Annotated in this window: 50 protein-coding genes and 1 pseudogene (1 of these 51 running past the window's edge); 23 read left to right on the forward strand and 28 right to left on the reverse strand. The window is 63.3% G+C overall.

Translation table 11 applies throughout. From position 1 onward, the window contains the following. Positions 1-158: 158 nt before the first annotated feature. Both ABH945_RS31665 and ABH945_RS31670 read right to left on the reverse strand, forming a co-directional pair. A pseudogene (locus ABH945_RS31665) lies at positions 159-395 on the reverse strand (lipocalin family protein); the annotation flags it as partial. A 157-nt stretch (positions 396-552) separates the two neighbouring features. Continuing rightward, on the reverse strand, positions 553-1,566 hold the full coding sequence (locus ABH945_RS31670) for a LysR family transcriptional regulator (protein ID WP_429253283.1): 1,014 nt from the start codon (positions 1,564-1,566) through the stop codon (positions 553-555). 199 nt (positions 1,567-1,765) lie between these two features. Between ABH945_RS31670 and ABH945_RS31675 the strand changes: the two genes are divergently transcribed. From ABH945_RS31675 to ABH945_RS31685, 3 genes are all read left to right on the forward strand, one after another. Next, on the forward strand, positions 1,766-3,952 hold the full coding sequence (locus tag ABH945_RS31675; protein WP_074768004.1) for an FUSC family protein: 2,187 nt from the start codon (positions 1,766-1,768) through the stop codon (positions 3,950-3,952). A 124-nt stretch (positions 3,953-4,076) separates the two neighbouring features. Then, positions 4,077-4,310 (forward strand): hypothetical protein, encoded by a 234-nt coding sequence (locus ABH945_RS31680; protein WP_074768006.1) that lies wholly within the window; start codon positions 4,077-4,079, stop codon positions 4,308-4,310. 197 nt (positions 4,311-4,507) lie between these two features. After that, complete coding sequence (locus ABH945_RS31685; RefSeq protein WP_429253284.1) at positions 4,508-6,049, forward strand: acetyl-CoA hydrolase/transferase family protein; 1,542 nt, start codon at positions 4,508-4,510, stop codon at positions 6,047-6,049. 74 nt (positions 6,050-6,123) lie between these two features. Here ABH945_RS31685 and ABH945_RS31690 read toward each other — a convergent pair whose 3' ends face one another. After that, positions 6,124-6,375: a GlsB/YeaQ/YmgE family stress response membrane protein gene (locus ABH945_RS31690; protein ID WP_074768010.1), complete on the reverse strand. Its 252-nt coding sequence runs from the start codon at positions 6,373-6,375 to the stop codon at positions 6,124-6,126. Between the two features lie 174 nt (positions 6,376-6,549). Next, entirely contained in the window at positions 6,550-7,257 is a 708-nt protein-coding gene (locus ABH945_RS31695; protein ID WP_074768012.1) for an MgtC/SapB family protein, read from the reverse strand. A 543-nt stretch (positions 7,258-7,800) separates the two neighbouring features. Here ABH945_RS31695 and ABH945_RS31700 point away from each other — a divergent pair. Further along, positions 7,801-8,325 carry a hypothetical protein gene (locus ABH945_RS31700; RefSeq protein ID WP_429253285.1) on the forward strand — a complete coding sequence of 175 codons (525 nt, stop codon included), beginning with the start codon at positions 7,801-7,803 and terminating at the stop codon, positions 8,323-8,325. Between the two features lie 48 nt (positions 8,326-8,373). Here the strand turns inward: ABH945_RS31700 and ABH945_RS31705 are convergent, their stop codons facing one another. Then, positions 8,374-9,537 (reverse strand): metallophosphoesterase, encoded by a 1,164-nt coding sequence (locus tag ABH945_RS31705; protein WP_074768016.1) that lies wholly within the window; start codon positions 9,535-9,537, stop codon positions 8,374-8,376. A gap of 382 nt (positions 9,538-9,919) precedes the next feature. Here ABH945_RS31705 and ABH945_RS31710 point away from each other — a divergent pair, with 382 nt between their 5' ends. Then, entirely contained in the window at positions 9,920-10,273 is a 354-nt protein-coding gene (locus ABH945_RS31710; RefSeq protein WP_429253286.1) for a hypothetical protein, read from the forward strand. 15 nt (positions 10,274-10,288) lie between these two features. Here ABH945_RS31710 and ABH945_RS31715 read toward each other — a convergent pair whose 3' ends face one another. After that, entirely contained in the window at positions 10,289-10,873 is a 585-nt protein-coding gene (locus tag ABH945_RS31715) for a malonic semialdehyde reductase (protein ID WP_429253287.1), read from the reverse strand. 137 nt (positions 10,874-11,010) lie between these two features. Here ABH945_RS31715 and ABH945_RS31720 point away from each other — a divergent pair, with 137 nt between their 5' ends. The 5 genes from ABH945_RS31720 (at position 11,011) to yjfF (ending at position 16,910) form a co-directional block, all read left to right on the forward strand. Then, positions 11,011-11,613, forward strand: coding sequence for an alpha-ketoglutarate-dependent dioxygenase AlkB family protein (locus ABH945_RS31720; protein WP_429253288.1), 603 nt, complete (start codon positions 11,011-11,013; stop codon positions 11,611-11,613). A gap of 275 nt (positions 11,614-11,888) precedes the next feature. Further along, the gene (locus ABH945_RS31725) at positions 11,889-12,875 is read left to right on the forward strand and encodes an ABC transporter substrate-binding protein (protein ID WP_429253289.1); all 987 of its coding nucleotides are present in this window, start codon (positions 11,889-11,891) and stop codon (positions 12,873-12,875) included. Positions 12,876-13,153: 278 nt separating this feature from the next. Continuing rightward, positions 13,154-14,776 carry a sugar ABC transporter ATP-binding protein gene (locus ABH945_RS31730; protein WP_429253290.1) on the forward strand — a complete coding sequence of 541 codons (1,623 nt, stop codon included), beginning with the start codon at positions 13,154-13,156 and terminating at the stop codon, positions 14,774-14,776. Then, a complete protein-coding gene (locus tag ABH945_RS31735; protein ID WP_074768026.1) occupies positions 14,773-15,804 on the forward strand; it encodes an ABC transporter permease in 1,032 nt (343 codons plus the stop codon). The genes ABH945_RS31730 and ABH945_RS31735 overlap by 4 nt, the downstream gene beginning before the upstream one ends. After that, entirely contained in the window at positions 15,801-16,910 is a 1,110-nt protein-coding gene (gene yjfF / locus ABH945_RS31740) for a galactofuranose ABC transporter, permease protein YjfF (protein ID WP_429253291.1), read from the forward strand. Before ABH945_RS31735 ends, yjfF begins: the two co-directional genes overlap by 4 nt. A gap of 221 nt (positions 16,911-17,131) precedes the next feature. Here yjfF and mdcH read toward each other — a convergent pair whose 3' ends face one another. Genes mdcH through ABH945_RS31780 form a run of 8 tightly spaced genes read right to left on the reverse strand, consistent with a single transcriptional unit; the run spans position 17,132 to position 24,252 of the window. After that, entirely contained in the window at positions 17,132-18,067 is a 936-nt protein-coding gene (mdcH, locus tag ABH945_RS31745; RefSeq protein ID WP_429253292.1) for a malonate decarboxylase subunit epsilon, read from the reverse strand. Further along, positions 18,067-18,777 (reverse strand): malonate decarboxylase holo-ACP synthase, encoded by a 711-nt coding sequence (locus ABH945_RS31750; protein ID WP_429253293.1) that lies wholly within the window; start codon positions 18,775-18,777, stop codon positions 18,067-18,069. Before ABH945_RS31750 ends, mdcH begins: the two co-directional genes overlap by 1 nt. After that, positions 18,777-19,592, reverse strand: a complete 816-nt coding sequence (gene mdcE, locus ABH945_RS31755) for a biotin-independent malonate decarboxylase subunit gamma (RefSeq protein WP_429253294.1) — start codon at positions 19,590-19,592, stop codon at positions 18,777-18,779. Before mdcE ends, ABH945_RS31750 begins: the two co-directional genes overlap by 1 nt. Continuing rightward, on the reverse strand, positions 19,589-20,503 hold the full coding sequence (locus ABH945_RS31760) for a biotin-independent malonate decarboxylase subunit beta (protein ID WP_429253295.1): 915 nt from the start codon (positions 20,501-20,503) through the stop codon (positions 19,589-19,591). The genes mdcE and ABH945_RS31760 overlap by 4 nt, the downstream gene beginning before the upstream one ends. Next, positions 20,500-20,823: a malonate decarboxylase subunit delta gene (locus ABH945_RS31765; protein ID WP_429253296.1), complete on the reverse strand. Its 324-nt coding sequence runs from the start codon at positions 20,821-20,823 to the stop codon at positions 20,500-20,502. Before ABH945_RS31765 ends, ABH945_RS31760 begins: the two co-directional genes overlap by 4 nt. Next, complete coding sequence (locus tag ABH945_RS31770) at positions 20,811-21,773, reverse strand: triphosphoribosyl-dephospho-CoA synthase (protein WP_429253297.1); 963 nt, start codon at positions 21,771-21,773, stop codon at positions 20,811-20,813. The genes ABH945_RS31765 and ABH945_RS31770 overlap by 13 nt, the downstream gene beginning before the upstream one ends. Positions 21,774-21,775: 2 nt before the next feature. Next, positions 21,776-23,446 carry a malonate decarboxylase subunit alpha gene (gene mdcA / locus ABH945_RS31775; protein ID WP_429253298.1) on the reverse strand — a complete coding sequence of 557 codons (1,671 nt, stop codon included), beginning with the start codon at positions 23,444-23,446 and terminating at the stop codon, positions 21,776-21,778. A 32-nt stretch (positions 23,447-23,478) separates the two neighbouring features. Next, positions 23,479-24,252: a GntR family transcriptional regulator gene (locus ABH945_RS31780; protein WP_074768042.1), complete on the reverse strand. Its 774-nt coding sequence runs from the start codon at positions 24,250-24,252 to the stop codon at positions 23,479-23,481. A gap of 181 nt (positions 24,253-24,433) precedes the next feature. Between ABH945_RS31780 and ABH945_RS31785 the strand changes: the two genes are divergently transcribed. Continuing rightward, positions 24,434-25,732, forward strand: coding sequence for an MFS transporter (locus ABH945_RS31785; protein WP_429253299.1), 1,299 nt, complete (start codon positions 24,434-24,436; stop codon positions 25,730-25,732). A gap of 75 nt (positions 25,733-25,807) precedes the next feature. On the opposite strand, the gene ABH945_RS31790 is transcribed toward ABH945_RS31785, so the two are convergent. After that, positions 25,808-26,728, reverse strand: coding sequence for a DMT family transporter (locus ABH945_RS31790; protein WP_074768046.1), 921 nt, complete (start codon positions 26,726-26,728; stop codon positions 25,808-25,810). A 101-nt stretch (positions 26,729-26,829) separates the two neighbouring features. On the opposite strand from ABH945_RS31790, the gene ABH945_RS31795 reads away from it, so the two are divergent. Then, positions 26,830-27,705, forward strand: a complete 876-nt coding sequence (locus tag ABH945_RS31795) for a LysR family transcriptional regulator (RefSeq protein WP_429253300.1) — start codon at positions 26,830-26,832, stop codon at positions 27,703-27,705. A 101-nt stretch (positions 27,706-27,806) separates the two neighbouring features. Here ABH945_RS31795 and ABH945_RS31800 read toward each other — a convergent pair whose 3' ends face one another. From ABH945_RS31800 to ABH945_RS31825, 6 genes are all read right to left on the reverse strand, one after another. Beyond that, positions 27,807-28,865, reverse strand: a complete 1,059-nt coding sequence (locus ABH945_RS31800) for an ABC transporter ATP-binding protein (RefSeq protein WP_074768050.1) — start codon at positions 28,863-28,865, stop codon at positions 27,807-27,809. Between the two features lie 122 nt (positions 28,866-28,987). Then, positions 28,988-30,592 carry an ABC transporter permease gene (locus ABH945_RS31805; RefSeq protein WP_429253301.1) on the reverse strand — a complete coding sequence of 535 codons (1,605 nt, stop codon included), beginning with the start codon at positions 30,590-30,592 and terminating at the stop codon, positions 28,988-28,990. After that, complete coding sequence (locus ABH945_RS31810) at positions 30,593-31,624, reverse strand: iron ABC transporter substrate-binding protein (protein WP_074768054.1); 1,032 nt, start codon at positions 31,622-31,624, stop codon at positions 30,593-30,595. It abuts the gene before it with no gap. A 67-nt stretch (positions 31,625-31,691) separates the two neighbouring features. Beyond that, entirely contained in the window at positions 31,692-33,014 is a 1,323-nt protein-coding gene (efeB, locus tag ABH945_RS31815) for an iron uptake transporter deferrochelatase/peroxidase subunit (protein ID WP_429253302.1), read from the reverse strand. Between the two features lie 61 nt (positions 33,015-33,075). Beyond that, a complete protein-coding gene (locus ABH945_RS31820; RefSeq protein WP_429253303.1) occupies positions 33,076-34,245 on the reverse strand; it encodes a hypothetical protein in 1,170 nt (389 codons plus the stop codon). A gap of 112 nt (positions 34,246-34,357) precedes the next feature. Beyond that, on the reverse strand, positions 34,358-35,881 hold the full coding sequence (locus ABH945_RS31825) for a carbohydrate porin (RefSeq protein ID WP_429253304.1): 1,524 nt from the start codon (positions 35,879-35,881) through the stop codon (positions 34,358-34,360). 512 nt (positions 35,882-36,393) lie between these two features. Here ABH945_RS31825 and ABH945_RS31830 point away from each other — a divergent pair. From ABH945_RS31830 to ABH945_RS31875, 10 genes are all read left to right on the forward strand, one after another. Next, entirely contained in the window at positions 36,394-37,230 is an 837-nt protein-coding gene (locus ABH945_RS31830; RefSeq protein ID WP_074771071.1) for an arylamine N-acetyltransferase family protein, read from the forward strand. Positions 37,231-37,254: 24 nt separating this feature from the next. Beyond that, positions 37,255-37,935 (forward strand): methyltransferase family protein, encoded by a 681-nt coding sequence (locus tag ABH945_RS31835; RefSeq protein WP_429253305.1) that lies wholly within the window; start codon positions 37,255-37,257, stop codon positions 37,933-37,935. 325 nt (positions 37,936-38,260) lie between these two features. After that, positions 38,261-39,085: a transporter substrate-binding domain-containing protein gene (locus ABH945_RS31840; RefSeq protein ID WP_429253393.1), complete on the forward strand. Its 825-nt coding sequence runs from the start codon at positions 38,261-38,263 to the stop codon at positions 39,083-39,085. 99 nt (positions 39,086-39,184) lie between these two features. Beyond that, positions 39,185-39,907: an ABC transporter permease gene (locus tag ABH945_RS31845; protein WP_074768064.1), complete on the forward strand. Its 723-nt coding sequence runs from the start codon at positions 39,185-39,187 to the stop codon at positions 39,905-39,907. A gap of 36 nt (positions 39,908-39,943) precedes the next feature. Further along, a complete protein-coding gene (locus tag ABH945_RS31850) occupies positions 39,944-40,678 on the forward strand; it encodes an ABC transporter permease (RefSeq protein ID WP_429253306.1) in 735 nt (244 codons plus the stop codon). Between the two features lie 113 nt (positions 40,679-40,791). Further along, positions 40,792-41,583: an ABC transporter ATP-binding protein gene (locus tag ABH945_RS31855; RefSeq protein WP_429253307.1), complete on the forward strand. Its 792-nt coding sequence runs from the start codon at positions 40,792-40,794 to the stop codon at positions 41,581-41,583. Positions 41,584-41,608: 25 nt separating this feature from the next. Beyond that, positions 41,609-43,267: an HAL/PAL/TAL family ammonia-lyase gene (locus ABH945_RS31860; RefSeq protein ID WP_429253308.1), complete on the forward strand. Its 1,659-nt coding sequence runs from the start codon at positions 41,609-41,611 to the stop codon at positions 43,265-43,267. Positions 43,268-43,389: 122 nt separating this feature from the next. Continuing rightward, on the forward strand, positions 43,390-44,190 hold the full coding sequence (hutC, locus tag ABH945_RS31865; protein WP_429253309.1) for a histidine utilization repressor: 801 nt from the start codon (positions 43,390-43,392) through the stop codon (positions 44,188-44,190). Between the two features lie 43 nt (positions 44,191-44,233). Continuing rightward, positions 44,234-45,646, forward strand: coding sequence for an FAD-binding oxidoreductase (locus tag ABH945_RS31870; protein ID WP_429253310.1), 1,413 nt, complete (start codon positions 44,234-44,236; stop codon positions 45,644-45,646). Positions 45,647-45,705: 59 nt separating this feature from the next. After that, positions 45,706-46,629 carry a LysR family transcriptional regulator gene (locus ABH945_RS31875; protein ID WP_429253311.1) on the forward strand — a complete coding sequence of 308 codons (924 nt, stop codon included), beginning with the start codon at positions 45,706-45,708 and terminating at the stop codon, positions 46,627-46,629. Positions 46,630-46,644: 15 nt separating this feature from the next. Here the strand turns inward: ABH945_RS31875 and ABH945_RS31880 are convergent, their stop codons facing one another. From ABH945_RS31880 to ABH945_RS31895, 4 genes are all read right to left on the reverse strand, one after another. Beyond that, positions 46,645-47,427, reverse strand: coding sequence for a substrate-binding domain-containing protein (locus ABH945_RS31880; protein ID WP_074768076.1), 783 nt, complete (start codon positions 47,425-47,427; stop codon positions 46,645-46,647). 49 nt (positions 47,428-47,476) lie between these two features. Next, entirely contained in the window at positions 47,477-48,772 is a 1,296-nt protein-coding gene (locus ABH945_RS31885) for an MFS transporter (protein ID WP_429253312.1), read from the reverse strand. A 179-nt stretch (positions 48,773-48,951) separates the two neighbouring features. Further along, the gene (locus ABH945_RS31890; protein ID WP_429253313.1) at positions 48,952-52,368 is read right to left on the reverse strand and encodes an alpha/beta fold hydrolase; all 3,417 of its coding nucleotides are present in this window, start codon (positions 52,366-52,368) and stop codon (positions 48,952-48,954) included. A 117-nt stretch (positions 52,369-52,485) separates the two neighbouring features. After that, the gene (locus ABH945_RS31895) at positions 52,486-53,277 is read right to left on the reverse strand and encodes a hypothetical protein (protein ID WP_074768082.1); all 792 of its coding nucleotides are present in this window, start codon (positions 53,275-53,277) and stop codon (positions 52,486-52,488) included. Between the two features lie 435 nt (positions 53,278-53,712). On the opposite strand from ABH945_RS31895, the gene ABH945_RS31900 reads away from it, so the two are divergent. Then, positions 53,713-55,641, forward strand: coding sequence for an ATP-binding response regulator (locus ABH945_RS31900; protein ID WP_429253314.1), 1,929 nt, complete (start codon positions 53,713-53,715; stop codon positions 55,639-55,641). Positions 55,642-55,807: 166 nt separating this feature from the next. Here ABH945_RS31900 and ABH945_RS31905 read toward each other — a convergent pair whose 3' ends face one another. From ABH945_RS31905 to cydB, 3 genes are all read right to left on the reverse strand, one after another. Beyond that, positions 55,808-56,587, reverse strand: coding sequence for a response regulator (locus ABH945_RS31905; protein WP_429253315.1), 780 nt, complete (start codon positions 56,585-56,587; stop codon positions 55,808-55,810). A 385-nt stretch (positions 56,588-56,972) separates the two neighbouring features. Further along, positions 56,973-57,173: a hypothetical protein gene (locus tag ABH945_RS31910; protein ID WP_429253316.1), complete on the reverse strand. Its 201-nt coding sequence runs from the start codon at positions 57,171-57,173 to the stop codon at positions 56,973-56,975. After that, on the reverse strand, positions 57,148-57,671 hold the 3' portion of the coding sequence (gene cydB / locus ABH945_RS31915) for a cytochrome d ubiquinol oxidase subunit II (RefSeq protein WP_429253317.1). It continues 481 nt past the right edge of the window; the window shows 524 of its 1,005 coding nt (coding positions 482-1,005); the start codon falls outside the window, past its right edge — the gene reads right to left on this strand; the stop codon is at positions 57,148-57,150. The genes ABH945_RS31910 and cydB overlap by 26 nt, the downstream gene beginning before the upstream one ends.

The raw sequence follows: 57,671 nt of genomic DNA on the forward strand, positions 1-57,671 counted from the left end.
GTGCGGATTGCCCGTGTGAAAGTAGGTAATCGTCAGGCTCCCCAGCAGCATCAGAAACCCCACCCCGCAAAGGTGGGGTTTCTGCGTTTACAGGCACGGTTTCAGCAGTCTGAGGGCATCGAATGATACAGGTCCGGCACCCTGCAGGGGAAGGATAGCGGTGAGCGCCACGTACGAACCGGCATGAACCCGACCTGATCCGCCGCGAAGGTCGTGACCTGACCGTCGCGATTGCGAAGCACTGCATGCGCCCACATCGCGTGTCCATCGCGGGCGCGGATCATGAAGGCCATCAGCGCCGAGCCGTCTGCGAGATTCGCCCCGAGCCAGTCCCAGCCCTGCGCGCGGGCGTCGAGCAAGGTACTCGACCACTCGTGATCCAGCCACGCCGTCCCTTAACAGTACGCGCCTCGATCATGAGCGCGAATCCTGAGCACCGCATCAACGCCGAGCAGCCAATGAGACTGGCACTTAGCCCCAATCTCATCCTCAAAACCTACAAAAAATCCACCAGAGCAGCCGCTTCCATACGCATATACAGGCGTCTGCCGCTCAATTCTGAGTTACTCCCGGTGCGTCGCCATCCTCAGCGTTACCAGCACTATCAACCACCACCGCCGCCTCCCCAGAATCCTCGCGGCCAACCTCAGCAAGCAATGCTTCGTCGCGTGCGATGACTTTTGGCAGATGGGTACGCAAGAACTCCACCCACGTGCGTGTTTTCGCGTCGATGAACTTACGCGACGGGTACAGCGCATAAACGTTCATCTTCTGCAGCGTATAGTCCGGCAACACGCGCACTAATGTGCCGTCGCGCAACCCGGAAATCGCCGCATACAACGGCACCATGCCAATCCCCATTCCCTCGCGAATCGCCACAATCAACGACTCCGCGATGTTCACATGCACGGGCCCATTCACCTCCATCATTTCGCTGCCATTCGGGCCGTCGAGCACCCACTCGTGCGGGGGAAACGCCGGCGTGTGCAGAATCAGGCACTCGTGATGCGCCAGATCCCCCGGTTTCTGCGGCGCACCGTGTGCGCGTACATAAGCCGGCGACGCGCACAAAATGCTGAACGTCGTCCCCAGCGGGAGCGACACGAGATCCGAATTAGGCAGCGTAGAAGCCCCGATCACCGCGACATCCGCGCTACCTTCGAAAAGATCGGGCATGCGCTGCGACAGCGTCAGTTCGACCGTCACCTCCGGATACAACGCGCGATAACGCGAAACGGCAGGCAACACGTAATGCTGGCCGATGCTGGCAAAACTGTGCATCCGCAGCGCGCCACTCGGACGCTCGTGCGCGCAACTCGCTTCTTCCTCGGCCGTGTCGACATCGGCAAGTATCTGCTGCGATCGCTTCAGATAACGTTCGCCCGCGGTGGTCAGCGCAAGCCGTCGCGTGGACCGGTTCAGCAGACGGGTGCGCAAGTGCGCTTCGAGTTCGGAGACTGCGCGGGACATGGCGCCCGTCGTCGAATTGAGCGACTGCGCGGCGGCGGTAAAACTGCCGGCTTCAACCACGCGCACGAACACCCGCATATTTTGTAACGTATCCATCGATCCTTCTATTTCACGGCAGAAGCCGTATTGTCCGCCTCTCGCGAAGGCGCATTGTTGTCCGTTCTGGAAGGGACGTTCCCTGATCGCCCCCTTAATGCACGCATTGCATGCTCCTACAATCGGCGCCTTGCCTGCCGGTGCGCGCAGTCGTCGCCGGCGCTTTTTCCAGCGACCAAGCGGGGCGCACTGCTTTCAGATGAAACGCCAACATGCGATCAGATTCACGGTGGATTCCATCCGCCCGTGGCGTGTCATGTGGCAATCGTTCAGCGAGAAGTCGCTCAGCCCCGCGCTTCGTGACTGGGCGAACACCGACGGCCTGATCTGGCTGCATCTGCTGAAAACCGTGACGGCGGGTCTGCTGGCGCTGGGTATTGCGATGCTGCTCGATCTGCCGCAACCGCGTATCGCGATGACCACGGTGTTCGTGCTGATGCAGCCGTTCAGCGGAATGGTACTCGCGAAGAGCTTCTACCGGATTCTCGGCACGGCGGTCGGCACCGTCGCAGCGCTGGTGCTCGGCGGGCTGTTCGTCCAGCAGCCCGAGTTGTACATGCTCGGCATGATCGCGTGGGTGAGCGCCTGCGTTGCAGCGGCGGTGCGGTATCGGCATTTCAGGTGGTACGGCTTCGTGCTGGCGGGATACACCGCCGCGTTAATCGGGATTCCGAACGTTACCGCGCCTCACGCATTGTTCCTTGCCGCGCTCACGCGAGCTGCGGAAGTTGCGGTCGGCATCGTCTGCTCGAGTGCGGTCAGTGCGTTGATCGTGCCGCAGCGTTCCAGCCTCGCGTTGCGTCGCGCGCTCCAGATCCGCTTCACAAATTTTACTGCGTTCGCCGCCGATGTGCTCCATGGCGGGATCGAGCGTGGTCAGTTCGAACGGCGCTTTGCGGGCCTCGTCGACGAGATCGTCGGGTTCGAAGCGACGCGCACGTTCGCCGCTTTCGAGGACCCGGCGATGCGTTCGCGCAGTCAGCATCTCGGTCGTCTGAATGGCGAATTCATGGATGCGTGTGCGCGTTTGCACGCGTTGCATCAATTGCTGAAGCGCTTGCGAGCGACCGGTTCGCAACCGGTGGCAACCGCGATCAAACCGTACTTCCACGAACTCGCGGCGCTTCTGGCGCCGCAACCGGATCAGATTGTCCCCGACCCGTCGCAAATTGCGGCGCGTCTGCGAAGCTTTCAGGCGACGTTACCGCGCCGTGTACGTGAGACGAAACGACCTTTGGAAGCGGCGTCACCCGAGTCGCTGGCCGACTTCGATACGGCGGCAGAAATGCTTTACCGTTTCGTCGACGAATGGATCCGCTATTCGCAGACGTACGCGGCGTCGTTAGCGCAACGTAAGCCGGCCAGCCAGCCGCGCAGCACGAGCCGCTATGTGAGCCGCACGAATGGTTTTGTCGTTGCGTTCACCTTCGTGCGCTGCGCCGTCGTGATGGCGATTGCCGGTGCTTTCTGGATCGCAACCGACTGGCCGAGCGGCGGCCTTGCCGTGATCGGCGCAGCGCTTGCGTGCGCGTTGACGTCGACTGCGCCGAACCCATCGAAAATGGCCGTTCAGATGGGCGTGGGCGCGGTGTTTGCGACCATGACCGGCTATCTTTTCACCTGCTACGTCTATCCCAACATCGACGGCTTTCCGCTACTGTGCGCGATGCTGGCGCCCGTGCTCGCGCTGGGCGCGTTCGTCGCGACGCGCAAGGGCACAGCGGGTTACGGCATCGGATTTTCGGTGTTCTTCTGTCTGCTTGCGGGGCCGGATAACGTCGTCAGCTATGCCCCGGATCTGCTGATCAACAACGGCATCGCGCTCACTGTATCGATGCTGTTGTCGGCACTCGTCTCTTCAACAGTTTTCCCCGCCGACATGCCGTGGCTCACGAGAAAAATCATGAGCGATCTGCGCGCGCAGGTTGTATCCGCGTGCAAGGACGAATTGCCGGGACTCAACCAGCGCTTCCAGTCGAGCACGCATGATCTGACATCGCAGTTACGCATGCTTCTGACGCGGCATTCGCGGCGTCGGCGAGAAGCGATGCGCTGGATGCTCGCCACGCTCGAAGTAGGTCACGCCGTGATAGACCTGCGCAATGAAACGACGAGCGCCGCGTACGCGCACGAACTGCATCCGCGCTGGAGCAGCAGCATCGAACGAACGCGCGCCGATCTTGCGCAACTGTTCGAGCGTCCCGACACGCGGGCACGGGAAAGCGCGCTTGTTGCGGTGCGTTCATCCACGTGGATCGCTCAGGACCTATTGCAAACCGTCCACGAGGATCGCGAAAAACGCCACGATTTACAGCGCATTCTGAGTTGTCTGCACTTTATACGCGCTGCGTTGCTCGACAAGGATGCACCGTTTAATGCGCGTTGAAAGCACGGTTCGATCTTTCCGCCAGATAGAAAGATCACTTCCGGGCAGCCCCGTTTATCTGCGTAGGTGGCAGTCATATAGTTTCATCACTGCCTCGCAGTAACCGTCAGTCCTGGAGAACGAAATGAAAGTGTTGAAGATTGCCCTGATTGCCTGCTCTTTGTCTGCTGCTGTTGCTCACGCACAGTCTGCGCCGGTCGCTCAGGAAGAACAGGTCGCGCAAGCAGGTGTTCCGCGCGCCAATAGCGTCAATAGCGTCAATCGTCTGAATGCACGCAGCCGTGTCGACGTGCCGAAGTCCAAAGCTGAAGAGTGCGTCGGTCCTGTGAGCTTCTGCAATATCTACTTCGGAAGCTGATTCGACCACCGTGCAGCATCACGGTTTGATAACTGAAGTATGAGTAAAAACTGTCGCAAGCAGGTTGCGCGCGACGAAGTCACTGGCCGCGCCGTCCCTCGGGATGCCGTGGCCAGTACGCGATCTGGCTAGCGGCGAAGCACACCGCAGACGTGCGCACCGCCAGATCGACTGGTGATTATGGAGAGACTCGTTTCATGTACGAAGACCGGATTCGTTGTGCCGCGTTGCGCGGCAAGATCACATCGGCCGCCGAGGCCGCGCTTCTGATTCAGGACGGCATGCGCGTCGGCGCAAGCGGTTTCACGAGAGCGGGCGATGCGAAAGCCGTCCCAGTTGCACTTGCCGAACGCGCACGCGCGGAAGGCAAGCCGCTGCGTATTACGCTAATGACCGGTGCGTCGCTTGGTCATGACGTGGACCGCATGCTCACCGAGGCTAACGTGCTCGCGCGCCGCTTGCCGTTTCAGGTGGACAAGACCTTGCGCGACGCGATCAATCGCGGCGAGGTGATGTTCGTCGACCAGCATTTGTCGGAGACGGTCGAAATGCTGCGCGCCAATCAGCTCGGCAAACTCGATGTCGCGATTATCGAAGCCGCCGCGATCACCGAGACCGGCGGCATTGTGCCGACCACGTCGGTCGGCAATTCGGCCAGCTTCGCGATCCTTGCCGATAAGGTGATCGTCGAAATCAATCTGGCGCAGCCGCTCGCGCTCGAAGGGCTGCACGACATCTGGATTCCCGGCCGCCGACCCTATCGGGAACCGCTGCCGATCGTGCGGACGCGTGACCGCGTCGGCGTGCCGGCCATCGAGATTCCGCTCGAAAAAATCGCGGCCATCGTCATTACGAATCTTGCCGATAGCTCGTCGACGGTATTGCCGCCCGACACGGATACCGAGTTGATCGCCGGTCATCTGATCGAATTTTTCCAGCATGAAGTGTCGCAAGGACGCATGCCGTCGCGCCTGCCGCCGTTGCAGGCAGGCATCGGCACGATTGCCAATGCGGTGCTCGCGGGCTTTGTCGATTCGCCGCTCGACGACTTCGAAATTTACTCAGAGGTCCTGCAGGACTCGACCTTCGACCTGATGGACGCCGGCAAGGTGACGTTCGCGTCGGGGGCGTCGATCACGCTGTCGGCCGCGCGCCAGGCGCAGGTGTTCGGCGAGATCGAACGTTACCGCGACCGGCTCGTGCTGCGTCCGCAAGAGGTCAGCAACCATCCCGAAGTGATCCGCCGTCTCGGTCTGATCGCGTTGAATACTGCGCTCGAACTCGACATCTACGGCAACGTGAATTCGACGCACGTGGGCGGCACGCACATGATGAACGGCATTGGTGGTTCGGGCGATTTCGCGCGCAATGCGTCGTGCGCGATTTTTGCCACGAAGTCGATGGCGAAGGACGGCCGCATTTCGAGCGTCGTGCCGATGGTGCCGCATTGCGATCACAACGAACACGACGTAGACGTAGTCGTGACAGAGCAAGGTCTCGCGGACCTGCGCGGCCTCGCACCGCGTGAACGCGCTACGCTGATTATCGAGAATTGCGCGCATCCGCTGTATCGCGATCTGCTTCGCGATTACTATCGGGACGCGTTGAAGTGGGGCGGACAGACACCGCATCAACTGGATCAGGCTTTTGCGTGGCACACGCGCTTGCGTGATACTGGCTCGATGTTGCCGGCGACAGAGGCGGGGTTGGCTGCGGGGCTGGAAGCGGTGATATTGTAAGCGGTGCGGCTATAAGCAGAAAAGAAGCGTCAGGCGGCGTTCGCCCCTGACGCTTTGCGCATGAATGACGACGCTCAGCCTCGTCGGATGAGCCGGATAATAAACAGCAGAATGACCGCGCCGATCACCGCGGTGATGATCGAGCCGATCCAGCCGCCGCCCAGCGAAATGTGCAGTACACCGGCAAGCCAGCCGCCGATGAACGCGCCGACAATCCCAACGATGATGTCGACGATCAGGCCGAAGCCACCGCCCTTGACGAGCACGCCGGCGAGCCAGCCCGCAATCGCGCCGATGATGAGCCATGCAATGATGCCGTGTTCCATATTCGAGACTCCCTGGTTGTGTGTGAAGAAATCACGCTGACAGAGCTTAGTCGATGGTTATGGGGCAGTCCATTTTAAGGACGCTGAATTAACACTGTCTGACTCTATTGCAAGCTAAGTGTAGACGATGCGCGCCGTTCCGGGGAACTCGCGCACGGCGTCCTGCCAAGGCTCTTATTCGGGCGTCGGTTCGGCTTCTCTTGCTGTCCAGCTGACGCTGGATACGCTCTTTTCCATGCTCAGACGGCTTGCCATCTGTTCGAGCTTCGACTGGTCTTTCGGATGCAGCTTGAGCGTCGCCGTCACGCGAATACGGCCGGAATCGTTGTCGACGTCTTCGCTCGTCAGGCTCTGGAACGACAGCGGCGCCGAGTACATCGAGTTGGAAATGGCAGTGCGAATATGGATCTCGTCCGGTTCCTTGCAGACGATCGTCAGTACATATTCACGCACGAGATCGGCGTTCGACACCGACGTCGCGTTGATCGTGCGGCTCACTTCGCGCAGCACGGTATTGGTCAGCAGCACGACCGCGGTGCCGGCGAGCGCCGGTCCGTAGTGCCCCGCACCGCATAGCACGCCGACCGCGGCCGAGCACCACAAGGTGGCGGCCGTATTGATCCCCTGAATGGAACCTTTGTCGCGCATGATCACGCCGCCGCCGAGAAAGCCGACGCCGGACACGACATACGCGGCGATCTGCGTGATGCCGGAGGTGCCGTTGCCGGTCAGCACGCCGAGCGTGACGAACAGGCATGCGCCGCTTGCGACCAGGGTGATCGTGCGAAGCCCGGCATTGCGCTGACGCATCTGCCGCTCAAGGCCGATTGCGACGCCGCAGGCGAAGGCGGCCGCGAGCCGCCAGACGAATTCGAGTGTCATCGTTAAGAAAGGTTGAGGCGCGTGTTCGCGCAGTGTGAACCCGACGCGTGACAGCCGCGCGTCTCGGGGAGCGAGGCGGGCGGTTCAGGCGTGACGCATTACACGTGCGAAAGCTCGCGGCGCTGACGGGTATCGGGCGTCGCACGGGATCGAACCATGCTGCGGCTTGCCGTCAACGGCTTGATGTCAAATTGGGATGTGAACGACGTGCACCATCGAGCCAAAGGGCAAGACGGCGACAGAGGAAACTGGCGCGGAAATCTTGCCGATCAGACGATCGGGCGAATCGAAGCTCGACGAGTACAACTGCTACTGTCCAAGATCGTAATTCCGGTTGAATAAAGTGGGCGAATTTTAGGCAGCTCTGCAAAGTTAAGTCAAGCCGGGATTAGGCGATCTGTCGTTACTGTCGTGAATTGCGCTTGGAAATTTCGTCGGCAGGATCAGAGTGATCCCCGCTTAGATACGGACTCCGAATATTGACGGGTTTCATCCCGGAAAACACACTGTTTGAGTATGTCGTCCAGCTCAATTGAGGAATGTATGAAAGTGAAAGCTTCCGGCATCGTCGCCGCTGTGTTGCTGGCAGTATCGGCGGCCGCGCCGCTTGTATCGAACGCTGCAGGTTTGCCCGCCGCGTTCGAAGGCACCCGCACGTTGCAGGCCGACGGTGTCGTCAAGTCGATAAACCCCGGTCAACGCTCGCTAACCGTGCTCGATGCGCAGGGCCGCGAGGCCTCGTTCAATATCACTGATGCACGCGAGCTCGCGCAGATCAGTCAAGGCGGCAAGGTCCATCTCCGTATGGTGCGCAATGCGGTGGTACGTGTCACGCACGCCGCGAATAGCCAGAGCCCGACTGCCCAGCCGGATACGCTCGAAAACGTGACCGCCGAAGTTCAGGCGGTCGATCACGCGACGGGTGTGATGGCGCTGAAGCGCGCGAATGGCGCGGTGTTCCATATCCAGGGGCGCGAGCCGGCAAAGCTTGCCGGGGTTACGCCGGGGATGCAGGTGTCGGTAGTGTTCGCGCCACAAGCGAGCGTGGCGGTGGCGCCCGCGCTGTGATGGGCCGCGTTGGCTCGGAGCTAACGCGCTTGCAGGCGCCGAATCAGGCTAATCGGGTTCGCCGGGCACGAGTCGCACGCGGGTGATTTCTGACGGTGCGCCCAGCCGTTTCGGCGGGCCCCAATAGCCAGTGCCTCGACTCGTATAAACCCACAGCCCATTCAGTCGCGCGAGACCGGCAGTGAACGGCTGCTGGAATCGCACAAAGAAATTCCACGGGAAGAACTGACCGCCGTGAGTGTGCCCGGACAGCTGCAGCGTGAAACCTGCTGCAGCGGCGGCCTCGGCGGAGCGCGGCTGGTGCGCGAGCAGCACTTTGATCAGCACGTCGCCTGGCGCGCCTGCAATCGCCGCAGCGGGGTCGCTACGATGCGACGGGTCGTGGTGTCCTGCGGAATAGTCAGTCACGCCGGCAATGACAGCGCGCGCGCCATTGTGATTCACGACCACGTGCTCGTTAAGCAGAACGTTCAGACCAAGGCGGCGGAATTCGTCGATCCACGCGTTCGCGCCCGCGTAGTACTCGTGGTTGCCGGTAACCAGAAACGCACCGTGACGGGCACTGAGGCGTGACAGCGGTTGCGTGTGCCGGGTCAGTTGCGGCACGCTGCCGTCTACCACGTCACCGGTCACTGCAATCAGGTCAGGTTTGAGCCGGTTCACTGCATCGACGATCGCGTCGACATACCGGTGTTTGATCGTCGGCCCAACATGAATGTCGCTGATCTGCACTATCGTGAAGCCGTCGAGTTCGGGCGGCAAATCGTCGATCGGTACATCGATCGTTACCACTTTCGCGCGACGGCGTGCGTTGAACAGGCCGACCAGCGTCGAGAGCAACGCGAGCACTGGCACCACCGCCGCTGAGCCGGTGCGCCAATGATGGATTGCAATGGAATTGGGCCAGATAGCCTCGACCGTGAGCAGCGAGGCCAGCATCAGGTCGCGCGCGAATGTCAGCACCAGCAGCGACGAGAAAAAGCCCATCGCGAGCAGGCCGACCCAAGCGAGCCGGTCGCCGAGCGGCTGCCGCTTGATACTGCGCGCCAGCATGCCCAAGGGAATCAGAAAGATCGACAGCACGAGCCATAACGCCATCAGCCAGCGGCCCGTTGTGTCGACCGGCGTATCCGGAATCAGGCGTAAGCCGACGTAGATATGCAGCAGGATGCCAATCAGGATGATGCGGACAAGAAACGATGAGCGGCGCATAGAAAGGATCAGGGCGGGAAGGGGCCGGCATGAAGCGCGGGCACGGCGATGTCAACCGCGGCAGTGCAGCAGCTATGCCGTAGCGAACGAGCCGATCCATTCTACCGGCATGTTTAAGCGCTTGCCGGAGCCTTCAGATTCAGCGCTCACGCGTTGGATTTTCGAAACTTGATGCGAGCGCAAAGCTCATGCACCGCAGCAATCCAGATGCGCGTCCTCGAGCTGTTGAAGCCTGTCCGCCATCCAATTAAATGGGCTTTGAATTGTGTTCGAGTGTGGACTATTCTCAAAGTGAACCGGCTGGATTTATCGATTACCGCAAGGGCCGCGGGCATGCTGTAGAGGCCGGTTCTGTCGCCGTGAGAGGGCGAGGAGGCGCATCATGAAACTGCTGAGAACAAGCCACCCATTACGTCACGCGCATCACGCGCATCACGCGCATCATGCGCATCACGTCGGACACGAGGGTAGCCATGTCATGCTGCCACTCGTGGTGATCTCGGTAATGGCGATCGCCTTGTACATGGGGGTGCGCAATATCGACTTTTCCGAGCTGGGTCGGAGCGCGCTATTCGATGTAACGATGCTGTGTGTCGCGCTGGGCATCGCGGGACTATTTGGCGTCGTCGGAGCGTGGGTGCGCTCCAGCGGCGACGCCACGGATGAAGGCGAGGGCTTCTGCTTCGTCGGAGCATTGATCGGCGCCGTTGTCTTCTACGTGGCGGTTTTCAGTTGACCGCAGCGGGGTGCGTCACGCGATGCGCGCGGCTTCGTCGAACGAGAAACGCGGGTTGCGCGCGAACAGCTTTGCCGGATCGCCATAGCCGAGATTGATCAGGAAGTTCGACTTCACGGTCGTGCCGGCAAAGAACGCTTCGTCGACCCTGGCGGCGTCGAAGCCGGACATCGGGCCGGCATCCAGACCCAGCGCACGGGCGGCGAGAATCAGATAGCCGCCTTGCAGCGTCGAGTTGCGAAACGCGGTATCGGCGATTGCCTTGTCATTGCCCGCAAACCAGCTGCGCGCGTCCGCGTGCGGAAACAGTCTCGGCAGATGCTCGTAAAACGCCATGTCCATTGCGACGATCGCCGTCACGGGCGCGGCCATCGTTTTGTCGAGATTGCCGGGCGACAGCGCGGGTCGCAGCTTTTCCTTCGCTTCCGGCGATTTCACGAACACGAAGCGAGCCGGGCTGGAATTGGCCGAAGTCGGGCCCAGCAGGGTGAGTTCGACAAGTTGCCTGAGCAGCGCATCATCGACGGTTTTCGGCTGCCAGTCGTTATGTGTGCGCGCTTCGCGAAAGAGCTGGTCGAGTGCCTGGTCTGAGAGAGTCATGAGAGGACTTTTGATATTGAAAATGAAGAGAGAGTGCGCCGAATGACAGCGCAAGGCATGCTTCGCCGTTGCCGCCATAATAGCCGGGGTTTTCACCCCGTACGCGCTGTTCGCGCGATCGAATCCGGCATCTGATCATGGATCTTTTCAACGACCTGCCGACGCCCGACGTCGACTGGTATCCCGACTGGCTCGAGCCCGCCACTGCAACGCGTCTCCTGACGCAACTCGTCGAAGAGGTCGCGTGGCGACAGGACACGATGGGCACGCCTGCCGGCCGCGTTCCGCTGCCCCGGCTGACCGCCTGGCAGGGCGAATCCGGAGCGGTCTATGTTTATTCGGGCATTCGCAACGTGCCGCAACCGTGGACGCCGGCCGTAGCCGAACTCAAAGCCGCCGCCGAGGAGTCAAGCCGTGCGCGTTTTAACAGCGTGCTGATCAACCGCTATCGCAGCGGCAACGACAGCATGGGCTGGCACGCGGACAAAGAACCCGAACTCGGTACTCATCCCGTAATCGCGTCGGTCAGTCTCGGCACGGCGCGTACCTTCGATTTGCGGCACAACAAATCCGGTGTCGTGCAGTCTTTCTCGCTGAAGGACGGCAGCCTGCTGGTGATGAAGGGCAACACGCAGGCGGAGTGGCGGCATCGGGTTCCGAAAGAGCCGCGCGTGGCCGGCGAGCGCATCAACCTGACGTTTCGATGGGTCACGCCGCGAGCCGTCATCGCCCGGTCGTAATCGATCGAAATATGCGCAGCAGGTAAGCACATAAAAAGCCCGGCCAGCCGGTTGTCCGGCCTGCACAGCGTCAATCGCCCAAACCACGCGTAGGCTCAAGGCCACCCCGACTTCGATCCCGCCCGCTATACCAAAATTGATATCGCGGATGCGAATCATATGATTGGACGGGTAACGCCCCGCACACTACGCTACAGCACGATCCACGCACCTTGAGGGCCGCAAGGGCTGGGCAGGGCTGGGTCGCCTACACAACAAAGATCAGGAGACAAGTCATGGCGAATAAACGACGTGCCGCATGTCGTGCGTTGGGCGCACTCGCACTTTCCGCGGGCATCGGCGCGCTGACGCTGGCCACGCCGGGCGCATACGCGCAAGACAAGCAGATCACCCTCGGTTTTGCGCAGGTCGGCGCGGAAAGCGCATGGCGAACCGCGAATACCGACTCGGTCAAATCCGCTGCCGCGGACGCGAAAATCAAGCTCAAATTCTCCGACGCCCAGCAGAAGCAGGAAAACCAGATCAAGGCGATCCGCTCGTACATCGCACAAAAAGTGGATGTGATCGCGTTCTCGCCGGTGGTCGAATCGGGCTGGGAGCCGGTACTGCGCGAGGCGAAGGCTGCGAATATTCCCGTGATTCTGACCGACCGTAACATCGACGTGAAAGACACGTCGCTGTACGTGACAATGATCGGCTCGGACTTCATGGAGGAAGGCCGCCGCGGTGGTCATTGGCTCGCAGATCACTACAAAAACGATCAAGGTCCCATTAACATCGCCGAACTTCAGGGAACTGTCGGCTCCGCGCCCGCGAACGACCGACACTCCGGCCTGATCGAAGTGATCAAGAGCGATCCCAAATTCAAGATCATTGCGTCGCAAAGCGGTGACTTCACGCTGGCCGGCGGCAAGCAGGTCATGGAAGCGTTTATAAAAACTTACGGAAATAAAATAAATGTAGTTTATGCGCATAACGATGACATGGCGCTCGGCGCAATCCAGGCCATGGAAGAGGCTGGCATGCATCCGGGCAAGGACATCACTGTCGTTTCGTTCGATGCTACCAAGGGCGGCTTCCAGGCCATGGCCGCAGGCAAGATGAACGTCGACGTGGAATGCAGCCCGCTGCTCGGACCGCAACTGATGTCGGCGGTGAAGGATGTCGTCGCCGGCAAGCAACTGCCGAAGCGCATTCTCACGGAAGAGACGGTGTTCCCGATGAGCGTCGCCGCGCAGACATTGCCGACGCGCAAATACTGAAGCGGACACTGCCACGAAGCAGTCAGGCGAAAGTACCAGGCTTTCCTGATGATTTGCCCTCAGGCGGCGCAACAGGAAGCGCTGGTACGGACATAGCGAAAAAAGGTTTCTCCAGTGGTGCCTGACCGCCCAGCTGCTTCGGCAGCGGGCGGTCTCTTTTCAAGGCGCGCGCAGAGCCGCTTAAGTCCGCTTAAGGGCCACGTACTGTCGCGAAATATCGCGCAGAGCCGCCGCCGCTGGAGGCCGCAGCCCCACGCATTGCCTATCGAGCGAGGTCTATGACCCATTCCGCCTCCGAACCGAATTCGCCGGATAAAGGCGCTCCGGGCGCCAACGGTGCAGCGAGCGCGCCCGAACCCATTCTCGCCACCTCTGGCGTCAGCAAGACATTCCCCGGCGTGAAAGCGCTGCAGGGCGTCGATTTTCGTCTGTTCCCCGGCGAAGTTCACACGCTGATGGGGCAAAACGGCGCCGGTAAATCCACCTTGATCAACGTTCTGACCGGCGTGGTCGCACCCGACGCCGGGACGATCCGCCTCGGCGGCGAAGTGGTCGCGTTCGCGTCGCCGCAGGAGGCCGAAGCAGCCGGCGTGCGCACGTTGTATCAGGAAGTGAACCTGTGTCCGAACCTGTCGGTCGCGGAAAATATTTTTGCGGGCCGGCAGCCGAAGCGCTTCGGCGCGATCGACTGGTCCGATATCAAGCGACGCGCGCAGGCTGCGCTGGCGCGTCTCGACGTGTCGCTCGACGTGACCCGTTCGCTCGACGCGTATCCGATTGCCGTGCAGCAGATGGTGGCGATTGCACGAGCGTTATCCGTGGACGCACGCGTGCTGATTCTCGACGAGCCGACCTCGAGTCTCGACGACAGCGAAGTCGCGCAGCTTTTCAAAATACTTCGGCATCTTAAGCAATCGGGCATTGCGATTTTGTTCGTCACGCACTTTATCGAGCAGACGTATGCGATTTCCGACCGTATCACGGTGATGCGCAACGGCGAGCGCGAGGGCGAATATCTCGCCCGCGATCTGCCGGCCGATCTGCTGGTGTCGAAGATGGTGGGCCACGAACGCATGAGCGCGCGTTTGCGCGAAGCGTCGGAGGAACACCTGGCAGCGCAGGAGTCCAGCGAAGAGGCGACGCATGCAGCGCCGCATGCCGGATCGAATGCGCAGCCGTTCATGCAGCTACGCGGCGTAGGCCGGCGCGGCACGATGCAACCCATCGATCTGGATGTTCAACCCGGTCAGATTCTCGGCCTCGCCGGTCTGCTCGGCTCGGGTCGCACTGAAACCGCGCGCCTGCTGTTCGGCGCGGATCGCGCGGACAGCGGCACGATTCTCGTCAATGGACGGCAAGTGCGTCTGCGCTCGCCGCGCGACGCGGTGCGCCACGGCATCGGCTATTGCGCGGAAGACCGCAAGAAAGAGGGCATCGTCGCCGAGTTGTCGATCCGCGAAAACATTCTGCTGGCGCTGCAGGCGCGTCGCGGATGGTGGCGCAAGATCAGCCGCCAGCGCGCGCGCGAACTTGCCGATCTGTGGATCGAGCGGCTCGGCATCAAGGCGTCGGACGCGGAGCAGCCGATCGGCCTGCTGTCCGGCGGCAACCAGCAGAAGGCGCTGCTCGCCCGCTGGCTCGCCACCGATCCCAAACTGCTGATCCTCGACGAACCCACACGCGGCATCGACGTCGCCGCGAAGTTCGACATCATGGATCGCCTGCTCGCGCTTTGCGCGAACGGCCTGAGCATCCTGTTCATTTCGTCGGAAATCAGCGAGGTGCTCCGCGTCAGCCATCGCGTGGCGGTGTTGCGCGACCGCCGCAAGATTGCCGAAGTGGCCGGCAAAGCCTCGACTGAAGACAACATCTATCGACTCATCGCGGGGAGCGGCGAATGAAGCTATCGAACTGGTTCGTGCGCGACGGCGTAGAGCGTCCGTTGATCTGGCCATGCGTCACGCTGGTCCTGCTGTGCATTCTCAACTTGTGGGTCAATCCGCATTTCCTGTCGCTGCGGATGCTCGACGGCCATCTGTTCGGCGCACCCATCGACGTGCTGAACCGCGCCGCGCCGCTGGTGCTGGTCGCGACCGGCATGACGCTGGTGATCGCGACACGCGGCATCGACATTTCGGTCGGCGCGGTGGTGGCAATCGCGGGCGCAGCGGCGGCAACGATTCTCACGACGCAGGCCGAGCCGAGCGGTGCGTTGATCGCGCAGGCGCTGGTGGCCGCGCTGATCGTCGGCGTGTTGAGCGGCATGTGGAACGGTTTGCTGGTGTCCTTCGTCGGCATGCAGCCGATTATCGCCACATTGATCCTGATGGTCGCCGGGCGCGGCATCGCGCAATTACTCACGGCCGGGCAGATCATTCCGATCGGCGCGCCAGGCTATCTGTTCGTCGGCGGCGGCTACTGGCTGGGCGTGCCGTGCTCGGTATGGATCGCCACCGTAGCCGTGCTGGCGACGGCGGCGATCGTCGAAGGCACTGCGCTCGGGCTGTTCATCCGCGCGATCGGCGTGAATCCGGTGGCGACGCGCCTCGTCGGGCTGCGTTCCAAAGCGCTGGTGTTCGCGGTGTACGGCTTCTCGGGATTGACGGCGGCGATGGCCGGCATCCTGATCAGTTCGAACGTGCGCAGCGCCGACGGCAACAACGCCGGCCTGCTGCTCGAACTCGACGCGATTCTCGCGGTGACGCTCGGCGGCACGTCGCTGCTCGGCGGACGCTTCAGTTTCGCGGGCACGGTGCTGGGCGCGCTGATCATCCAGACGCTGACGTACACCACCTATTCGATCGGCGTGCCGCCCGAAGCGACGCTGGTCGTCAAGGCAGCCGTGGTGCTGGCGGTAAGCGTGATCCAGTCGCCGACTGCGCGCGGGCTGGCGATGTCGGTCTTCACCCATCGCGGGGTGGCACGATGAGACGAATCCTCGATGCGTGGTCGCATATCGTCGATCCGCGTACGCTGCCGATCGCCGTCACGATCCTGCTGTTCTGCGTGCTGTTCGGTTTCGGCTCGGTGATGTACACCGGCTTCTTCTCGTGGCAGGTGCTGCTCGATCTGCTGGTCGACAATGCGTTCCTGCTGATCGTCGCAATCGGCATGACGTTCGTGATCGTGTCGGGCGGGATCGATCTGTCGGTCGGCTCGGTCGTCGCGCTGACGACGATCGTCGAAGCGGTGTTGTCCGAACATTGGCATTGGCCGGTGTGGGTCATTATCCCGATCGTGCTGCTGATGGGCACCGTGTTCGGCGCCGTGCAGGGCGCGCTGATCCACTTCTTCCGCCTGCAGGCGTTCATCGTCACGCTCGCGGGGATGTTCTTCGCGCGCGGCCTGTGCTTCCTGATCACGACTCAATCGATCACCATCACCGATCCCACCTTCGCGAAGATTTCCGCGTTCCGGCTGAACATCGGCGTCGGCTCGGTGACGGCGAACGTGCTGATCGCGCTGCTGACGCTGGCGGCGGCGATCTATGTCGCGCATTTCACGCGCTTCGGCCGCAACGTTTACGCGGTCGGCGGCAACCCGCGCTCGGCGCTGCTGATGGGCTTGCCGGTCGCGCGGACGCGGGTCGGCGTGTATGCGCTGAGCGGCTTCTGTTCGGCACTCGGTGGCGCGGTGTTCACGTTCTATGTGCTGTCGGGCTACGGCTTGCAGGGGCAGGGCATGGAACTCGACGCGATCGCCGCGACGGTAATCGGCGGAACCTTGCTGACGGGCGGCGTGGGCTATGTGATCGGCTCGCTGTTCGGCGTCGGCATTCTCGGCACGATCCAGACGCTGATCACGTTCGACGGTACGCTCAGTTCGTGGTGGACGCGTATCGTGATCGGCGCGTTGCTGTGCGCGTTCTGTCTGCTGCAGCGGCTGATCGAGCGGCATGCGAAGTCGGCGCGCCGGCCGGGCGGGACCGGTGCGGTGGCGACGGCAGGACGCGACCGTGCGCATGGCGACACGTCGGCGACGGCGTCGACGGCATCGAATGGACAGGTGTTGGGGCGGGCGCCGGAGCAGGCTTGAACGGGTGGTGACGCTGTTTTCGGGCTGAAGCTTCCGGTCCGGCTAATTGCTGTGCGAAGGCGAGGTGTCCGCGAAATGAGGAAGGAGCGACTGCGCTCCGATGGCAGTGCAGTCGCGATATTTCAGCTCACTCAGCGTTGACACTGAGCGTTGTCAGTCAGCGTTTGCAACGCAAGCTTTGCAAACGCGTCTCCGGGAAAGCGGGCGAATCCCGATTCGCGCTAACCGTTTTCCAACCGTCGACGCGCTGTTGCCACCAGTCTGTCGAACTCGCTGAACGTGCTTGCGGCGAGCGCCGTGGTCTGCGGAAAATATTCGCGTGTGATGTCGGTCAGCACCTGGCCCGGCGGTGCTTCGATCAGCACGCGCGCGCCCATTTCCTGCATGACGGTGAGCGCGTCGAACCAGCGGACCGTGTAGCGCATATTGGTCGCGAGATCGTCGCGGATCGCGGCCGCCGTGTACAAAGGACGGCCGCCGCGATTGCCGACATAGGTGCTGTGCGGCGTCTGAAAGGGCACGTCGTGCGCGTAGGCGATCAGTTCGTCGGTGGCTTGCGCGAGCAATTCGCAATGCGACGGCACGCTCACGGCGAGGCGCGTCGCCTTGCGCGCGCCAGCCGCCAGCGCACGTTCGATAAACGCATCGAGCGCGGCATTCGCGCCCGCCATCACAATCTGGCGCGGCGCATTCACGTTGCCGATATAAACCCGCTGCGCCGTTTCATCCGCATGCTGAGCGGCGAGTGTTTCCAGTTGATGCTCGGTCAAACCGGACACCGCCGCGAGACCATAGCCCGACGGATAGGCGGTTTCCATCAGCTCGGCGCGTCGGCGAACCATCTTCAACGCGGCGTCGAACGGCACCGCGCCGCAACTTACCGCCGCCGGATAGGCACCCACGGACAATCCCGCGCTGATCTCCGGCGCAAGCCCTTCAGCGGCCAGCGCGCGCGTGATGGCGACGCCCGCAATCGTCAGGCCGGTTTGTACGGCGACGGTCGAGCGCAGTGCGTCGGACGTGTCGAGCGTCAGCACGTCGACGTCGAGTACCTGCGATGCTTCATCGAGCGTGTCGCGCACGGCCTGGTGGGTCGGCAGGTTATGCAGAAAGCCGTTGGTCTGCGCGCCCTGGCCGGGAAAAAGCAGCGCGAGCATCAGATGCCGACGCCTTCTGCGATTGCCCAGGGATCGGCAATCAACTGCGGACCGCGCGCATGGCGAGCCATCACGCGGGATTTGCGCGCGGCCCATTCGACCAGCGCGACGCCCCCGGCGGGCGTTTCCAGTTGTGCGTCGATACGAATGCCCGTTTGCACAGCGAGCGCTTGCAGTTGTTCGAGCAACTCACCGGCAACCTCTCGCGAAAGCGGCTCGGGCGTACGGATCAGCAGATCGAGATCGCTTGTTTCGGTGACGGCGGGCATCTGCGTGGCGAGTTCAAAACCCGTGCTGCCTGTCGGACCCCAAGCGAATCGGCTCAACGGCGAGTTCGCTTCGCTTTGCTGCGCAACGAGCCGGGCCATCGCGACGAAAGGCGGCAACGTATCGCGTCCGGCGAGCGGCTTCGAGCGGATCAGCGACTCGGGTGAGACCGTGGCCATCACCTCATCGGCTTGCGTCCACGCGCCATAGCGCTGCGCGCGTTCAGCACCGCGCAGGCCGATCGCGATCACACCGTCAGCGGCCAGCGCACGTCGGACGACCGCGTACGGCGCGCGCCCGAAAGCATCGCGGACCCAGGCCGGTTCGTCATCGAATGTCTGGAGATTGCGCAAACGCAGCAAGTCATGCGGACGCCACCGCGCGTCGCACGACAACGACGATGGATCGGCCGCGACAAAAGGCGGCGCCGCGCAGACCCGCATCACACGGCATCCCATTGCTCGGCGAGACGGCGGCGCACCTCGATCGATGCCGCGCGGTTCTTCTGCGCCGCCGCCGATTCCAGCCGATGCGACAACGTCCGTCCACCGTCGCGCGCGCTACGAATTTGCGCGGACAGCACGTCGCGCACGTGTTCGATTTGCGACGCGTCGGGCGCATCGGCGTCCACGCCGGTGATCAGTTCGTCGAGCAGGCCGAGTTTCGCGAACGACGCCATCGAATACGACATCGGCACAATGGTTTCGCCGAGCGCATCGAGCGCTTCGACCGTGCGGCGCGTGACGCGTGCGGCCGCTTCTTTGCCCATTGCGTGAACCATCGTGCCGGGCGCGTCGAGCGCGACGATCCGGTTGGCCTGATAGCCGTGCGCGAGGAACGCGCCCGACATGGCCGGTCCGACGATCAGCGCAACGACCGGATGACCGGCGTCGCGTGCGCTCGCATAGGCGTCGACGGCCGCCGCGCAGGCGAGATGAATGCCGAGCATTTCCTCGCGATAGCCGTAAGCCTGGCTTTTCACGTCGACGATCGCGACGATCGGGCGACGCGTGCTGCTCGCCGCGTCTGCTGCGATCACTTCGCGGACCGCCTTCGCCAGCAGCCAGCCCTGTTCAAGACCGACGACATTGTCGACCGCGCGCGGGAAGCGGTTAGCCGGATCGGGCACGACGGTGATGAAGCGCGCCGTTTCGCCGCCGAGCGATCCATCGCCGCTCAACACGGGCGCGCGGCCGGCCGGTTCGCCGGCCAGCGCGCGGAACCAGCGGGCGCCACGGGTGAGTGAGGTATCGCTCATGACTGCTCCTTGTGGGTGGCACCTGACGTGGATGCGGACGGGTTGTACACCTCGCGCATGCTTTCCGGCGTGACGCTGGCCGGGTCGATCTGCGCGAGCCGGTTCAGAAACGTCTCCACCTGCTCGCTACGATGCGCGACCGGCACGCCTTGCGCGAAAGCGGCGCGCACCGCATGCCGAACGGCGTCGGCGTCGTCGTCGACGAGTTGATCGGCGAGCGCCGTTGCCGCGCGCTGTTCTCCGCCGATCAGTTGCCACACGCGTCGCCGGTCGCTCGAATCGAGTTCGTCGATGCCGGCTTCCTGTTCGATCACTTCGGGGCCGTTCATGCCGAGCCGCCCCTGTTTCGTCACGACCAGATACGAGCACAGCGCAGCCGCGAGCGACATGCCGCCGAAGCAGCCGACCATCCCCGCAATCACGCCGACCACCGGCACATGGCGGCGCAGCGCGACGATCGCCGCCTGCATTTCGGCGATCACGGCGAGGCCGAGGTTGGCTTCCTGTAGCCGCACGCCACCGGTTTCGAACAGCACGACCGGCCGCACGATCTTGCCGCGCTCGCAGTCGCGCAGCGCCATTTCCAGTGCGGCGGCGATCTTGCTGCCCGATACCTCGCCGATGCTGCCGCCCTGGAACGCCGATTCGATCGCGGCGATCACGGCGGGCTCGCCGTCGATCGTGCCGCGCGCGATCACGCAGCCGTCGTCGGCCTGGCAGACGACGCCTTGCAGCGGCAGCCACGGCGACTCGATCCTGTCGAACGGACCAAGCAGTTCGCGGAAGCTGCCCGCGTCGAGCAGCGAGCGGGCGCGTTCGCGCGCGGGCAGTTCGATGAAACTGTCGCGCAGCAGCGGCGCGCTATGGGCGCTGGTGGAGGGGCTGGCTGAGGGGCTCTGAAGCGTGCTCATGCGGCGTCTCCTTCTTCAGCGGCTTCGACGGCTTCGGCGAGGCGCAGCGCGACCACGCCGGGCGTCGCGCCGAAGTCGTTGATTTCGATTTGCGCCGCGCCGTCGTAGCGGGTGAAAAAGCGGTCGAGCACGCTTTTCCAGATGTGGCTATATCCGTCGACGCTGGTGCGCACGACCACATGCGCGCTCAGCGAGCCAGCGGGAGCGGCGGACGCGGCCGGAGCGAGCAGCACTTCCAGATCGCCCGAGCCGACCACGCCGACATGCGCGCGGGTCGTGACGGCGCGTTGCGCCGGGTAGTCGAAGGTCAGATGTTCCATGAGTCCTGGCTCCGGCCGGCGTCGCGATGCGCCAGCATGTCGAGAAAGAGGGTGGCGGCGAGCAGATCGGCTGCGCCGCCCGGCGATGCGTTGAGCGAGAGCAACTCGCGTTCGAGCGCGGCGAGCGCGTCGCGTCCGGCGGATGTCGAATAACCGCCTGCCTGCAGCACGCGTTGCGCGCCTTTCTGGCCCGCGTGCAAACCGGGCAAGCCCGCGCGATGCAGCAGGCAGGTGTCGTCGAGTGAAGCCATGATGGCGAGCAGCGTATCGACACGCGCCGCGTTTTCGTCGAGACCACGCGCGCGCGCCGCATGCAGAAACGGCAAGCCTATGTCGATGACGTGCGGAAAGCCGTCCTGCGCTTCCTGTCGCGCACCGCCGACCTGGTAGCGCTGACGCGCGAGTTCGCCGTGACTGTCGGTGGACGGCGCGGCGAAACGGTCGGGGAAACAAGCGATTTGCGCGGCGAGCGTGCAGATGTGCGCCGCGTTCGATTGCGCTGACACGGTGCGTTGCCGAGGCATGGCAGCGCCCGCGACCAGCAAGCCGACGATCCAGATCGCACCGCGATGCGCGTTGCTGCCGCTGGTGGCGTTCAGCATGTCCTGCTCACCCTGGCGGCCGATCTGTGCAAGTTCGGTACGCAGCAACGCCGACGGCTCGCCGCGTCGGCGCGCAGAACGTGCGAGCGCCGCGAACGTGGGTTCGAGCGCATGCGCGGAGCGCAGCATTGTCGCGAGATCGAGGTCGCGATGTGCGCCGCTGCCGCGCCGGTCGACCAGCGCGGGTTTGGGCGTGAGTTGGGCTTCGTCGATCAGCGCGGCGATCGCGTAGCGGGCGAGCCGGGCGTCGGAGAAAGGGGCGTGTTCAGGCGCTCCGCTGGCTTCGACGTATGCCGTCGACACCAGCGAGTTCTCCGCGCGCTTCAACACAGCAGCAGCGGGCGCCATTGTTACCAGCTCCTGAAGCGTGCCGGCGGCGCGTACAAACCGCCGGACCACGTGACCAGATCGTCGATGCTGCGCGCAGCCAGCAGCGACCGCTTCGCTTCACCGCGCCGGATACCGAGATCTTCGGGGTACGCGACGATGCCGCGCCGACGCAACTCCGCTGTTTTCTCCGGCTTCGCGCGCAAGCCGATCGGCGTCACGCCGGCCACGGCGGCGATGGCCGCGCGCCGTTCGTCGATGCCTTCGGCCTTGTGCAGATGCGCAATGCCTTCTTCGGTGACGACATGGCTCACATCGTCGCCGTAGATCATGACCGGCGCGATCGGCATGCCGCTTTTCGCGCCGACCGCGACCGCATCGAGTTCATCGACAAAGGTCGGCTCGCCGCCTTTCTTGTACGTCTCGGCCATCTGCACGACCAGCTTCTGGCCGCGCGATACCGGGCCCTGATCGCGCAGCAGCTTGAGCCACGCTTCGCTCGAATGACGCCGTCCGCGCGGATCGTGGCCCATGTTCGGCGCACCGCCGAAACCGGCGAGCCGCCCGCGTGTGACCGTGGATGAATTCGCGTCCGCATCGATCTGCAAGGTTGAGCCGATGAACAGATCGACGCCGTATTGCCCGGCCAGTTGGCACAGCACGCGGTTCGAGCGCAGGCTGCCGTCGTTGCCAGTGAAGAAGACGTCGGGCCGCGCCTCGATATACGCCTCCATGCCGACCTCGCTGCCGAAGCAATGGATGCTGTCGACCCAACCCGATTCGATTGCGGGAATCATCGTGGGATGCGGATTCAGCGTCCAGTTGCGGCAGATCTTGCCCTTCAGGCCGAGCGATTCGCCATAAGTAGGCAGCAGCAATTCGATCGCCGCCGTGTCGAAGCCGATGCCGTGATTCAGCGATGTCACGCCATACGGCTCGTAGATGCCGCGAATCACCATCATCGCGGTGAGCACCTGAAGGTCGCCGATATGACGCGGATCGCGCGTAAATAGCGGCTCGACGGCGAACGGCCGGTCGGCCTGCACGACCACGTCGACCCACGAACCGGGGATATCGACGCGCGGCAGTTCGTCGACGATCTCGTTGACCTGCACGATCACGATGCCATGCCGGAACGCGGCGGCTTCGGCGATGGTCGGGGTGTCTTCGGTATTCGGGCCGGTGTACAGATTGCCGTGACGGTCGGCCTTTTCCGCGCACAGCAGCGCGACGTGCGGCGTCAGGTCGACGAACATGCGTGCATATAGTTCGACGTACGTATAGATCGCGCCGATTTCGAGCTGGCCGTCTTCGAGCAATTGCGCGACCCGCAAGCTCTGCGTGCCCGCGAACGAAAAATCGACCTTGTGCGCGATACCGCGCTCGAACAGCGTCAGATGCTCGGGGCGCCCAATGCTCGAAATCAGCAGATGCACGTCGTGAATCTTCTGCGGATCGACCTTCGCGAACGAGCGAGACAGGAAGTCGGCCTGCTTCTGGTTGTCACCTTCGAGCGCGACGCGGTCGCCTGGCTGGATCAGCGTTTCGAGTGCATCGACGATGCGGTGTGGCGGCAGCACGCCGTCTTCCAGCCAAGGCGCGATGGCCGCGAGGCGACGGTTTTTTTCGTCGCGACGGGTGGTCCATGAGCGGGAAGATGAGGGCGGCGCAGCGGCTTCGGCGGGACGGTTCATCGGCTTATTCGTCGTTGCAGTCATCGGCTCAATCAGCTCCCGGTGGTGTTGCGCGGACGTCGGCCGCGCGGCTTCGGTTGATTCGCAAGCGCGGTTTCAGCTTGCGCGCGTTCGGTCAGGAAACGATGGAGCAGGTCGCCGGTGCCGAGCAGATGCGCGACGACCAGCGATTGTGCGGCGGGGATGTCGCGGCGTTCCACGGCGTCGAGCAGCGCGGCATGTTCATTGTCCGACTCGCCCTTATACGACGGCAAGCCGAACTTGAGCCGCAAGTATCTTTCGCCGCGCCGATGCAGCATGCCGATCATGTCCGCGAGTTGCGGACGCCCGGCCGGTGCATACAGGCTCATATGGAATGCGGCATTGCGCTCGACATATAACGACGGGTTCGCTTCGCGCTCGGCGGCGCGGCACAGCGCGGCGCATTCGCGCAGCGTTGCGGCACTGTGATTGGGGATTGCGAGACCGAGGGCGAGGCTTTCGAGCGCGGAACGGATCTCGTAGATTTCGCGCGCTTCGTCCGCCGATAAAGGCGCGACCGTTGCGCCTTTATGCACGGCGGCGCGCGCCCAGCCTTCGCTTTCGAGCTGGCGCAGCGCCTCGCGCACGGGAATTGCGCTGACCGAGAAGTGCCGCGCAATTGCGTCCTGCCGCAGCGGCGCGCCGGGCGCCAGCGTGCCGTCGACAATCGCCGCGCGCAACGCCTCCGCGATCACGCGGGACGTGCTCTCGCGCGGCGGCGCAGCCGGCAGAAGCGGGTTGCGTGCCGGGGCGTCCAGGGGAAAACCATCTATTGCGTCGCTCATGATATTAAATATTATATATAAAAAGACGCCAATTAAGTCAGCACAAACCCGCAAAAATTTTCGTCCGGCCGCCTGTTGCGTGGCCTTTCGGCGGTTGTAAGGGAGGGCGCTTTTGATCGTAAGCCGTACGTCGTTCTGTTGTTTCCATTGCGTCAGTCAACTGTAGGGCTGGAGGAGCACGATGAGTTCATTAACCGACCGCTCGACGGTCGCGCGGCGTCGAACGCCGCTCAATCGTTCGCAGATCGTAGGATTTTGGGGGGCGTGGGCCGGCTGGACGCTCGATGGCATGGACTCGTTCATCTATGCGCTGGTCCTTGCACCGGCCTTGACCGAACTACTGCCGCGCTCGGGTTTTGCGGCCACGCCCCAGAACGTCGGGCTGGCCGGGTCGATCCTGTTCGCGCTGTTTCTCGTGGGGTGGGGGCTGTCGTTCATCTGGGGGCCGCTCGCCGACCGGTTCGGACGCACCAAGGTGCTGGCCGGCACCATCTTCACGTTTGCGATTTTCACGGGACTCGCGGCGACCTCGACGAACGTGTGGGAACTCGGCATCTACCGCTTCATTGCGGGGGTGGGGATCGGCGGCGAGTGGGCGCTGGCCGGGACCTATGTGGCCGAAGCGTGGCCGGAGGACCGGCGCAAGATGGGCGCGGGTTATCTGCAGACGGGTTATTACGCGGGCTTCTTTCTCGCGGCGGCGCTCAATTACACGATCGGCGTGCACTTCGGCTGGCGCGCGATGTTCCTGACCGGCGCGATTCCGGTCGTGGTCGCGATCCTGATCCTGCTGCGCGTGAAAGAGCCTGAGAAGTGGCAGAAGGCCGAAGCGCGCACGGTCCAAAGCAAGCCGTTACGTGAGATTCTCGGGCCGATGTACCGGCGCCGCACCTGGGTCGCGTGCATTCTGTTGACGATTGCGATCATCGGCCTGTGGGCCGGCGCGGTGTACGAGCCGACCGCGGTGATTCAACTGGCGACCCGCGCGGGCATGGGCAAGGCCGATGCGATCAGAACGGCGTCGCTGGCCACTGGATTGCTGTCGATCGCGACCATTCTCGGTTGCCTCGCGTTGCCGCCGATCGCCGAGCGCATCGGCAGAAAGAAGACGCTGGCGATTTATTTCGCGGGGATGGCGGTGTCGATCGTCGGCAGTTTCGGCTGGGCGTTCTATCTGCCTAACGGGCTCGGGCCGTTTATCGCGTGGCTGTGCGTGCTGGGGTTCTTCGGCGGCAATTTCGCGCTGTTCAGCCTGTGGCTGCCGGAGCAGTTCGAAACCCGGGTTCGCGCGACGGCGTTTGCGTTCTGCACATCGTTCGGACGGTTTGTCGGCGCGGGCGTGAACTTCCTGCTCGGCGCGGCGGTGCTGCATATGCATACGCTCGGCGTACCGGTCGCGTTGACGGCGATTACGTTCGTCGTCGGCCTGTTCGTGATTCCGTTCGCGCCGGAAACGAAGGGCGAAGTGTTGCCGCAGTGAAGTCGATTGTTTGAAGGGCGCGGGCGCGGTTGCACACGTTACGACGTGCGCCGCGCCCGCGCTTCAGTCAGCATTTCAATCCGCATGCCGCCGCGTCCGCGTGCCGGAGCGCAGCAAAGACAACAGCGGCCAGCCGAGATTCACCCCCAGACTCGCGACCACGATCAGCGCCATGCCCGCGAGTTGCGGCATCGACAGCGCGCGGCCGTACACCACCGCATCCACGACGATCGCCGTCAGCGGATACACGAACAGCAGCACGGCAATCACCGGCGTGGTGAGCTTCGGTAGCGCGCCGTAGATCAGCACATACGACAGCCCCGTATGTAGCACGCCCATGCCGACCAGCCAGAACCACTGCATCGGGCCGATATGCACGGCGGTTAGCGGTGCGATGAACGGCAGGCACACCACGCCGACCGCGCACTGCACGAGCGCCAGCAGATGCGGCCGCAATTCGCCGAGTCCTTTGGCGATCAGCGTGACGGTTGCGTACAGCAGCGAGCCGAGCAATGCCTCGCCGATCCCGATCAGATAACCCGAATGGCCCTGCCAGTTGTCGGTGGCCGCGACGCCCGACGCGAGCACCAGACCGACGAACGCCGTCGCGATCCAGCCGAGCCGGTCCATCCCCAGACGCTCGTTGAAAAGCGCCGCGCCGATCAGCACGACCCAGAACGGCTGCACATGAAACACGACCGTCGCCACCGCAATACTCGTGCGATGAATCGCGTCGAAGAAGCCGACCCACTGCGTGACCATCAGCACGCCGGAGATCAGCGCGAGCACGATGGTGCGTCGCGTGAAATGCGCTCGCGTGAAATAGCCTTTCCACGCGCAATACGCGGCCAGCGACATAAAACCGAACAGGCAGCGGAAGAACACCAGCGTCAGCGCGCCGAGCCGCGCTTCCTCGACGAAAACACCGATCGTGCCCATCAGAAGCCCGCCGCTGGCGAGCGTTATGGCGCCCTGTTGACGTGAGGTGAGGGACATGCGAAACGGCTCCGTGAAGTGATGTGCGGAGTATTGCGCGGCTTGCCGGGTCGCTACAAACGAATTAAATTGAGAAATTCCATAAGCTGGATTGATAAATCATGCACCCCGAATTCGACGTCGATCTATTGCGCACTTTCGTCGCGGTGGTGGAAACGGGCAGCTTCACGAAGGCGGCGACGACCGTTTACCGGTCGCAGGCGGCGGTCAGCATGCAGATCAAGCGGCTCGAAGCCATGCTCGGCACGACGCTTTTCGCGCGCAGCACGCGCAGTCTTTCGCTGACGCGCCCAGGCAATACGCTGCTCGAATACGCCCGGCGCGTGCTGGCGCTGCACGAGGAGGCGTGGTCGGCGATCGTGCGGCCCGAAGTGACCGGACGCGTGGTGCTCGGCGCACCGGACGATTACGTGTCGTCGCTGCTGTCGCCGGTGTTGCGGCGCTTTTCGAATCTGTATCCGCATGTCGAGATCGAGATCGTCTGCGCGCAGAGCACGTCGCTCGCACCGATGCTGGCGGACAACAAGATCGATCTCGCTTTCGTCACGCGCGACCGCAAGTTGCGCGGCGAATTCGTGCGCAGTGAGCCGATGGTGTGGGCGGGGGCGTCGGCGGATACGCCGGTGCTGGCGGTGTCGCCGTTACCGGTTGGGCTGTACGAGCCGGGCTGTGTCGCGCGTCAGCATACGCTGGCGGCACTGGATGGCGCGCGCATCCGCTATCGCGCCGCGTTCAGCAGCGCCAGTCTGATGGGCCTGGTCGCGACCGTCGATGCGGGCTTGTCGGTGGTCGCGCTGACGCGTTGCAGCGTGCCGCCGCGCCTCGCGATTCTCGGCGAAGCGCAGGGCCTGCCGAAAATCGAGCCGCTGGAAATCGTGGTGGCGCGGAGTGCGAAATCGGATCGTCCGACCTGCGATTATCTGGCCGCGCAGATGATGCAGGATCTGTCGATGCGAGGGGCGAAGGGCGTCGGTTAGCAGAAAGAGCAGGGCTGTGCAGATGGCTCGCCGGTCAGCCGCCCCGCGCATGCTGAACGCCGCGAATTCCGGACTCTGATCGGCGACCTTCGCTCCGCGTTTTATCCGCGTGGATAGGCGGTCACGTTGCCGTCCACCGCAAGCCGCACCTGCTCGCCGGGCCTCGGGCACAGATACCCCGGCACGCGTGCGCGCACCATCGTCCGCGCGGCGGATTGCAGTTGCAGCACGACGCCTGCGTCCTGCCCCTGGAAGGTGACGCCGGTGACCACGGCGTCGTAGGCGGCCGTGCCGTTCATCGATGCTTCGCCGTCGCGCAGTACACGAATCTGTTCGGGCCGCAGCATCACGTCGACCGCGCCGTCGTTCATCGGCGCGGCCAGCGGCAACTCGCCGAGTTCGCAGCGCGCGCGATCCTGCACGACCACGCCTGGCAACAGCACCGCCTCGCCGACAAACGAAGCCAGCTCCGGCGTTACCGGCCGCTGGTATAGCGTCTCGGGCGTCGCGGTCTGGATCAGCCGGCCGTTCCACAGCACGGCGACTTCATGTCCGAGCGACAGCGCCTCGGATTGATCGTGTGTGACCAGCACCGCCGTCGCGCCCGTTGCGGCCAATGCGCTCGCCACCGCCTGACGGGTTTCGAGCCGCAATGCGGCGTCGAGCGAGGAAAAGGGCTCGTCGAGCATCACGAGGGTCGGCGACGGCGCCAGCGCGCGCGCCAACGCAACGCGCTGCTGCTGTCCGCCCGACAACTGCTGCGGCGCGCGCTCGCCGAAGTTAGCGGGCAGGCCGACCAGTTCGAGCAATTCCGCGACCCGATGCCGTGCGCGCCGTTGCGAACGCGGCAGGCCGAACACGATATTGTCCGCGACCGACAGATGCGGAAACAGCGCGCCTTCCTGTGGCACATAACCGATGCGGCGCTGCTCGGACGGCACGTGCAGGTTGTCGCCCGCCACGCGCTGGCCGTCGATCTCGACGCTGCCGCTATCCGCGCGTTCGAAGCCGCACAGCAGACGCAGCAACGTGGTCTTGCCGCTGCCCGACGGACCGAGCAGCGCGAGCAGCGTGCCGCGTTCGACGGACAGATCGATACCGTGCAGCACGGGCACACCGTCGAACGATTTTTGCAGTCCGCGGATACGAAGTTCGCTCATGAAATTCCGATGATTAAAGCGCGTGATGGACGGGGGCGGGCGGGTGGGTTGCGATGGTTGCGCAGAGGCAGTGCGTGAAGGCGGCTCGCACCGGCCTCGTTGGAGTCATTGGATAGGCTTCGTCATCCGCGTTCACCGAGCAAGGCCGAGCGCCCGAGCAACGCAAACAGCAGCCCCGACGCGAACAGCGAAATGCCGGTCAACAACGCCGCGTAGGGCGCGGCGGCAGCGAACGCCATCGTGGATGTATCGGCCCATACCTGAGTCGCGAGCGTTTGCGTATCGAGTGGCGACAGCAGCAGTGTCGCATTCAGTTCGGTGACCACCGAGATGAACACCATCGCCGCCGCAGCGCCGAGTCCGGGACCGGCGAGCGGCAGCATCACGCGAAACAGGGTTTGCGACCAGCTGAGACCGAGCGCGCGCGCGGTTTCCTCGAGTCGCGGCTGAGCCTGCATGAAAGCGGCGCGCACGCTGACCAGCGCAAGCGGCATGAACAGCATCGCGTACGCGACCACCAGCAGCGTCGCGCTCTGATACAACGGCTGCAGCGCATGCACCGCGAGCGACACGATAGCCAGCGCGATCACCAGCCCCGGCACGCCCTGCGCGAGAAACACGGTGCGTTCGAACAGCGTCGCGAAACGCGTCGGATAGCGCACCAGAAGGAACGCGAGCGGCACCACCAGCAGCGTGGTCAGCAGCGCGGCCGCAAGACCGAAGCCGAGCGACGACAGAGTGGCGTTGAGCAGCAGTTCGGGCGACACATCGGCGGGCGTGACCGCGGCCGCGCCCGGCTGGGTGAGCCAGTAACCAATCATGCCGAGCGGCACGCCGAGCGTGGTGAGGGTGAGCAGCGCAAAACCGGCGACCACGACCCAGCGCCACACGCCGAGTTCGTAGCGAAGCACCGCGCGCCGCGTGCCGCGATCGACGCGTTCATAGCGCGCCGCGCCACGTACCCGAAACTCGAACGCAAGCACGATCAGACAGATCACGATCAGCAGACACGCGAGCAGCGAAGCGCCGCCGCCGTCGAAACTGGTGCGGAATTCCGCGTAAATCTGCGTGGTGAAGGTGCGAAAACGCAGCAGCGTGAAGGCGCCGAATTCGGACAGCACGCCGAGCGCCACCAGCAGCATTCCGCCGAGCAGCGCGGGGCGCAATTGCGGCAGCACCACGCGAACGAAACTGGTCCAGCGGTTGCAGCCGAGCGCGCGCGCACTTTCTTCGAGCGCCGGGTCCATGCCGCGCAAAGCGGCGGCCACCGGCAGATAAACGAGCGGGAAATACGCGCAACTCAGCACTAGCAACGCGCCGTTGAAATCCTGCAGATCCTCGCTGAGCGACACCCACGCATAGCTCGAAATGAACGCGGGCATCGCGAGCGGGGCGGCGCTGAGCACGGCCCACGCGCGGCGTCCCGGCAAATGCGTACGTTCGACGAACCACGCGGCGGCCGTCCCGACCACCGCGCAAACCAGCGTGGTGGCGACCGTAATCAGCACCGTATTGACCAGCAACTCGCCGACCAGCGGCCGGACAATCAGGTCGACCGCCTCGCCGACGCCGAAGCTCGCCGCGCGCCAGAACGTAAACGCAATCGGCAGCAACACCAGCAAAGCGCTGAATGCTGCTGCCGCGAACAGACCGCGCGGCGCGCGCAAACGGCTGCGCGCCGGGACGGCTGGAACAGCCGCCGGAGCGGCTGACAGAGCTTCGCTCATTTACAGCAGACCGGCCTGGCGCAGCAGCTTGCCGGCCTGGCTGTCGTCACCGAGTTGCTCGATCGTCAGCGACGGCGGGCTCAGGTCGGCCAGCGGCTTGAGGATCGGGTCTGGCGCGACGCCCGCGTGCAGCGGATATTCGAACATCACGTGGCTGTTCGCCATCAACTGTTGCGCGCGATCGCTGACGAGATAGGCGAGGAATTTCTGCCCGCCTGCCGGGTTATGCGCGGACTTCAGCACCGCCGCGCCCGACACGTTCACCAATGCGCCGGCGTCGCCGTTGCCGAAGTGATAGATCGCGCTACGGGTTTTGCCGTCGCCGATTTCGGCATGCAGACGCGCCCAGTAGTAGTTGTTGATCAGGCCCGTCGCGACGCCGCCGCGATTCACTGCGGCCACTACGCCTTCGTCGTCGTCGAAAATCTGCGCGTTGGCTTTCAGGCCCTTGAGCCATTGCACGGTTTGCGCTTCGCCTTTCAGTGCGAGCACGGCCGAGACGAGCGGCAGGAAATCGCCATCGCTCGGTGCAATGCCGATCTTGCCTTTCCACTCCGGCTTCGCGAGATCGAACAGCGATTGCGGCAGTTGCGACGGCTGCAGCTTCGTCGTGTTGTACGCGAGCACGTTTTCACGTGCGGTCACCGCGACCCATGCACCGCTCGGCGAACTGAAACGCGTCGGCACCGTGGCGAGCGTCGCGCTATCCACCTTGTTCAGCAGCCCCTTTTCTTCGAGCAGCATCAACTCCGGCGAGTTTTCCGTGAAGTACACATCGGCGGGTGTCGCCGGGCCTTCCGCGACGATCTGCGCGGCCATCGCCGGGCCTTCGCCGTTGCGGATCTTCACCGAAATGCCCGACTGTTTTTCGAAGTCTTTCGCGAGCAGATTCACGACCTGCTCGTGCTGCGCGTTGTACAGCGTGATCGAGTCGGCGTGAGCCGCCGACGGCATCGTCGCGAGAGCGGTCAGCGAGAGCGCGGCCGCGCTGCTCAGAGTACGCAGGCGGCTGCCAAACCAGGAATAAGCCATGTTCCAGACGTCCGTTGTGATGGTGATTGGTTGTTGGTAAATCTGCGGTGCTTATAGCACGCGCGTATTACGTCTCGAACAGCCCCGCGCCGATATACGAACCCGGCTTCGCCCCCGGCGGTACCGCAAAGATCGCACTGCCGACGTGAGTCGTGAACTGGTTCATCATGTCGAACTTCGCGAGCCGGTTGTTGATCGGAATGAAGCCGGTGCGCGGGTCGCTCTGGTGCGCGATGAAAATCAGCCCCGCGTCGTATTCCGTTTCCTGACGCCATGGCGGCCAGCGCTCGATATAAAAGTTCGTGCCGTCGTTATACGAATACGAGCGGCGCAGAATCTGCGCGCCGTCGTTGCTCGCCTGATTCGACAGACGCACGTGCGAGTTTTCCGGGATTACCGGATTGCCGTCCTTGTCTTCTTCCTTCAGGTCCACGGCGTCGAATTCGCTCTTCCTGCCGATCGGCGCGCCGCTGTACTTGTGACGCCCGAACACCTGTTCCTGGAAGCCGAGTTCCATGTTGTCCCAGTGTTCGAGCGTGATGCGGATACGGCGCACGACGGTGTAGGTGCCGCCTTCCATCCACGGCGCGTCGGCGCTGGCGCCGGCCCACACGAACTCTTTCATCAGGTCCGGTTTCGCGGTGGACGGGTTGTTGGTGCCGTCCTTGAAACCCATCAGATTGCGCGGCGTCTGACCGCGCGGACCCGACAGGAAACCGGACTGGCCCCAGCGCATCGCGGCGGTGCCGTAAGCGAGGCGCGACAACTGCCGGACCGCGTGAAACGCGACCTGCTGATCGTTCGCGCAAGCCTGAATGTAGATATCGCCGCCGGTCTTCTCGGGGATCAGCTGATCGCCGTTAAAACGCGGCAGATCGACGAGCGCGGCAGGGCGGCGCGCGGCGAGGCCGTAGCGGTCCTTGCCGTCTTTCGTAAAGAGGCCGGGGCCGAAACCGAAGGTGATCGTCAGTCCGTTCGGACCGAGGCCGAGCACGTCGCCGGAATCGGGCGCGGGCTTGCTGTCGCCGGCGTCGCCGGTCGGCAATGCCGCGGCCGTGCCGCCTTGCGTCAGGCGAGCGGCCGCATCGGTCCAGCTGCGCAGCAGCGCGATCACGTCGTCGCGTTTATCGGTGGTCAGATCGAGCGCGGCCACGTACGTGTGACTCTGCTGCGGCGTGACGATGCCCGCCTGATGCGGGCCGAAAAACGGTTCGACGGCGAGTTGCGGATCGGCGGCCTGCGCGTGCGATTTCAGTTGCGCGGCCTGGGCTGCCAGTGCGTCCGGCGACGCGGCGAGTCCCGCGCCGAGACTTGCCCCGGCTGCTACCGCCGCACCGCCCGCCTTCAGAAAACCGCGCCGTGACGGGCGCGGCGGTTGGTCGTTTGCCATGGTTACTTCACCTTCTTTTTCATCTTCACCTTCTGCTTCAACTGACTTCGCAAGATGGGCGCTACTTCGCGAGCACCAGCGTGTTGACGTCGTCCTGCACGTAGTAGAAGCCGTCGCCTTCGGGCGTCATCGCGAGACCGAACAGGTCGCCGTTGCCCGGAGGCGATTGCGCTTTGTCCGTGTCGATCCAGCGGGCGTAGATCTGCTTGCCGGTGGCCGGGTCGATTTCGACGATCTGGCCGTTCAGCGCGTTGGTCACTAGCAGGTGTCCGTTGGGCGCGGTGACCATCGCGAGAGGGCGGTGCAGCAGACCGTCGGCGGTGAGTTGACGGCCTACGCCAGCGCTGGTGTCGCGCGTCATCGGCTCGTCGATTTCGGTGATGCGGTTGCCGATCGCGTCGGACACGAACAGCAGTTTCTGATCGTTCGACAGCGCGAGGCCGGTCGGGCCGACGAGGAACACGCCCTTGTCCGCCTGCGCGCCGAAGCCGCTGCCGACCACCGTTTCGCTCTTCACGACCGGTGGCTTGCCGGCCGGGATGTCGAGATCGAGACGCAGCACGGTCGCCTGCTTGAACACCGGCGGCACGCCGTCCGCGCCACCGACGCCGAAGCCCGCGTTGCTGACGAACAGCGTCGCGCTGGTGCCGTTGTCGACGACCGCCATGTTGCCCCACGGATCGTTGATGTTCGGGCTGCTGATGGTCGATACCACCTTGCCCTGCGAGTCGAGCACGATCAGGCAGCCCGCGCCCTTGGTGCCGGTCGTGCCGTCGTTGCTCGGCGTGCTGCCGACGATCACGTAGCCGGACTTCAGCATCGTCATCGCGGTGGACAGGCCGATGCCGCCCGGACACTCTTTCAGATCGCGCGGCACGGTGGCGAACACGGACATCTGCTTCGTATCGGGACGATAGTTGATGATCGTGCTGCCGGTGCCCTGCAGATTGGTCGAGTTATTGAAGTTGCCGATCAGCACGTCGCCCTGTTTGACGGTGCCGGCCGTGACCGGCGCGACGACCACCGCGTACGGATTCTGGTCGCCGTTATCGGGCACGGTGTTGATCAGCGTGGTGTGGTGCTTGATGGTTTCGAGGAAACCTTGCGGCTCGGCCTGCGCGGTGCCGAACGTCGCGAAAGCGGCGACGCCGGTTGCGAGTGCCAGCAGGTTTCTCACGAAGCCGCGCGCGACGCGGGTGCCGGGCGAAAATTTGCGCGTGGAATGGTTCACGATTGGGTCTCCGTGCATGCGCAAAAATCGGGGAGTGAAGTCATGTCGAAAGCTTTTTGATTTGATTGGGTGACCGCGTTCGAACCGGGATGGGAATCGGACGCGTATCGCATCAGAAATTGATATTAGTCCGTACGCCGATAACAAAGGTATTTCGCAACGGCTGCGTAGGGTCGTTCGGATTCTGTCCGGCGCCTGCATTAAACGTGTACTGCGCATCGGCCTGCACTTGCCACCACGGATTGATCGCGTACTGATAGGTCGCTTCCAGCACGGTTTCGCTGGTGCGCACACCATACGGACCGCCGCTGAATGCCTGGGCATCCTGATCGAGTCCCTTCACGCGATTACTGACCTTGATGTACGTGAGCGCAATGCCCGCGCTGTCGTCGTCGCGGCCTTTGAACGGCGCCTTCAGCACGAGGCCCAGGTTGGCTGCGTAGCTCACCAGGTTGCGGTCGTTCGGCGCGCCCATCACGCGGGCGAAGACGCCGAGGCTGCGCGGTTCGTCGGGGTCCGGCCGCCAGATCATCTGGTCCGCGACCGCGTAAATACTGTAGTTGCCGCTATGGTTAGCGGCAATCCCGTTCGACGCCGGATTCGCCAGCGACAACCCGAGCGTGTCGTAGCGCTGGTCCGCGAACTGGTTCGTGTTGTACCAGACGCCGAGCTTGTACGTACCCGGCAAACCGCCGCCGCCCATGCCGACCATTTCACCGTCGGAGGGCTGGTTGATCGAGTATTGAAACTCGCCGATCCACAGCGCGCCGTTGTGCAGGTTGAAGTTGGTGCCGCTCATGTTGTTCGGGTTGTTGCCGAGCGGATCGCCGGAGAACACCCCGGCCAGCGCGGTCAACGAAGGCGTGATCTGGCCGCGTACGCGCACGCCGAGACCCGACAGCGGGTAGGCCGGGCCGCCGGACGGCATGTCGTACGACGGCAGCGCGGGCCAGCCGAACATCGTGTTGAGGAACAGCGCCGAGTACGTGCTGGTGATGAATTCCTGGTCGATACTTTGCTGACCGATCTTCACGTCGACGCGTTTGTTCAGGAACGATTGCTGGTACCACAATTCCCATAGACGGGTGGCGTCGTCGGCTTCGATACCGCTTGCCGTATTCAGCGTGCCCAGCTTGTTGGCGCTCAGGTTCGCGCCGTGAATCTGCAGCGCGCTGACGTTGAACAGGCCGCCCGGCAAACCGAACGCTTTTTGCGTGTCCATCTGGACCGTGGCGGTTGTCAGGCCATCGTAATCCGCGCCGCGCGCGAGACCGCCACGCAGGTTCGCCAGCAATTCGCTCGTTTCAGTGAGCGTGAACGTGACGCCATATTTTCCGAGCCATGGGCGCAGGCCGCCTATGTCGCCGAGCATCTGTTCGCGGTTCCAGAAGCCGGTCCATTGATTCGTCTGCGTAGCCTGAATTTTCAGGTCGGCCTCGGACGAATCGGGGATCGCGTCGGGATTGGCTTCGGCCAGTGCGGCGCCCGCGGTCAGCGATGCCCATGCAAACGCCGTGCAAAGCGCGACGCGACGAGCGGACGGAATACGCGTGTGACGCGTTGCGCCGCCATGAGACGACGATGCGCGAACAGGATGCGCCTGAGCGGCGGCTCGATTGAGCTGGGCGAACTTCATCGGATTCCTTATTTGTGTTGTATCGACTTACTTGTGCCTCGCCACGCGGCTCGCTGCCAACATCTCCCGAGGCGAGAACAGGGAGTCGTGACAGCAGTTTGACGGGATCGTACTCAGGCAGATTGGGATCGTCAACTCAAATGAGAACGATTCGCATCAATATTACTGACATGTAATCTTTTGTTTAGCTACTGCGGTAAATGAGCATTTGTACGTAATGCCAATCGAATCTCGACGTAATAAAAAGGAAGGTGTGTGGTCTGATATAAGGCCGCTGTCGTGTGATACCGAATTGGCCGGGTAATCCCCAATAGCCGGTGACTGAATGAATTTGTCGTGGGTATTCCGTGTGCGCAAAACAGGCCGACGCAGCGCGCATCGGGGCGACAGAAAAAGCGGCTATGATCATGTCCCGAAACCGCCAGGCCCGGCCACGCGCATTGCGTTGCACGCACGTGTCCGGGGCTACGCGAGACCTCATTCCCATTCCAATACCTGCCCGGATCATGCCGATGTCACACACAGTCAATCTGGAAAACTACTTTGCCCGCATCGGCTACGACGGCCCGCGCGCGGCGACGCTGGAAGTCCTCCAGGCGATTCACGAACTGCACCCCCGCGCGATTCCGTTTGAGAACCTGAATCCGTTCACAGGCCGGCCGGTCCGGCTCGACCTCGAGTCCGTCGAACGGAAGCTCGTGACTGAACGGCGGGGCGGCTATTGCTTCGAGCAGAACGCGCTGTTCGCCAACGTGCTGACGCAACTCGGGTTCAGCGTCACGCCATTGCTCGCCCGCGTGTTGTGGGGCCGTGACGACGCCGCCGTACCGCCGCGCACGCATATGGTTCTGCGGATCGACATCGGCGGCCATGCGTGGATTGCCGATGTCGGCTTCGGCAGCGTGACGTTGACCGCACCGTTGCGCCTGACGGCAGGCGTCGCGCAGCACACGCCGTTGGGTACCTTCCGTCTCGCCGACGCATCGCACGATGCGCTCAATCTCGAAGTGCAGCTTCGCGACGAAAGCTGGGCGCGGGTGTATCGCTTCGATCTGCATCCGGTCGAATGGATCGATTACGAAACCTCGAACTGGTACACGTCGACGGCGCCGGATTCGATTTTCCTGAGCACGCTGATCGTGTGCCGCGTGATGCCCGAATCGCGTATCGCGTTGTTCAACGATCAACTGAGCGAACGCGCAGCGGACGGCGAGTTGCTCAGCGAGCAGCAGATCGCGAGCGCTGACGAACTCGCTGCGTGTCTGCATGATCGATTCGGTCTGAATTCCGGCGATATCGACATCGCCGGAATTTTCACGCGGGTGAGTGCGCCGGTTCAGCCCGCATAACACTTACCGTCCAACCCATCTTCGATGATCAAGCGCCTCATTCTGCAAACCGCGCTCTGGCTGACCGCCATGGGCGGCTTGCTGTTCGGCGCGGCGGGCACGTTCGCGTGGCCGGCGGCGTGGTGGTATCTGATCGAAGTGGGCGGCTTGAGTCTGTGGCTCGGCTTCTGGCTCGCGCGGCACGATCCCGGCCTGCTCGCCGAACGTCTCGCCCCCATTGTGCAGAGCCAGCAAAGCCGCTGGGACCGCATCTTCATGACCGGTGTCGCGCTCGTGTGGTGCGGCTGGCTGGTGCTGATGGGCTTCGACGCAATGCGCTTTCGTTGGTCCGCGCCGTTGCCGGTCGCGCTGGTCAGCCTCGGCTCGCTGTGCGTGTTCCTGTGTATCTTCTTCTGCCATTTCGTGTTCAAGGCAAACAGCTATGCCGCGCCGGTCGTCAAGATCCAGACGGGGCGCGGGCATAAGGTGATCGACACCGGCCCTTATGCGCTGGTCCGTCATCCGATGTATGGCGCCGGGCTGTTGCTGTTCATCGGCACACCGTTGCTGCTCGGCTCATGGTACGGACTCGCGTTTGTCCCCGTGATGGTGGCCGGAATCGGCTGGCGAGCCGTGCGTGAGGAGCGCGTGCTCGCCGCGCAACTCGACGGTTACGCGGACTACATGAAGCGCGTGCGTTTCCGCTTTGTTCCGTTTATCTGGTAACGCCTCGCCGCTCCGCGCAAGTCGTCTTCCCACCGCATCTTAAGTCAACCTGTCTAGACAAAGTAACTCGCACGCAACGGGCGTCGAGTTGCTTTCACACGGCCTTCATTCACCGGTAGTTCCTCGTCGAGCCATACACAAAGCCACTCATAGGGACTTACCCGATGAATGCGGCAAGTTCCGGTCAACCCCCTTGCGATGCGTTTTTGAATCGTGCAAGCTTGTCTATACAAGACGTGCAGCGATCAAGAATTCAATTCGATGGTTTTCTCAATCAAGGGAGTTTGACGTGACAGTGAAGCGCAGAACGGCAGCAACGGCAGTGATGAGCGTCCTGCTCGGCTTCGCGGCGAGTGTCGCGGCACCGGCCCAGGCGAAAGACTGGAAAACCGTGACGATCGCCCTCGAAGGCGGCTACGCGCCGTGGAATCTGACGTTGCCGGGCGGCAAGCTCGGCGGCTTCGAGCCCGAGCTGGTCGCCAATCTTTGCGAGCGCGCGAAGCTGCAGTGCAACCTCGTGTCGCAAGACTTCGACGGCATGATTCCCGGCCTGCAGATGGGCAAGTTCGACGTGCTGATGGACGCCATTTCCATCACGCCGGAGCGTGAAAAGATCATCGCGTTCTCGCGGCCTTACGCGTCCACGCCGGCCACGTTCGCGGTAACCGACACGAAGGTGCTGCCGAAGGCTGTGCCCACCGCAGCCGCCATCAGGCTGACCGGTGATCCGAAGACCGACCAGCCCACCGTCGACGCACTGCGCAAGCAGCTGAAGGGCAAGACGATCGGCCTGCAGGCCGGCACCGTCTACACCAAATTCATCACCGACAGCTTCAAGGACGTCGCCACGATTCGCGTCTACAAGACGTCGTCCGAGCGCGATCTCGACCTGGCCAACGGCCGCATCGACGCCTCGTTCGACGACGTGACCTACTTCGCGGCCACGCTCAACAACAAGGACAACGCGTCGGTCGCCGTCGCGGGTCCGAAGCTCGGCGGCCCGATCTGGGGACCGGGCGAAGGTCTCGCTTTCCGCAAACAGGACGCGGATCTGAAAGCGAAGTTCGACACCGCGATTACCGCCGCGCTCGCCGACGGCACGGTCAAGAAGCTCTCCGACAAGTGGTTCAAGCTCGACGTCACGCCCTGATTCGTCCCGCGTGAAAAGCAGGCGGTACGCGCGTGACGGCCGGTTGGGTCCGGCACGCGCCGGCTGGTGGGTCCAGTCGTCAAGAAAGAAGGAGAGGCAATGGCTCTGATTGAAATGTTCGGCTTCGGGCCGCAGGCGTGGGGCGGCATTCTGCTGCTCGCCGCGTTGATGACGGTCGCGCTGACGCTCGCGGCGCTCGCGGTCGGCGCCGTGTTCGGCGCGCTGGTGGCAACGGCCAAGCTGTCGCGCTTTCGCACGCTGCGCGTGATCGGCGACTTCTACACCACGGTGTTTCGCGGCGTGCCCGAACTGCTCGTCATCTACCTGTTCTATTTCGGCGGATCGGCGCTCGTGACGACGGTCGGCCAATGGTTCGGCGCGGACGGGTTCGTCGGCGTACCGCCGTTCGTGATTGGTGCGCTCGCGGTCGGCATGATTTCCGGCGCGTATCAGGCCGAGGTGTATCGCGCGGCAGTGCAGGCGGTGTCGCGCGGCGAACTCGAAGCGGCCCGTTCGATCGGCATGCCGGTGCTGACTATGGCGCGCCGCATTCTGATTCCGCAGGTGCTGCGTTTTGCGTTGCCGGGCATCGGCAATGTCTGGCAGTTGAGCCTGAAAGACTCGGCGCTGATCTCGGTCACCGGTCTCGCCGAATTGCTGCGCGCGAGTCAGATCGCGGCGGGTTCCACGCATCAGTACTTCACGTTTTTCGTGGCGGGCGGCGCGCTGTATCTGCTGATGACCAGCATCTCGAATCGCGTCTTCAATCACGCCGAGGCGCGCGTGGGCCGGTCCTTCAAGCGCAACTTCGCGCGCAACTGACAGCAACTGATCGCTACCGAAAAACGGACACGCATCATGCATATCGACATCGACTTTCTGCTCGACACGCTGAAGCAACTGCTCGCGGCCGTGCCGACCACGCTCGGACTGTTCTTCAGTTCGCTGGTACTCGGCGGTCTGCTCTCGCTCGTGATCGTCACGATGCGGGTCTCGCCGCGCTGGCTGCCGAACCGTTTCGCGCGCGCTTATATCCTCGTGTTTCGCGGCTCGCCGCTGCTGATCCAGATGTTCCTCGTGTATTACGGCATGGGTCAGTTCGGCGTGATCCGCGAGAGCTTTCTGTGGCCGGTATTGCGCGAGCCGTACATGTGCGCGGTTTTATCGCTTGCGTTGTGCACGGCGGGATATACCGCCGAAATCATTCGCGGCGGTTTGATGGCCGTGCCGGTCGGACAGATCGAGGCCGGTTATTCGATCGGGCTGTCGGGTTTCGCGCTGCTGCGTCGTGTGATCGGTCCGATCGCGTTGCGTCAATGCCTGCCCGCGTATTCGACGGAAGCCGTGCTGCTGGTCAAATCGACCGCGCTCGCGAGTCTCGTCACCGTGTGGGAAGTGACCGGCGTCGCGCAGCAGATCATCCAGCAAACCTATCGCACGACCGAAGTGTTCACCTGCGCCGCGCTGATCTATCTTGCGCTGAACTTCGTGATCGTGCGCGCGCTGGGGTTGCTGGAAAGGCGTCTGTCGCGTCATCTGCGGGCTGCGCCGGCGCGGCCCGAGCCGGTGCGCGTGGTGTCCGCGACGACCTGAGCGTGACTGCCTGTTTGCGCCGCGTACCTGTGCCGCAACTCCCTAACGATTAACTGGATTGATGCGCCGAGTCTCGCATGGCCGGCCATCCGCATGAACCTGGAGAATTTCCCATGAACGCTACGGCGCCCGTTGCACTGTCGGTCAGGAACATACACAAATCGTTCGGCGAGCATCACGTGCTGAAAGGCATTTCGCTCGACGCGCATCAGGGCGACGTGATCTCGATTCTCGGCGCGAGCGGCTCGGGCAAGAGCACGTTTCTGCGCTGTCTGAATCTGCTGGAAACGCCCGATGACGGTTCGGTCGCGCTTGCCGGCGAAGAGTTGAAAATGAAGCGCCGCAGCGACGGCAAGCTGCAACCCAGCGACCGCCGTCAGGTGGATCGGGTGCGCTCGCAACTCGGCATGGTGTTCCAGAACTTCAATCTCTGGTCGCATATGACGGTGCTCGAAAACCTAATCGAAGGGCCGATGCGCGTGTTGAAGCGAAGCCGCGCCGAGTCGATCGAGGAAGCTGAGGCGTTGCTCGCCAAAGTCGGTCTCGTGGACAAACGCGGCCACTACCCGGCGCATCTGTCCGGCGGTCAGCAGCAACGGGTGGCGATTGCGCGCGCGTTGGCGATGCATCCGAAAGTGATGCTGTTCGACGAACCCACGTCGGCGCTCGATCCTGAACTGGTCGGCGAAGTGCTGCGCGTGATGCGCTCGCTCGCCGAAGAGGGCCGCACGATGCTGGTCGTCACGCACGAAATGGGTTTTGCGCGGCACGTATCGAATCGCGTGATGTTTTTGCATCAAGGCCAGGTGGAGGCCGACGGCACGCCCGACGAAGTATTCGTCGATTGCAAGTCGGAACGTTTCCGGCAATTCGTATCGAGCCATCAGGACCGTACGACACACTGAATCCGCTAACCAATAAAACATCGATATGGCCGTGATCCGTTCCGAACTTCCGCTCGACTGGACCGAGGTGGCCGCCGTGGCGGCAGGAGAACCGCTCGAACTGTCCGCCGACGCCCGCGCGCGTATCGCGGCGGCGCGCGTGCTGGTCGAACAGATCGTCGAGCGCGGGATTCGCGCGTATGGCGTGAACACCGGCGTCGGCGCGCTGTGCGACGTGATCGTGTCGCCCGCGGAACAGCGCACGCTGTCGCGCAATATCCTGATGAGCCACGCGGTGGGTGTCGGTGCGCCGCTCGGGGCCGCCGAGACCCGCGCGATCATGGCCGCCGCCGTGAACAATTTCGCGCACGGCCATTCCGGTATCCGGCTCGACGTCGTGCAGCAACTGGTCGCGCTGCTGAACGCCGATTGCGTGCCCGAAGTGCCCGCCTTCGGCTCGGTCGGCTATCTGAGCCATATGGCGCACATCGCGCTGGTCTGTATCGGCGAAGGGCACGCGTGCTATCGCGGCGAACGGCTCAGCGGACGCGACGCGTTGCGGCGGCTCGGCCGCGAACCGCTCGTGCTCGAAGCGAAAGAGGGCTTGAGCCTGATCAACGGCACGCCTTGCGTGACGGGTCTGGCCGCGCTCGCGCTGGCGCGCGCCGAACGTCTGCTCGACTGGACCGACATGGTCGCCGCGATGAGCTTCGAGAATCTGCATGGCCAGATGGCGGCGTTCGACGAAGAATCGCTGGCGTTGCGGGTGTCGGCGGGGCTGAACCGGGTCGGCGAACGGATGCGCGCGAGCCTCGCGGGCAGCGGCATTCTCGCGGCGGTGGTTGGGCAGCGCACGCAAGACCCGCTGAGCATGCGGACCATCCCGCATGTGCACGGCGCCGCGCGTGACGTACTCGACGCGACCGCCGACGTGGTCAACCGCGAACTGGCGTCGATTACCGACAACCCGGTTGTCGCCGGTACGCCGGACGCGCCGCGCGTCTACTCGCAGGCGCATGCGGTGGGTGCATCGATCGCGCTCGCGATGGACAGCCTCGGCACCGCGATTGCGCAGGTCGCCGCGATGGCCGAGCGGCGGCTCGACCGTCTCGTCAATCCGCTGGTCAGCGGTCTACCGGCGTTTCTCGCGGAGCCGGGCGGCACCAACTCCGGCTTCATGATCGCGCAGTACACGGCGGCCTCGCTGGTCGCGCAGAACCGGCGGCTCGCGATGCCTGCGAGCCTCGACGGCGGCATCACGTCGGGCTTGCAGGAAGATCATCTGTGTCACGCGACGCCCGCCGCGCTGAAAGCGCTGGAAATCGTCGACAACGCCGCGCGCATCGTCGCGATCGAATTGCTGGCGGCGGCGCAGGCGTACGACCTGCAAAGCGGCGCCGCGCTGCGTGCGCCGCATACCGAAACCTTATGGCAACGGGTGCGGCGCGCGCTGCCGGTGTATCGCGACGACCGGCCTCTCGCCGACGACATGCGGGTCGCGTTTCGCCTGATCACCGACGAAGCGCCGCCACCGTTGCCGAACCTGGGTAACATTGGGCCTCGGCCCGCGGCGCCGGTGAACGGCGCGCGGCGGGTTGTGCTGGCGAGCGTCACGCATCTGGCGGGCGCCGGCCATTTCGATCCGGCCGTGAATACCGTGAACGTCGCGGTCAACGACGGGCAGGCCGCCGCTCACCTGGCGTGATGAAGCAGGACCGGTGAGCGGGCTTATCCGCTGGCTGACCGGCTAACCGGCTACGAGGCTCACCAGCCTGGCGGCCAAGGGCGGACTACCGTGTCCGCTTGCGTACCATCCACGAGGTTGGAGTGAATACAACTACAAACGCCCGAACCATCGAAGCTGCTGCGTCAACGGACGCCGCGTTGCAGACCGCGCACGCGCCGAGCCACGCCGATCGTCCGCGTGAAGGCCCGGCGAAAGCGATGCCCGCATACGAGCAGATCAAGCGCTATGTGATCAAACGCATCAGCGACGGCGACTGGAAACCGGGTGGTCTGATTCCGTCCGAGATGGAACTGGTCAAGGAATTCGGCGTGGCGCGCATGACGGTGTCGCGCGCGCTGCGCGAACTGACCGCCGAGCGCGTCGTGACGCGCGTGCAAGGCTCCGGCACTTTCGTCGCGCCGCAGCGTTACGAATCGACCGTACTCGAAATCCGCAATATCGCCGACGAAATCGCCGCGCGCGGTCATCGTCATTCGGCGCGCGTGCTGAAGCTCGAACCAGGTGACGACCCGCAAGCGCTCAGTTCGCTCGCGCTCGCAAGCGGCCCGGTGTTCCACTCGTGCATCGTCCACTTCGAGGAAGGCGAGCCGATCCAGTACGAGGATCGCTACGTCAATCCGAAGGTCTTCCCTGACTATCTGCAGCAGGACTTCACTGTCGAAACGCCGAATCACTACATGGTGCGGCTCGCGCCGATCCAGCGCGCCGAGTTTCGCATCTACGCGCAAAAGCCCGACGCGTATGTGCGCCGGCATCTGATGATGGAAATCGGTGAGCCGTGTTTGCAGCTCTGGCGGCGCACGTGGGTGGGCGACGAGGTGGCGACGTCGGTGCAGTTGTGGCATCCGGCCTCGCGATTCCATCTCGCGGGGAATGTTTGACGCGCTGTCAGCGCCTGACTGGAACAGTAGAAGGAACGACGGAATGACGGACCACAGCACGGTAAGCGATATCGCGCCGCTAGCCTCGACTCTCGATGCACTGCGCGCCGCGCTCGGCGACGACTCGGTGCGCACCGGCGACCAGATCGGCGATCGCGCAATGACCGACTGGACGCGCCACGATCCGACGCGTCCCGCTGCGCTGCTGCTGCCGCGCACGACTGGTGAGGTCGCGCGGGCGCTGGCGATCTGTCACGCGGCGCGTCAACCGGTTGTGCCGCAGGGCGGCATGACCGGCCTCGCAGGCGGCGCGATTGCGCGTGCGTCGGACATCGCGTTGTCGCTGGAGCGGTTGAGCGGCGTCGAGGAGATCGATACCGCGTCGGCCACGCTCACCGTGCGCGCGGGCACCACGTTGCAAGCCGCGCAGGAAGCCGCCGCCGAAGCGGGCTTCGAACTCGCGCTCGATCTCGGCGCGCGTGGGTCGTGCCAGATCGGCGGCAATCTGGCGACCAACGCGGGCGGCAATCGCGTGATCCAGTCGGGCACCGCGCGCGATCAGGTGCTCGGGCTCGAAGTCGTGCTCGCGAACGGCGACGTGCTGACCTCGCTCGGCAAGATGGTCAAGAACAATACGGGCTACGACCTGAAGCACTGGTTCATCGGTTCGGAAGGCACGCTCGGCGTGATCACGCGCGCGGTGTTGCGTCTGCATCCGCAGAGAGCGTCGCGTCATACCGCGCTCGTCGCGCTCGATCACTACGACGCCGCGGTGACTCTGCTGCGCCGTTTGTCGACACGTTTCGGCAATGACATCGGCGCGTTCGAGATCATGTGGCCGGACTTCTTCGACATCGGCGTGAAGCTGACCGGCACGCGTTCGCCGTTCGGGCAGTCCCATCCGCTGTATGCGCTGATCGAACACGCAAGCTTCGATTCAACCGACGACGGCGAGCGTTTCTCCGCCGTGCTGACCGACGCGCTCGACGCGGGCGCGATCCGCGACGCGGTGATCGCGCAATCGGTCGCCGATGTGCGCGGGTTGTGGGCGATTCGCGAATGTACCGCTGAATTTCCGGTGCGGCTCGACGCGATCAATTTCGACGTGAGCTTGCCGATCGGCGAGATCGGCGCTTTCGTCGACCGTTGCCGTGCGGCGCTCGATCAACGCTGGCCGGGCAACGCGTCGTATTTCTTCGGGCATATCGGCGATTCGAATCTGCACGTCACGGTCGATGGAAATTCGATCCGCGATGTCGATCATCATGCGGTTTATGCGTTCGTCTACGAGATGCTGGGGCCGTTGCGCGGTTCGGTATCGGCGGAACACGGCATTGGTTTGCTCAAGCGCGAGTTCCTGCCGATCTCGCGCTCGCCGGCGGAATTGGCGGCGATGGCCGCGATCAAACATGCGCTGGACCCGCACGGCATTCTGAATCCGGGCAAGCTGTTCTGAGCCTGGCATCCTGCCGATATGATGCAAAATAGCCGCATCTCATCGCGCAGAGGCAACCAGTGGGCGTCAATTTCGACCTGAACGATTTGCAGGCGTTTCGCGCCGTCGTCGAACTGGGCAGTTTTCGCAAAGCCGCCGACGCGGTCAATATCTCGCAACCGGCGTTGAGCCGTCGCATCGACAAGCTCGAAGCCGCGCTCGGCGTGCGGCTCTTCGAACGCACCACACGCAGCGTGACGCTCACTACGGTGGGCCGCGTGTTCGCACCCAGCGCCGAACAGTTGCTCGACGATCTCGATGTCGCGTTGCTCGGTATTCGCGATGTCGCATCGAGCCGGCTCGGTCACGTGACGATCGCGTGTGTCCCTTCGGTTGCCTATTATTTTTTGCCTGGTGTGATCGCGAGCTTTCACGAAAGCTATTCGCGTATCCGCGTGAAATTGCTCGACGGTAGCGCGAACGAAGTGCTGGGCGCGGTGATCAGCGGAGAGGCCGATTTCGGCGTGAGCTTCATGGGCAGCCAGGAATCGGAAGTCGAGTTCAAGCTGCTGTTGCAGGAGAAGTTCGTGGCCGCTTGCCGCCGCGATCATCCGCTGGCGAAAAAGAAGCGCGTGTCGTGGCGCGAGATGTACGAATACGATTATGTGTCCGTCGACAAAACGTCGGGCAACCGTCTGCTGCTCGATCAGGCGCTGGCCGAAGTGACGCCGAAAGCACCGAGCGTGTGCGAGACGCGGCATGTTACGACGATGCTCGGGCTGGTCGAAGCGGGCCTGGGTGTCGCCGCGGTGCCGTCGATGGCGATGCCGATGCGCGATCATCCGATCCTTACCAGCGTACCGCTGGTCGAACCAGTCGTGACGCGGCGCGTCGGCATCGTGAAACGGCGAGGGCGGCCGCTTGCACCGGCCGCGCAGCAGTTTCATCAAACGATTCTCGAAGCGCGGCGCGGTGCGTCTACGAAGAAAAAAGCGGCCGTGTGAAACGACACGCCGTTTTCAATGCGTCGCGACGGAGTCCATGCCGGTTGCCCTCACGGTAGCTTGCGCATCCGGCGACGCGAGATAGTCGAGCAGCGCCTTCGCCTCCTGCGGATGCTTCGAGCCAACCGGAATACCCGCTGCGTAGCGCGTGACCGATTGCAGCGACTCCGGAATCTTGCCGACGAAGGTCGCGCCCTTCACAGGCAGCAACTCGCTGACCTGCTGGAATCCGACTTCGTAGTCGCCATTGGCCACGACCGACGCGACCGGAATGCGCGGCACCATCTTCGCTTTATCTTTCAACTGGTCTTCGATGCCGAGTCGCTTGAACAACTCGCGCTGAATATAAACGCCGCTGGCGCTGTCGGAATAGGCAACGGATTTCGCGTGAAGCAAGGTCGTTTTCAGTGCATCGACCGAGCCGATGTCCGGCTTCGGCGCACCATCGCGTACGACCATGCCGATGCGCGAATCCGCGAGTTCGACGCGCGAGCCGGGAATCACCTTGCCTTGCTTGATCAGATCGTCGAGTGCGTAGCCGACCATGATGACCACGTCTGCCGGTTCGCCGCGTTCGAGGCGATTCGGAATCGCTTCCGGCGATTGACCCATCGACGGTCCGAGGATCGTGTCGAGCGTATTGCCCGACGATGCCGCGAACTTCGGGCCGAGCGTTTTGTACGCGGCGGTGAAGCCCCCCGAACTCATCACGTGAAGCTCGGCGGCCTGTACGCTCGCGGCGGCAAAAGTGGTACTCAACAGCCCGGCGCTCAACATGGACAGAAAGAATTTTTTCATTGGAATCGGTAGGGCAGTCTGTTTCTGAAGTGGATAAAAGCGCGTCGACTCAGGCCGCGGGGCGCATTGTCAGCGGACCTCGACGGTACAGTGCAAAGGTCGCGATTAGCGCGCAGGCGGCGGCGAAACTCATCCAGTAGCCGGGCGCGGCCTTATCGCCGGTGACGTGAATCAGCACCGTCGAGATGGCCGGAGTGAAGCCGCCGAACACGGCTGTCGCCAGACTGTAAGCCAACGAGAATCCGGCGACGCGCACTTCGACCGGCATCACTTCGGTCAGCGCCGCGACCATCGCGCCGTTATACAAACCATACATGAACGACAGCCACAGCAGAACCAGCAACATGTTGACGAAGCTCGGCGCATGCGCGAGCAGCGACAGCGCGGGATAAGCGGTGGCGATGGCGAGCATCGCCATCGAGACCAGCAACGGGCGGCGGCCGATTTTGTCGGACAGTGCACCGCCGACAGGCAGCCAGATGAAGTTCGACACGCCGACGCACAACGTGACCAGCAGACTGTCCGCCGTGCTCAGATGCAGCACGGTCTTGCCGAAGGTCGGCGCGTACACGGTGATCAGATAGAAACTGGTGGTGGTCATCGAGACCAGCATCACGCCCGCGACCACGATGGTCCAGTTGCGCACGAGCGTCTGAAAGACTTCTTTCATCGACGGACGATGACGGCGCTGCGTGAACTCCTCGGTTTCTTCGAGATTGCGCCGCAGCAGAAACACGAACGGCACGATCATGCAGCCGACGAAGAACGGCACGCGCCATCCCCATGCGGCGATCGTGCTCGCGTCCATCCAGCGGTTCAGTGCGAAGCCGAGACCCGCCGCGATGACGATCGCCACCTGCTGACTCGCCGACTGCCAACTGGTGAAGAAGCCCTTGCGGCCGGCTGGCGCCATCTCCGCGAGATAGACCGACACGCCGCCCAGTTCCGCACCGGCCGAAAAGCCTTGCAGCAAGCGGCCGAGCAGCACGAGGGCCGGCGCCAGCATGCCGATGCTCGCATAGCCGGGGACGAACGCGATCAGGATCGTGCCGCTCGCCATGATCGTCAGCGTGACGATGAGGCCTGTGCGGCGGCCCACGTCATCGATATAGGCGCCGAGAATCACCGCGCCGAGCGGACGCATCAGGAAGCCCGCGCCGAAGGCCGCGAAGGTCATCATCAGCGACGCGAAGTCGCTGGCTGCGGGGAAAAAGACCGAGGCGATCTGCGTCGCGTAGAAGCCGAACAGGAAGAAGTCGAACTGTTCGAGGAAGTTGCCGGCCGTGACCCGAAGTACGGCAGCGCTTTTCGAAGCGCCTGAAGATGCGGCGGCGGACGGGGGCATCAGTTTGTCTCCAGCAGATCATGCGCCCGCGCTGAATGGCGGACGCTTGTGTGCTGGAATAGTGGCGCGAATGCAGTAGAACGATAAGTGCAAACTTCGCAACGATTGATGTTCTCCGGTTATCAATCGGTTGCTCGTCGGAGAAGCGGGCGCGCGCTGCATTGCACGCCCGCTTAACGTTAATGCGCGTCGAGATACTGCCGGATCAGCGGATAGACATCGACGGACGCGTTCTTGCCGAACATGCAGTCGAGGTGTCCATAACCCGGAATCAGGTGGCGTTCATAAGGCTGTTCGGGGAACTGTTTCATCAGCATGTTGAACGTCAATTCGGTGCTGATTGGCAGATACGTTTCGTTTCTTTCGCCGTGAATGAAGCCGATCGGCATGCGCATACCTTCGAGTCCTTTCATGCCGCCGGTGCCGCTCAGGTAAACATCGTCGCCTTCTGCGTCGACGACTTTGCCCGCGCGCACCATCGTCGCGAGATGCTGGAAGACTTCGACGTCGTGTATGCCGAGCAATTCCTGCAGATTCGAATGAAGCGTCTGGTTCAGTTTTTCGTGTTCGTAGAGCAGCCCGTACAGAAACGTCGCGCGATGACAGATCGGATTGCCGCAGCCTTCATCGTGGTCGAGCGGATAGAGCCTGAGTGCTTCGTCGAGCAGATTGGCGGGCCACGAATCGTCCTGCGTGTACGCGGTGAGATCGTTCACGCCGAGATGTTTCATGATGCCCGGAATATGCAGGCCCGCCTTGATCCGCTGCAGCGTGCCCGGCACCAGGTTGGTCGATACCTGCGAAATGACCGCCGAGCGCACGCCTTCGAGACCATACAGCAGTGACATGCTCAACGCGACGCCGCCCATGCAATGGCCCAACGCCTGAATGTTGGCCGCGCCGGTCACCTCGCGAATTCTGGCGACCGCAGCGGGGATGTCCTCGCGCGCCACCTTGTCGACGTTGGTCGGCACCAGCACGCTCGGCATTTCGATGCTGACGCGCAGATCGACCAGCCACACGTCGTAGTCGGCTGCGCAAAGATATTCGACGAGGTTGGTCGCGATCAGATCGGTCGAATACATTCGGCTCGATACGCCGGAGCCATGAATCAGCAGCACGGGGCGAGCGTTTTTTTTCGCAGGATCGACATAGCGTGTGAGGCGTAACTTCGTGCCGTCCGGTGTATCGAAGAAGAACATTTGCGGCGCGGGCGCGCGTAACGCGCGCTTCAGACGCGGCGGCGCGTCAGGGTCGAAAAACTCCAGCGGCGCGGCCACGCCGCCATATTCGGCGAACAATACGCCTGCAAAAAACCTGCCGAATTTCAGCGTCCATTCGAGGCGGGTTTTCAGATCGGGCGCGTTGGTCACTTCGAGCGTGCGTTGCTGCTTGAGAAAGTTTTCCGGCGTGATGATAAGCGTTGCTTTACCGAGAACCGGTGCATCCGGTTGCGCCGAATCGCGGATCTCGGCGTAGAGCGTATTGGTCTGCTCCCACAAATTAATCGGCGAACTGCGCGTGATAATTTTCTGGCCGGTCAGATACCACGCTTTTCCCTCGGCGGAATTCAGCGTCATCCGGTAATTCATGTTGCGCTCGCCCACATCCGACTCGTTGACCACGAACAGATTGAAGGTACCGTCGACGATCGTCATCGGTTGAGCGGAAAGTGCGGGACAGGTCAGCGTTCCCGCCGTGTGCGCCAGATGTTGCGGGTTCCTTAGCATATCGTCGAGGTCGTCGGATTCGACCGTCAACGTGAATTCCATCGGACTGGTGGCGGCTTGCCCCGCGACCGCCGGCGTGTAGGTGCCGACCATCGTCTCCGTGAAGCGCAAGCCGATTTTTTGCGGAGGCGGCGGCGCGATAGTGCCCTTCGCGGTGTAATCGATCGACCAGCCGTGCGACGCGGCGAGCAGTGCGCAATTGCGTTCGGCCAGCGCGGAAATCGTCAGCAGCGGGTTGACGCCGAGCGACATCGGCATCACCGCGCCGTCCATCACGTACAGGCCGTCGTGTACCGCGGTACCGGCCGCGCCGCTATACACGCGTCCCATGTGATCGACGACGCCGCGTTCCGCGTCCTCGCCCATGCCGCAGCCGCCGAGCGGATGCACGGTGACGGTGCGGTTGCCGACGAGATCGGTCGAGATAGGGTTGCGCAGGTATTTGCCGCCCAGCGGCACGGTGGCCTGCTTGAGCACGTCTTCGATGGTTTGGAAAACCGGCTGTTTGCCCGCGTTTTTCCACGCGATACGCGCGCGGCCTTTTTCGTCGACGCTGATCTGGCCGCTTTCGTCGTCGTGCGCCATCACCAGATAGCTTTGCGTGTGGTTGAGCGCGCCGTGATACGGGCCGCGCAGAAAGCTCTCGGCCACGCGCGCGTTGTAGTTGAGCCGTTCGCGGATCGAGCGCCGCTCGCCCGCGTCGACATCCACGCCTTCGAGTGGCGCGGCATTGCCTAGCAACCCGACCAGCGCTACGCCGACCGCCCCCGCAAGCGAGCCTTCTTCGATCACGTAGCCGTCTTTCACGTTGGCGGTATTGCGGTTGTCGATCAGGCCGGTGATGGTCGGCCCGACCGTCGGAATGTCGCCCTCGACATGCGATCCCCAGCCGACGCCGTTGATCACGTCGTTGGTGTTGTACGCGAAAGCGAGCACGTCGCCATTGCCTGTGAAATGCCGGCCGAGCATGTCCGACGTGGTCAGTCCTTCGTTACGCGAGCGCAGCAGCAACGCGCTCGAACCAATCGTCCCCGCCGACACGATGACAATATCGGCGCTGACGAACAGGTCAGGTGCGTCGTAGCTTTCGCGACCGAGTTGCACCAGCTGGAAATTCACTTTCCACTGCGACGTGCCGGGCTCGCGCGTCACCGAATGTACGGCGGCGCCGGTGAAAATCTCCGCACCGTGCGCGACGGCGTCGGGCAGGTAGTTCATGTGCGTCGAGTTTTTCGCGTCGTAGTTGCAACCCGAGTTGCAATCGCCGCAACCGACGCACGCCTTCTGCGCGACACCCGCCGCGTTGGTGCGATCTTCGAACGTGACGGTGATCGGCGGACGGCTGAAGCGGTCCGCCATGCCTAATCCTTGCGCCGATTTTTCGAGCGCCTGCAACTTCGGCAGCGGCGGAAAATCGTCGGGTACGGGCGACGGCTGCAGCATCGCGCGAGCGAGCGTATAGCCGTGGTCGCGGCCGTCCTTATCGCTGCGCAGCGCGGCCGGCCAGCGCGGGTCGTCCCATAGACGCGGATCGGCTTCGAGCGCGACATTCGCGTTGATCAGCGACGTGCCGCCCAGCCCGCAACCGACCACCGCATTCACATCCTCGTTCACGTGCACTTCGAGCAAAGCAAGCGGCGAGCCGATTTGCGCAAGTGCCGTGTTGTACTGAATGTTTTCCGTGCCCTGAAACGGCGTACGCGGATATTCTCCCGCCATGAATTCGCGTCCGCGCTCCAGCACGCAGACGCTGCGGCCCGCGCGCGCCATCCGGCTCGCGGCAATTGCGCCGCCGTAACCGGAGCCGACCACGACCACGTCGTAATGCCGTTTCAGTTCCGTCGGGACGCTCGATAAACGCTTCATCAGAACCACCTCGTGTGGAATGAATGCGGGGAAGGGGAGCCGTACTTCGGAAGGAAGACGGGATACCGCGGCGGCTTTTTTATCGTAGGCAATGCGGGCCCGGGCCGCCAGCGTCGATCAGGCGGCGACCTGATCGAGTTCGCTATCGCTCGATTCCGCCGCCAGCAGGTTCAGCGCAAGCAGGATCGCCGCGCGGTTATCGATGTCGATGGCGATGCCGAGCACGTCCGTCAACCAGCGCCCGATCTTGGTATTCGAAAATTCTTCTGCACCGGCCGTCTTTTTCATCGTGACGCCGAGTTTGATGGCGCGATAGTGATACGAGGGCACCCGATGCTGAGCCGCGACCGCCGACAACCCGCCTTTGCCTTCCGAGCACCAGCCGAGGCTGCCCGCAAGCACGATCCGCTCCGGCTCGTCGAGACTTTCGATAAACGCGCGCGCCGCGGCCCGCACGCGCTGTTCGTCGAGGCCGTATTGCAGCAGCACGCTTTCCACCGGGTCTTCGAGCGCCTGCGCGTGCAGATCGATTTCCTGCGCCATGCCTTCGTTTTCCATCGACACGTTGCGTTGATGGCACGCGCTGCGCAGGCAGTCGATCAGATAGCGGCGGAAATACGCGCACACGGCGTAGCCGTTGGACGGCGCGCTGTCCGCGCAGGAAGCGGTTTCGGTGTGGCCGGGCGCGAGGCGCAGCACCTTCGCGTAGATGAACTGCGCGACCAGTTCCTCCTTGTCCTCGCCGAGCGCCTGCAACTCGAGCGGGTGATAGGTCCGCAACGCGCGTTTGACCAATTCGACCATCGACACCATTTCGTCGGCGGACAACCGCGTGCGCCGGCGCCACAGGTCGGGCAGGATGGCATCGTCGAGATTGCGGACGAATGCGTGGCTCGGAACTGCGCCCATGAAAACCTCCGTCAAAGGTAAGGCTAAAAAGCGCGGTGAGCCTGAACTGCGACCCGGACATGAATGGTGAAGCTTTGATGCCGCGCGGGAATGTGAACCCAGTATGGTTTTCTGCGACCGCTTCGCCTATATGGATTAAGTGGTAGCTGATGGGTAAACTCCTGGGTAAACCTAAACTACGCTTAATGCTGTGTGACCACGCCCCGTCTGCTTTGGCGGGTGCGTTTCAAACGCGGCGCTGTCATTCGTCTGAAGAGAAACGGGTGCTGCAGCTTCATGCGGGCCCTTGCGTGAACCGTGCCGTGGTTCGCCTCAGCAGGAACCTGCCGTTGTTGCCGATGCGGTCTTCCCGTGCGCGCTGTGCGGTCCGTCCCGCTTGAGCGCTGTTTCGCTCCCTATCACCGAATTTGCCGTGCCCGACAAGGAGACCGCGCAATGCGGGCCGACCCGATCCAGCGTGCCATCGACGAAGACCTCGTGCGCGTGCTGTACGCGCAGGATCCGATCGCCTTCTTCTCGCACTGGTTTTCGATCGCGGTGCTGGTGGCGATCTACTGGCCGGCGATACCTTCGCCCACACTTTTCGCTGCGTGCTTCGGTTTCTACGCGGTAGCCAATTTCGGCAGCCTCGCGCTGTGGATCTGCAATCGACGCTATCCGCAACTCGCGTCACCGCGTGGCTGGATTTATCTGCATGCGTTGCGCGGTGTGCTGCTTTACAGCGCACCGGGAATCGCGGTGTGGTTCGCGTTCCAGAGTCCGCAAACCGATTTGCCGCTGCTGCATACCGTCATGCTCGTGACATTGGCGGCGGGCGTGTTCATGTCGAATGGTTTCGACCTGCTGAACTTCTCTACCGCGATCCCATTTCTTTTATTCCCGTCAATCTGGCTGCATTTCGGATCGCACACTTTCGACCGCACGCTTCTCGCGATCGTGCTCGCGTTCTTTTTCTGCGCGATCAATGTCTACGCGATGAGTTATCGCAAGCTGTTCCGCCAAGTCGTGCAGGCGCGGGTGGATCAGCAGTATCTGGCGGAGTCGCTGGCGGCGCAGAAGCATGTCGCCGAAGAGGCGAGTCTCGCGAAAACGCGGTTCTTTGCGGCCGCGAGCCATGATTTGCGGCAGCCGCTGCATGCGATCGGCCTGCTGGCCGCGTCGCTCAACGACACGGCCGCGACGCCCGCGCAGCATGCGAAGACGGCGGAGCACATCGTCTATAACGTCGAGGCGTTGAACCAGTTGTTCAATCAGGTGCTCGATCTGGCGCGGCTGGAGAGCGGCGTGACCCAGGTGATACGGCTGCATTTCCGGCTTTCCGAACTGTTCGAGCGGGTCGGCAGCCAGTATCGGCCGCAGGCGGCGGCCAAGGGGCTCGCGCTGCGGATTGCGCCGACCGCGATGGTCGTCCACGACGATCCGGTGCTGCTCGAACGCGTGCTGAGCAATCTGCTCTCGAACGCCGTGCGTTATACCGAGGACGGCGCGATCTGGCTCGGATTCCGGCGCGCGGGACGGCAAAGCGGCGGGTTTGTCGAAGTGCGCGATTCGGGGATCGGCATTCCGCCAGAAGAGCATGAGCACATTTTCGAGGAGTTTTATCAGGTTGCGAATCCGCAGCGCGATGCGCGTCAGGGGCACGGGCTGGGTTTGCCGACGGTGAAGCGGCTGGTGGAGATGCTCGGCGGCGAACTGCAACTGCGCTCGGCGCCGGGGCGCGGCTCGGTGTTCCGCTTTCCGGTGCAGGCGGGCGAGGCCGGCGGGATCGTTGCGAGTCTGAACGAGGCGGTGGCGGGCGGGCCGACGGCGCAAGGGCGGCGGGTGCTGTGTATCGACGACGATCCGTCGATTCTCGAAGGTCTGTCGAGTTTGCTGGGACGCTGGGGATGCACGGTGTTCGTCGCGCGGGACGAGGTGGAGGCGCTGACCGCGCTGGCCAGCGGTTTCGTGCCGGACGCCGTGCTTTGCGATTATCAGCTCGCGAATCACCGGACGGGCGCGCAGGCGCTAACGGCCGTGCGCGGGATGCTGGCGAATGCCGGGCATGACAACGTGGTGACGCTGCTGATTACCGGCGATATGGCGTCGGCGGAACTGGCCGCGCTTGCGTTGCAGGGCATTCCGGTGCTGCATAAGCCGGTGACGCCGGCGCGTCTGCGGCGCACGCTGGAAATGCTGTGGCAGCAGGCGGAACTGGATAGCGGCAGGGCGGCGACGGCGGTGAAGCTGGGCGAGGGCGGCGCGGAAGGGCCAGCGGGCGTGCGCGGTGCGGTTGGCGGCGCGATGGAAGCGTTGGACGAGTCGCCGCCAGGCGACGCGGGGCCGGATCTGCTGGATCAGGCGCAGGGGCAGCCGCAGAAGTAGAGGTGGATGACGCGGAGCGGCGGGGTCCCGTGATGCTGTTTTTTGTCGGGAAAAACGGCGGGGCTGGAGAGGCAGTCCGAAGCCGAAGCCAAAGCCAAAGCCAAAGCCAAAGCCAAAGCCAAAGCCAAAGCCAAAGCCAAAGCCAAAGCCAAAGCCGAAGCCCCCCTTAAAGCGTCCGCCCTGCCTCCAGCCAGCCATTAATCACCGCAATCGCCGTCGACCGGTTGTGCACGCCGAGCGCGCGGAAGATCACCGACAGATGCACTTTCACCGTCCCTTCGGCGACGCCCAGATCGCGCGCGATCATCTTGTTGGTCCAGCCGCGATGCACGAGCCGCATGATGTCCTGCTGACGCGGCGACAGATTCTCCAGCAAATGCTGCTGATGTGGCTGCAACGCCTGAACCTGCGTGAGCGGTTCGGTCAGCGTCGCGCCAACCGGAGCGCCTCCAGCAGCCCCGGGCTGAGCTGCCGCGCCCTGTCCAGACGCGCCGGAGGCAGAAGCGGAATCCGCACACCCCGCACCCGCCTGCGCATCCCGCGAACCCAGCAGGCTCAGCGCTTCCATCGGCACATAAGCGCCGCCCGACAGAACCAGTTCGATTGCCTTCAGCATCACGCTGGCCGGTTGCCGCTTGGGCACGAAACCGAGCGCGCCGGCGGCGAGCACCGCGCGCATCTCGTCAGGGGATTCTTCGGCGGAGAGCACCACCACCGGTAGCGCCGGATTCGCCTTCAACAACACTTCGAGCGATGACGCGCCGCTCATCCCCGGCATATGCAGATCGACGATCGCCAGATCGTGATCGGCATCGGGCCGTGCGGCGGTGGCGAGGGTTTCCCAGCTATCGGCTTCGTCGAATTGCGCGTCGGGATCGAGACCGCGCAGCAAACCCTTGACGCCTTGCCGGATCAGTTCATGGTCGTCGGCCACAAGAAACTTCATGATGTCTCCGCGAGTCGGGCCTGCCCGTTGTGGACGTTCGCCGTCATAGGGTCTCGTGTACGGCCTTGTTGCTGTCGTTCTATCTGTCGTGACGTGAAACGCATCATCATGGCCGGCTACCCCGCGATTCTCGTGCCGATCTGCGATGCGGCCCGCTTGCGGGCGGCCGCACTGGTGGAGCTTTTCAATACAATTGCCGGTTGAGCGAACATGTCCAGGTATCGCTCGGAGATTACCCGGACATCGCCCCGATCAGGTTAAGGCAGGTCTCCTGCGCTTAGGTTCCAGCTTGGTACGTAGACGAGGCGATTGGCCCTTTTTTGAACGCATTGACGCGGGTCGCAGCAGATTATGCGCGCCGGATCAGGCCTGATGAAAGCAGCGTTTATCTGACTGCGAACAAGGTTGCATTCATCAGAAGCTTGAAGGCGAAACCGAGCGATACCGCCGACGCCACCCCAAAGCACCACAGCGCAATGAACCACAACCAGCCCGGCAATTTAAGCTTCGAAGCAGTGGAAGTTGCGAGCGCTTTCTGAGTCACGTCGCCGCTCATCGGCTTAGTGATAGTGATGTTGGTCGTCATGACGCACCTTGCCTCGAAATACCCAGTAACCCATCGTCGAATAGGCGATGATGATCGGCAGAATGACTACCGTGCCCGCCAGCGTGAAGGTCTGGCTCGCGCGCGGCGCGGCGGCTTCCCACAGCGTTACACTCGACGGAATCGCGTACGGCCACAGGCTCACCAGCAGCCCCAGGTAGCCGAGCAGCACCAGCAGCAGCGCGAGCACGAACGGCGTGTTGTCATGCCGCGCCCGCACCGCGCGATACATGAAGAACGTGCAGATCGCGACCAGGAACGGCACCGGCAGCAGGTGGTAGAAAATATTGTCGTGGAACCAGCGCTGTGCGATCGTCGGGTCCTGCAGCGGCGTCCACAGGCTGACCATCGCGATGAAGCCGAGCAGCACGACCGTCAGCGGCCACACCACGCGGTGCAGGCGGCGCTGCAGATCGCCTTCGGTCTTCGCGACCAGCCAGCAGCAGCCGAGCAGCGCATAGGTGACCACCAATCCGAGGC

This window comes from Paraburkholderia sp. GAS333 (assembly GCF_050435665.1).
In the GTDB taxonomy this organism is placed as follows: Bacteria; Pseudomonadota; Gammaproteobacteria; order Burkholderiales; family Burkholderiaceae; genus Paraburkholderia; species Paraburkholderia fungorum_A.

Coding starts and splice junctions, on each gene's coding strand:
- ABH945_RS31670 (WP_429253283.1), bottom strand. CDS start 1,566: ATGGATACGTTACAAAATATGCGGGTGTTCGTGCGCGTGGTTGAAGCC.
- ABH945_RS31675 (WP_074768004.1), top strand. CDS start 1,766: ATGAAACGCCAACATGCGATCAGATTCACGGTGGATTCCATCCGCCCG.
- ABH945_RS31680 (WP_074768006.1), top strand. CDS start 4,077: ATGAAAGTGTTGAAGATTGCCCTGATTGCCTGCTCTTTGTCTGCTGCT.
- ABH945_RS31685 (WP_429253284.1), top strand. CDS start 4,508: ATGTACGAAGACCGGATTCGTTGTGCCGCGTTGCGCGGCAAGATCACA.
- ABH945_RS31690 (WP_074768010.1), bottom strand. CDS start 6,375: ATGGAACACGGCATCATTGCATGGCTCATCATCGGCGCGATTGCGGGC.
- ABH945_RS31695 (WP_074768012.1), bottom strand. CDS start 7,257: ATGACACTCGAATTCGTCTGGCGGCTCGCGGCCGCCTTCGCCTGCGGC.
- ABH945_RS31700 (WP_429253285.1), top strand. CDS start 7,801: ATGAAAGTGAAAGCTTCCGGCATCGTCGCCGCTGTGTTGCTGGCAGTA.
- ABH945_RS31705 (WP_074768016.1), bottom strand. CDS start 9,537: ATGCGCCGCTCATCGTTTCTTGTCCGCATCATCCTGATTGGCATCCTG.
- ABH945_RS31710 (WP_429253286.1), top strand. CDS start 9,920: ATGAAACTGCTGAGAACAAGCCACCCATTACGTCACGCGCATCACGCG.
- ABH945_RS31715 (WP_429253287.1), bottom strand. CDS start 10,873: ATGACTCTCTCAGACCAGGCACTCGACCAGCTCTTTCGCGAAGCGCGC.
- ABH945_RS31720 (WP_429253288.1), top strand. CDS start 11,011: ATGGATCTTTTCAACGACCTGCCGACGCCCGACGTCGACTGGTATCCC.
- ABH945_RS31725 (WP_429253289.1), top strand. CDS start 11,889: ATGGCGAATAAACGACGTGCCGCATGTCGTGCGTTGGGCGCACTCGCA.
- ABH945_RS31730 (WP_429253290.1), top strand. CDS start 13,154: ATGACCCATTCCGCCTCCGAACCGAATTCGCCGGATAAAGGCGCTCCG.
- ABH945_RS31735 (WP_074768026.1), top strand. CDS start 14,773: ATGAAGCTATCGAACTGGTTCGTGCGCGACGGCGTAGAGCGTCCGTTG.
- yjfF (WP_429253291.1), top strand. CDS start 15,801: ATGAGACGAATCCTCGATGCGTGGTCGCATATCGTCGATCCGCGTACG.
- mdcH (WP_429253292.1), bottom strand. CDS start 18,067: ATGCTCGCGCTGCTTTTTCCCGGCCAGGGCGCGCAGACCAACGGCTTT.
- ABH945_RS31750 (WP_429253293.1), bottom strand. CDS start 18,777: ATGCGGGTCTGCGCGGCGCCGCCTTTTGTCGCGGCCGATCCATCGTCG.
- mdcE (WP_429253294.1), bottom strand. CDS start 19,592: ATGAGCGATACCTCACTCACCCGTGGCGCCCGCTGGTTCCGCGCGCTG.
- ABH945_RS31760 (WP_429253295.1), bottom strand. CDS start 20,503: ATGAGCACGCTTCAGAGCCCCTCAGCCAGCCCCTCCACCAGCGCCCAT.
- ABH945_RS31765 (WP_429253296.1), bottom strand. CDS start 20,823: ATGGAACATCTGACCTTCGACTACCCGGCGCAACGCGCCGTCACGACC.
- ABH945_RS31770 (WP_429253297.1), bottom strand. CDS start 21,773: ATGGCGCCCGCTGCTGCTGTGTTGAAGCGCGCGGAGAACTCGCTGGTG.
- mdcA (WP_429253298.1), bottom strand. CDS start 23,446: ATGAACCGTCCCGCCGAAGCCGCTGCGCCGCCCTCATCTTCCCGCTCA.
- ABH945_RS31780 (WP_074768042.1), bottom strand. CDS start 24,252: ATGAGCGACGCAATAGATGGTTTTCCCCTGGACGCCCCGGCACGCAAC.
- ABH945_RS31785 (WP_429253299.1), top strand. CDS start 24,434: ATGAGTTCATTAACCGACCGCTCGACGGTCGCGCGGCGTCGAACGCCG.
- ABH945_RS31790 (WP_074768046.1), bottom strand. CDS start 26,728: ATGTCCCTCACCTCACGTCAACAGGGCGCCATAACGCTCGCCAGCGGC.
- ABH945_RS31795 (WP_429253300.1), top strand. CDS start 26,830: ATGCACCCCGAATTCGACGTCGATCTATTGCGCACTTTCGTCGCGGTG.
- ABH945_RS31800 (WP_074768050.1), bottom strand. CDS start 28,865: ATGAGCGAACTTCGTATCCGCGGACTGCAAAAATCGTTCGACGGTGTG.
- ABH945_RS31805 (WP_429253301.1), bottom strand. CDS start 30,592: ATGAGCGAAGCTCTGTCAGCCGCTCCGGCGGCTGTTCCAGCCGTCCCG.
- ABH945_RS31810 (WP_074768054.1), bottom strand. CDS start 31,624: ATGGCTTATTCCTGGTTTGGCAGCCGCCTGCGTACTCTGAGCAGCGCG.
- efeB (WP_429253302.1), bottom strand. CDS start 33,014: ATGGCAAACGACCAACCGCCGCGCCCGTCACGGCGCGGTTTTCTGAAG.
- ABH945_RS31825 (WP_429253304.1), bottom strand. CDS start 35,881: ATGAAGTTCGCCCAGCTCAATCGAGCCGCCGCTCAGGCGCATCCTGTT.
- ABH945_RS31830 (WP_074771071.1), top strand. CDS start 36,394: ATGTCACACACAGTCAATCTGGAAAACTACTTTGCCCGCATCGGCTAC.
- ABH945_RS31835 (WP_429253305.1), top strand. CDS start 37,255: ATGATCAAGCGCCTCATTCTGCAAACCGCGCTCTGGCTGACCGCCATG.
- ABH945_RS31840 (WP_429253393.1), top strand. CDS start 38,261: ATGAGCGTCCTGCTCGGCTTCGCGGCGAGTGTCGCGGCACCGGCCCAG.
- ABH945_RS31845 (WP_074768064.1), top strand. CDS start 39,185: ATGGCTCTGATTGAAATGTTCGGCTTCGGGCCGCAGGCGTGGGGCGGC.
- ABH945_RS31850 (WP_429253306.1), top strand. CDS start 39,944: ATGCATATCGACATCGACTTTCTGCTCGACACGCTGAAGCAACTGCTC.
- ABH945_RS31855 (WP_429253307.1), top strand. CDS start 40,792: ATGAACGCTACGGCGCCCGTTGCACTGTCGGTCAGGAACATACACAAA.
- ABH945_RS31860 (WP_429253308.1), top strand. CDS start 41,609: ATGGCCGTGATCCGTTCCGAACTTCCGCTCGACTGGACCGAGGTGGCC.
- ABH945_RS31870 (WP_429253310.1), top strand. CDS start 44,234: ATGACGGACCACAGCACGGTAAGCGATATCGCGCCGCTAGCCTCGACT.
- ABH945_RS31880 (WP_074768076.1), bottom strand. CDS start 47,427: ATGAAAAAATTCTTTCTGTCCATGTTGAGCGCCGGGCTGTTGAGTACC.
- ABH945_RS31885 (WP_429253312.1), bottom strand. CDS start 48,772: ATGCCCCCGTCCGCCGCCGCATCTTCAGGCGCTTCGAAAAGCGCTGCC.
- ABH945_RS31890 (WP_429253313.1), bottom strand. CDS start 52,368: ATGAAGCGTTTATCGAGCGTCCCGACGGAACTGAAACGGCATTACGAC.
- ABH945_RS31895 (WP_074768082.1), bottom strand. CDS start 53,277: ATGGGCGCAGTTCCGAGCCACGCATTCGTCCGCAATCTCGACGATGCC.
- ABH945_RS31900 (WP_429253314.1), top strand. CDS start 53,713: ATGCGGGCCGACCCGATCCAGCGTGCCATCGACGAAGACCTCGTGCGC.
- ABH945_RS31905 (WP_429253315.1), bottom strand. CDS start 56,587: ATGAAGTTTCTTGTGGCCGACGACCATGAACTGATCCGGCAAGGCGTC.
- ABH945_RS31910 (WP_429253316.1), bottom strand. CDS start 57,173: ATGACGACCAACATCACTATCACTAAGCCGATGAGCGGCGACGTGACT.